Origin of the sequence: Micromonospora sp. DT178 (assembly GCF_049841695.1) — a bacterium.
GTDB lineage: Bacteria > Actinomycetota > Actinomycetes > Mycobacteriales > Micromonosporaceae > Micromonospora.
In genome coordinates this window covers 1-54,847 of sequence record NZ_JBNCKV010000020.1, presented here as the reverse complement: position 1 = coordinate 54,847, position 54,847 = coordinate 1, and the positions used below count along the sequence as shown (strand labels likewise).

The following is a 54,847-nucleotide window of genomic DNA, read 5'->3' as shown; positions in this document are numbered from 1 at the left end:
AGCAGCCGTTGAAGCCGGCCCCGTCGGACGGATCCCCGAGGCTCCCAGCCTCCCGTCCCGCCTCGGTCAGGTGATCGCGGGCGACATCCGGACGACCACTCACCGTGGAGGTCAACGCGGCCGAGAGATGAAGCTGACCCAGCATCTGCCGGACGCGGACGTCGGCGGCGTGGGCTTGGAGTTCTGTCAGTGAACGGTCCGCCGCTCTGGCGGCAAGCGGCGCAGACTCGATCGGCAGACTCTGCACGTAGGCGAACCGGGCTGCCCCGGTCCATGCCGGGTCTCCCACGTCCTCCCCGGCCGACACAGCGACCCGGGCCGCGTTGAGGGCCAGATGCCGGTATCCGAGATGCCGGAGGCACGTCGAGGCCTGGTAGGCCACTTGGGCGAGCACGACGCCTCCGGCAGCCGCGGCCTCCAGCAGCAGGCCGGGGAGCAGACGGGCCATAGCCGGATAGTTGCAGCTGTTGCGAAGTTGATCGCTGCGGGCGATCTCAGCGGCAAGCTGCTCCCGCGTGCAGGTCGACGGTCGACGCTCGCCGTCCTCGATCTCGATCAGGGCGGACCAGATCGCCGGTACACATTCGGCGGCACCGTCGCGGGCAGGATCGCCAGGCTCGGTGCCCTGCCCGAGCAAGTCGGCCACCGTAATCTGAAGAGCGGCGGCGAGGGCGACCAGCGTGGAGCGGCGGTCGATGGTCTTCCGACCCGACTCGACCTGGGATACGTAGGACTGGCTGACGCCGGCAAGGCCGGCGAGGACTGCCTGGGTCATTTCGCCTCGGCGCATCCGCCAGTAACGGATCCTCGCACCGATGGTGTCGGCCTTCTTGGTCATTGCTTCGCCACTCCCCAGGTAGAGGGTTGAGACAACGGCCATCGGCCTGGCGAAGGAGGCCGCAGTTGGGACGGTACACCAGCTGGTCAGCCGGCGAACGGCGTCATGATCGACAATCCGGTCAGGTTGGCAAGGTCGGCTGTTGGCGTAAGCTCCACCGTGGTCGCGCCTGCCGCCTTGTCCGCAGACGCTCGCCCGATCGTGACAGCGCCAACCCGATTGCTCCGCTGGGACGGATCCGGCATCAAGACACGGTTGGTCTGGTAAACCTCACCGTCTGCGGGAACGCCTTCCATGACCAGCTTTCCGCCGGTGCCGCGTACGGAACCCGGAACATTGCCGATATTCGTGTACACCTGGCCGGCGAATCCGGTGCTGGTAATCAGGTCGACAGTGGCTTCGCCGCGGACTGCATCGACTGCCGTTACACGTCCGACCAAGCCTTCGGCGACGACGGCTAGTTGCCCTCGCCGGACTCCCTGATCCTTCGGAAACGCCACGATAATCTGTTGGCCGTTCCTGCCGACTACCTCAGCGGGTACGGCCCGCGCGTCGCCGTCCACACCGTCCTCACCAGGCACCTCGAACACCTTCGCGAGACTGGCGAACGGTCGCTGCGGCTTGATGAACCCCGCGATCGTCGTCGTCTGCGCGGTCGCAGCGATCGGCAATCGTTTTACGACAAGGCGACTGGTGGGTCCGTCCGGTTCTTGTATCATTTCCTCATCGACTGCGGTACTCGACACCCGCACCGCTGTCACGCCCGGCATGGCGAGGGCAATGGCATAGGTGCCCGCGGAGTCATTACTAACCTCACCGGCGGCTCCGGACAACCGTGGACTGACCAGACTTATCACCTGAGTCTTCACCGGGTCCGGCGCCGGCCGATCAACCCGCATCCGCAAGGCGTCCGCCGCACCAAGATCACCGGTGAAGAACGCCAACCGCGCGTCGCCCTGCTTGTCGTATCCCTGCAGGACGACCACCGTCGAGCGCAGGCGTGGATGACGCGTCGCGACAAGGGCCCGAACATCAGTGTGCGGGCCTGCCGAGTTGGTACGGTCCCAGACGTTGGTGGCCTCACGTACCAGGCCAGCGTCCGTGTCTCCCACCGGGGACCAGCCCAAAAACGGGCCATCCGGCGGCGGTGCAGCGAGTTGCGGTGTGGGCCCGAATCCGACAACCCGAAACATCGTGACCAGCACCGCCAGGCATACTGCGGCGGCGGCTCCGGCGGCGATACGCCGCCGCCCGCGATGCCGGTCTGCCCGCCGCATGATCTTGCCTTCATAGCCCTCGGTCGGTACCACCGACTCGGCCAGATCCGCCAGGCCGTCACGCAACTCGGTCGTGTTACGCATAGCGCACCTCTTGATCAGCAACAGCGTCGGCCTCAGCCCACTGCTTACGAAGAGTCTGCAGACCCCTTGATGAAAGACTCTTGACCGTGCCAACCGAACAACCCAGTACGTGCGCCGTGTCCTGCTCGGACAGGTCCTCGTAGAAGCGCAGTACGACGGCGGCACGCTGTCGTGCTGGCAGCCCGTCCAACGCCCGGCGGAGCAGGTCCCGCTGTTCCACCCCCACGTACTCGTCGCGTGCCTGACTCTCCACCAGCCGGCCCAAGGGCTGTTCCCACCAGGATCGGCGCCGCCTCCAGGTCACGAAGGTGTTGACTAGAATGCGCCGAACGTAGTGATCGACGCCCTCTGAGCGTTGCAGCCGAGACCACGCCACAACCGTCTTCGCCAACGTCGTCTGGACCAGATCCTCAGCTTTCCCTCGGTCTCCGCAGAGCAGGAAGGCGGTCCGGAGCAGCGATCCGTAACGCGCCCGCACAAAGGCTGTCACCTCCTTATCCTCGCGATCATGCATCAGCCACCCGCACCCTCAGTTCCAATCTCACGGCCACTACTTACGCTCTCGACCCCAGCAAACGTTGCCGTGACTCCGGAACTTTTTGACGATCGGATACCTCGACCCGCGGGTCGGTGAGGGTGACGACCAGCCCGGTTTCCTCGGTCAGCTCCCGGGCCGCCGCGTCGGCCGCGGTTTCGCCCGGCTCGATGTGGCCGCCGGGCAGCGCCCACAGCATTTCGCGGTGGCCGTCTTGATGCCCGCGCCACGCCCAACGCCGGAGCCAAGTGACGTTGGAGTATTAAGGCGTGTTTCGTAAGAGGTTGTCTCACGTGGCAAGTCTCGCGAGCTTCTTGTAGCAGGTCAGGGCGGTGGCCACGGCCAGGCCTCGGCTCTGCCGGTCGTTGCGGACCACGTACGGGATCTTGAGACCACGAGTAGCCCATGGCAGGCTCATGCCGCATGATCGATGATTTCGCGAAAGCCAACCTGCACGGGAGACTGCGGCGGGACCGCAAGGCGCTGCTCTGGAAACTCGACGGCTTGTCCGAATACGACGCCCGACGACCTTTGACAGCGACCGGGACCAACCTCCTCGGCCTGGTCAAACACGTGGCCACCGTCGAGGCCAGGTACTTCGGCGAGGTCTTCGACCGCCCTTCCCCGGAACCGCTGCCCCGGTGGCAGGACTCCAACGGCAGCGATCTGTGGGCGACCGAGGACGAGACCCGCGATCAGATCATCGCGTTCTACCGGCGCATGTGGGAACACTCGGACGCGACGATCAACGCGCTTCCCCTCGACGCCCCCGGCCACGTGCCGTGGTGGCCGGAGCCTTATGCCGACACGAACCTGTTCGCCATCATGGTCCATGTCCTCGGCGAGTCCATCCGGCATGCCGGGCACGCCGATATCCTGCGCGAGGGCCTCGACGGCCGGACCGGGTTGCGCGCCGAACACGAGAACCAGATCGACGAGGAAGCCCGTGCAGCCTACTGCGCGAAGATCGAGCAGGCCGCCAGGTCGGCTGACGATGCGGCATGACCTGACCGACGGGCAGTGGGCCGTTCTGGCTCCGCTGCTGCCTGCCGCGCCGAGGACAGGTCGTCCGCCGAAGTGGGAGAAACGACAGCTCATTTGATGGGATCCGGTGGCGGATCCGTATCGGCGCCCCATGGCGGGACGTCCCGGCTGAGTACGCGCCCTGGCCCACCGTCTACGGCCTGTTCCGCCGGTGGCAGCGGGACGGGACCTGGGACAAGATCCTGTCGGCGTTGCAGGCCGCGGGCGATGCGCAGGGCCGGATCGGTTGGACGGTGAGCGTGGACTCGATGACCAGCCGCGCCCACCAACACGCCGCCGGCGCCCGCACCGACGGGCATCTGCAGAAGGAACCGTCCGGCGGCGTGCACGACGAGCCGGCCGATCATGCGCTGGGCCGCTCGCGGGGCGGGCTGACCACCAAGACTCACCTGGCTTGCGAGCAGGGGCAGAAGGTCCTCTCCCTGACCGTGACCGCCGGGCACCGTGGTGACAGCCCGCAGTTCATCCCCGTCCTGCGCCGCATCCGCGTGACCCGCCTCGGCGTGGGCCGGCCCCGCACCCGCCCCGACCTGGTCCTGGCCGACAAGGCCTACACCAGCCGCGGCTAACCGCGGCCACCTGCGCTCACGCGGGATCAAGGCCTACAGCCCCAGCAAGAACGACCAGGACGCCCACCGCAAAGCCAAAGGCTCCAAGGGCGGGCGCCCGCCCACCTTCGACAAGGGCCTCTACCGGCTACGCCACGCCGTCGAGAACGGCATCAACAGACTCAACCGCCACCGCGGCGTCGCCACCCGCCACGAGAAACTGGCAGTCCGCTTCCAAGCCGTCCTAACCATCACGATCATCGCTGAGTGGCTCTGACCGGTTTATGAAACACGCCTTAGCCCCGATGGGGTCATGACGGGCGTCCGCCGAACGCCCAGGGGTGGACCTCGATCTCGGCGTACCGGTCCGGGGTCAGCAGGCCACGCGCCTCGTCCGGGTCCTCCGCTCTGACCAGCGCCGCCGTGCCCAGCCAGTTCGCGCCGTCGTCGGACAGCAGCGGGCCGTACGCGATCAACTCATCCCGGTCCGCGCTCACGTCCAGGTCGGCGGCCTGCCCCGTCCCGAGGCCGAGCACCAGGTACCGGTTGCCGCCGCTACGGCCGCCGGGCCAGTCCCACATGGTGCGCCCCAGCGTGTTGTGCCACCGGCGCAGCAGCACGTCCCGGTACGCGCCGGCCTGGTAGTTGGGCTCGTCGAAAGCGAACGCCCGGGCGGCGGCGGGATCGGGCAGGTCGACGATGTGCACGCTGCCCGTGGGGGTCCTACCGTCGGGGGCGAAGGTCGGCCCACGGGCGATCATCTGGGCTGCATAGCGGTCCATGTAGGACCAGTGCTCCTCGCGCAGCTCGGTGCGAAGTCCCAGCGAGTCGCGCCGGTCGCGGTGATAGCAGAAGAACTCCATGCCGCAGATCCTGACGTCGGTGCCGGAAACCGGGGCAGGTGGGTGCCACTCCCGGCGCGTGACGCCCGTTCTGTCACCCCTTGGTCGTACGCTCGCCCGCATGACGACGATGGAGACCCACACCCTCGCCGCGCCCGGCGTCGACCTGGTCTACGACGTGCGCAGTCCGCTGTCGGCCTCCGGCGATCACCGCACGCTGCTCATGATCGGCCAACCGATGACGGCGGAGGGCTTCAACGCGCTCGCCCCCCACTTCACCGACCGGACGGTCGTCACCTACGACCCGCGCGGCCTGGGCCGCAGCGTGCGCACCGACGGCCGGTCGGACCACACGCCGCAGGACCAGGCCGGCGACCTGCACCTGCTGATCGAGGCGATCGGCGGTGGCCCGGTCGACGTGTTCGCCAGCAGCGGCGGGGCGGTGACCGCGCTCGAACTGGTCGCGTCCCACCCCGGCGACGTCGCCACGCTGGTGGCGCACGAGCCGCCGATCAACGCCGTGCTCCCCGACGCGGCGGCGGCCGAGCGCGCGCAGGCCGCCGTCCACGAGGCCTACCAGGCGAAGGGCCAGGGCGCGGGCATGGCCGTGTTCATCGCAATGACGTCCTGGCAGGGCGAGTACACTGACGCCTACTTCGACCAGCCGACGCCCGACCCGGCGGCGTTCGGCCTGCCGACCGAGGACGACGGCTCCCGCGACGACCCGCTGCTGTCGAAGGCCTCCCAGGCGGTCATCGACTACCGGCCCGACGCGGCGGCTCTCACGGCGGCGCCGACCCGGATCGTGATCGCGGTCGGCGAGGAGACGGCGGGGACGTACACGGCCCGTACGGCGGTCGCCACCGCGGCGCTGCTCGGTCAGGAGGCCGTGGTGTTCCCGAGCCACCATGGCGGCTTCCTCGGCGGCGAGTTCGGCTACGCGGGCAAGCCCGCCGAGTTCGCGGCCAAGCTGCGCGAGGTGCTGGACGCCGGCTGACCACAGCCGGCGGGGGCGGGCAGATCGCCGCCGGCAGCGGCACCACTGCCGGCGGCGAAGCGACGTCGAGGGGCCGTCAGAGCGCCACGATCGCCGCCGACTCCGCCGGCAGCTCGATGCGGTCCCGCATCACCGTGACCCCCTCCCCCGTCGCGAGCAGCACCCGACGCGCCACCCCCGGCAGCGTGATCCGCTGCGGCTTGGCGGCCAGGTTCGCCGCCACCAGCGTCCCGCCCCGGCGCATCACCAGGAACTGGTCGCCGGGGCGTACATCCACGGCGTGCAGCCTCGGGTCGGACAGGTCGGGGCGGCTCTTGCGCAGCGCGATGAGCCGCTTGTGGAACTCGTACATCTCGCGGTGTTCGGGTTTGTCCAGCTCGGCCCAGTCGAGCCGGGAGCGGACGAAGGTCTGCGGGTCCTGCGGGTCCGGCACGTCGCCCTCCGGCCAGCCGTGCGCGGCGAACTCCCGCTTGCGGCCGTTGGCCACGGCGGTCGCCAGCTCCGGCTCGGGGTGGCTGGTGAAGAACTGCCACGGGGTGCTGGCCGCCCACTCCTCCCCCATGAAGAGCATCGGGGTGAACGGGGCGGTGAACAGCAGCGTCGCGCCGACGCGCAGCAGCCCCGGGGAGAGGGTGGCGGAGATCCGGTCGCCGGCGGCCCGGTTGCCGATCTGGTCGTGGTTCTGCAGGTAAGCGACGAACCGGTGGCCGGGGGTGCGCTGCCGGTCCACGGGCCGGCCGTGGTGGCGGTTGCGGAAGCTGGACCAGGTGCCGGCGTGAAAGAACCCGCCGGTGAGCACGTCGGTGAGGCACTCCAGCGAGCCGAAGTCGCCGTAGTAGCCCTGCCGCTCGCCGGTGAGCAGGGTGTGCAGGGCGTGGTGGGCGTCGTCGTTCCACTGGGCGTGCAGGCCGAAGCCGCCGGCCTCCCGGGGCGTGATCAGCCGGGGGTCGTTGAGGTCGGACTCGGCGATCAGCGACAGCGGCCGGCCGAGGTGGGTGGCGAGCGCCTCGACCTCGACGGCCACCTCCTCGAGCCAGGGTGTGGCGCGGGAGTCGGGCATGGCGTGCACGGCGTCGAGCCGCAGGCCGTCGACGTGGTAGTCGCGCAGCCACATCAGGATGCTGTCGACGATGTAGCGGCGCACGCCGTCGGAGTGCGGTCCGTCGAGGTTGACGGAGCGGCCCCAGGTGTTGCTCTGCTCGGTGAGGTACGGCGCGAACATCGGCGCGTAGGCCCCGGAGGGCCCGAAATGGTTGTAGACGACGTCGAGGATCACCCCCAGGCCCTTGGCGTGGGCGGCGTCGACCAGTCGTTTCAGGCCGTCCGGCCCGCCGTAGGGCTGGTGCGGGGCATACCAGCACACCCCGTCGTAGCCCCAGTTGTGCTCGCCGTTGAAGGCGTTGACCGGCAGCAGCTCGATCATGTCGACGCCGAGGTCGACGAGGTGGTCGAGGCGGCCGATGGCCGCGTCGAAGGTGCCCTCGGGGGTGAAGGTGCCGACGTGCAGTTCGTAGAGGACGGCGCCGGGCAACTGCCGGCCGGTCCAGGCCTGGTCGGTCCACTCGAACGCCGCGTGGTCGTAGCGCCGGCTCGGCCCGTGCACGCCCTCGGGCTGCCAGGGCGAGCGGGGATCGGGCAGCGCCCGCTCGTCGTCGTCGAGCAGGAAGGCGTAGTCGGTGCCGGGGCCGGCGGCGGGCACCTCGACCCGCCACCAGCCGTCCGGGCCGACGCGCATCTCGTGGTCGGCGACGCCCGGCAGGCGCAGCCGGACGCGGGCGGCCTGCGGCGCCCACACCGTGAACTCGGTCATGACGCAGCCTCCACGGACTCGGTGGTGGGAGCCAGCAGCGCGACGGGGTAGGTGGCCAGCACATCGGCCAGCGGAGTCTCCCCGCCACTGTAGACCCGGCCCGTGAACAGGTCGGTCACCTCGTGAACGGGAAGTGACAGGGTGGTGCCGCCCCAGCCGCCGGCGCGCGCCAGGCCGAGCGGCAGCCGGGTGGCGACCGCGATCGCGCCACCCCGGTCGAAGGCGAGCGCGTGCCGGCCGGCCCGCCCGTGGGCCGGCACCGGACGGTAGCCGCCGAACAGCTCCGGGCGGTCGCGGCGCAGCCGCAGGGTCCGCGACACCACGAGCAGCTTCGCCGCGCCGCCGGCGTCCACCGGCGGCGGCGGGCCGGCGTCGAGGCGGGCCAGCAGCTGCCGGCGTACGGCGAAGTCGACCGGGCGGCGGTTGTCCGGGTCCACCAGCGAGTTGTCCCACAGCTCGGTGCCCTGGTAGGTGTCGGGCACCCCGGGCATGGCGAGCTGCACCAGCTTCTGCCCCAGCGAGTTGGACCAGCCGGCGGGGGCGATCTCGTCGGCGAAGGCGGTCAGCTCGGCGTGCAGCTGCGGGTCGTCGTACATCGCGTTGACCACGTCGTGCATGGCCCGCTCGAAGACCGGGTCGGGGTCGGCCCAGCTCGTGGCGGCCGACGCCTCGCGGGCGGCCTTCTCGACGTACGCGTGCAGCCGCTCCCGTTCGATCGGCCAGGCGCCCACGGCGGTCTGCCACAGCAGGTGCGCGAAGGCCGGGTCGGGCAGCGGCGCGCGGGCCGTCCACCGGGCGACGAGGTCGGCCCAGCGGCCCGGCAGCTCGCTGAGTACGGCGAGGCGGGCCCGCACGTCCTCCGAGCGCTTGGTGTCGTGGGTGGAGAGCGTGGTCATGCTCGCCGGCCAGCGCACCTGCCGGGCGGCGGCGAAGCGGTGGAACTCGGCTGGCGGCACGCCGAAGTGCGCGGGGCTGCCGCCGACCTCGTTGAGCGCGACGAAGCGGCTCCACCGGTAGAAGGCGGTGTCCTCCACGCCCTTGGCCATGACCGCGCCGGTGAACTGCGGGAAGCGCTTCGCCAGTTCGTCGTCGGGGTCGCGCAGCCGACGGGTGAGCGCGTCCAGCACGGCGGTCAGGTCGGGGCGACGACGGCCGGCCTCGGCGCGGGCGGTGGCCAGATGCCGGGCGCCGTGCGGCGGGTAGCCCCGGTAGACGCCGAACGCGGCGGCCAGCTCGGCCAGCGCCGCGCGGGCGGCGTCGTGGTCGATGTCGGGGGCGAGCGCGGCGAGGCGGGTCAGCTCGGCCGACAGCAGCCGGGTGGCCGCGGCGAGCTTGGTGTCGTGGGTGAGGTCCTGCCAGGAGGTGTGCCGGCCGACGAGGTGGGTGTCCAGGGCGGTGAAGTCGCCCTCCGCGTCGGGGTCGACGAAGAGCCCGCAGACGGCGGCGAGGGCGTCGTAGCCGGTGGTGCCGTCCACCGGCCAGTCCGGCAGCTCCTCGCCGTACTCCAGGATCTTCTCCACCACCAGCCACGCGTCCGGCGCGGCGGCACGCAGCCGGGCCAGGTAGGCCGAGGGGTCGCGCAGCCCGTCCGGGTGGTCGACGCGGATGCCGTCGACCTCCCCGGCCGCCGCCCACCGCAGGACCTGCTCGTGGGTGGCGGCGAAGACCTCCGGGTCCTCCACCCGCAGCCCGGCCAGGTCCGAGACGGCGAAGAAGCGGCGGTACGTCAGTTCGGTGTCGCCGCGCCGCCAGGAGACCAGCTCGTAGTGCTGCCGGTCGTGCACCTCGCGGGGGGTGCCGTCGCCGGTGCCGTCGGCGACCGGGAAGCGGTGTTCGTGGTAGCGCAGCTCCCCGTCGGCGAGCTTGAGGTCGTCGAGGGCGTCCGGGGAGTCGGCCAGCACCGGCAGCAGCAGCCGCCCACGGTCCCAGTCGACGTCGAACCAGGTCGCGTACGCCGAGTCCCGGCCCCGGCGCAGCACGTCCCACCAGGCGGGGTTCGCGGCGGGCACGGCCACCCCGGCGTGGTTGGGCACGATGTCGACGACCAGCCCGAGCCCGGCGGCGCGCAGCGCCCGCAGCAGCCGCTGCCGGGCCGCCTCGCCGCCCAGCTCGGGGTTGACGGCGCGGTGGTCGACCACGTCGTAGCCGTGCGCCGAGCCGGGGGTGGCGGTGAGCAGGGGCGCGCTGTAGAGGTGGGTGACGCCGAGGCCGGCCAGGTAGTCGGTCAGCTCGGCGGTGGCGTCCAGGTCGAAGCCGGGGCGGACCTGCACCCGGTAGGTGGCGCCCACCCGGGGCGCGTCGGGTCGAGGGGTGGTCGACATGTCAGGCCTTCCTCTCCAGCACCACCACGCACCGGTCGGGCACGCAGAGGGTGCCGCCCGCCTCGACCACCGTGGTCTTCTCCGGTTCCGGTTCCGCGGTGCTGATCACCAGCTCCCAGCGCTGCCCGAACTCGGGGCCGGGCACGCTGAAGTCCAGCGGGGCGTCGTGGGCGTTGAAGCAGAGCAGGAAGGAGGCGTCCAGGTGGCGCTGGCCGTACGGGCCGCGCTCGCGGATGCCCTCGCCGTTGACGAAGAGCGCGACGGCGCGGCCGAAGTCGTTGCCCCAGTCCTCGCCGGTCATCTCCCGCCCGTCGGGGGTGTACCAGGCCAGGTCCGGCAGGGGCTCGTCGACCAGCCGGGAGCGCACCGGCAGGCCGGTGAAGAAGCGCCGCCGGCGGAACACCTGGTGGCCGCGGCGGAAGTCGACCAGCTTGCGGGTGAACTCCAGCAGGTCCGTGTCGGCGTCGTCCCAGTCGACCCAGGCCAGCTCGCTGTCCTGGCAGTAGGCGTTGTTGTTGCCGCGCTGGGTGCGGCCCAGCTCGTCGCCGTGGCCGATCATCGGCACGCCCTGGGAGAGCACCAGGGTGGTCAGGAAGTTGCGCCGCTGCCTGGCCCGCAGGGCGCGTACGGCCTCGTCGTCGGTGTCGCCCTCGACGCCGCAGTTCCAGGACCGGTTGTGGCTCTCGCCGTCGCGGTTCTCCTCCCCGTTGGCCTCGTTGTGCTTGTCGTTGTACGACACCAGGTCGCGCAGCGTGAACCCGTCGTGGCAGGTGACGAAGTTGATGCTGTGGAACGGGCGGCGCCCGTCGTCCTGGTAGAGGTCGGCGGAGCCGGAGATGCGGGAGGCGAACTCGGCGAGGGTGGCCGGCTCGCCGCGCCAGAAGTCGCGCACGGTGTCGCGGTACTTGCCGTTCCACTCGGTCCACACCGGCGGAAAGTTGCCCACCTGGTAGCCGCCAGGCCCGACGTCCCACGGCTCGGCGATCAGCTTGACCTGGCTGACCACCGGGTCCTGCTGCACCACCTCGAAGAAGGTGGAGAGGCGGTCGACCTCGTAGAACTCCCGGGCGAGGGTGGCGGCGAGGTCGAAGCGGAACCCGTCGACGTGCATCTCGGTCACCCAGTACCGCAGCGAGTCCATGATCAGCTGGAGCGAGTGGGGGCTGCGGACGTTGAGGCTGTTGCCGGTGCCGGTGTAGTCGACGTAGTAGCGGCGGTCGTCCTCGCTGAGCCGGTAGTAGCTGGCGTTGTCGACGCCCTTGAAGCTCAGCGTCGGGCCGAGGTGGTTGCCCTCGGCGGTGTGGTTGTAGACCACGTCGAGGATGACCTCGATGCCGGCGGCGTGCAGCGCCTTGACCATGCCCCGGAACTCCTGCACCTGCTGGCCGAGGTGCCCGAGCGCCGAGTAGCCGTGGTGCGGGGCGAAGAAGCCGATGGTGTTGTAGCCCCAGTAGTTGCGCAGCCCCAGGTCGGTCAGCCGGTGGTCGTGCACGAACTGGTGCACCGGCATCAGCTCGATGGCGGTCACGCCGAGCTTCGTCAGGTGCTCGATCATCGGCGGAGAGGCGAGGCCGGCATACGTGCCGCGCAGCTCGTCGGGGATGTCCGGGTGGCGCATCGTCAGCCCGCGCACGTGCGCCTCGTAGATCACCGAGTGGTGGTAGGGGATGCGGGGCGGGGAGTCGTTGCCCCAGTCGAAGTACGGGTTGACCACCACGGACTTCGGCATGAACGGCGCCGAGTCGGTCGTGTTCATCCGCTCCGGGTCGCCGTGCTCGTAGTCGTAGACGGCCGGGTCCCAGCGCACGTCGCCGTCGACCGCCTTGGCGTACGGGTCGAGCAGCAGCTTGGCCGGGTTGCAGCGCAGCCCGTTCGCCGGGTCGTACGGCCCGTGCACGCGGTAGCCGTAGCGCTGCCCCGGCTCGATGCCGGGGATGTACGCGTGCCACACGTACGCGTCGACCTCACGCAGCTCGACCCGCCGCTCCGCGCCGGTGTCCCACTCGTCGAACAGGCACAGCTCGATCCGCTCGGCCACCTCCGAGAAGATGGCGAAGTTGGTGCCCATCCCGTCGTAGGTGGCCCCCAGGGGGTACCGCTCACCCGGCCAGACCTGCATGTCGCTCCCTATGCGCAAGATCATGAGCGCGCACCGCACCATGAGCGCACCACACGGCGGGGCCGGTGGCGCGCGTGCGGGTATTGCCCCGCGCGTTCCGCCGTCAATCCACCCGATCGGTGGATGACCGGAACACCCCCGACTGGTAGCGGCAGGAGGGTTCGGCGGCGGCCGTCACCGAGGCCCCGCCGTCGGGTCCGGATCGGATCATGCTGCGGTCACGATCTTGCGTCCGCACTGGTCAAGTCGATGATCGTCGGCAAGACTCGCATGATCCGGCGGCGACGAGGTCCGGGGGGATGCGCGTGCGGGTACTCCTGGTCGAAGACGACCTACGCGTGGCGTCTGCCCTCGGCAAGGCGCTGCGCCGCCGGGGACACGAGGTGGTGTCGGCGCTGACGGCCGCCGAGGCGGTCCGCGCCGGCGCGGTCGACCTGGTCCTGCTGGACCTCAACCTGCCCGACGGCGACGGCCTGGAGGTGTGCCGGCGGCTGCGGCAGGCCGACGAGGACGTGGCCATCATCGCGGTCACCGCCCGCGCCGAGGAGCACGACCGGGTGGCCGGCCTGCGGGCCGGCGCCGACGACTACGTCGTCAAGCCGTTCTCGATGGTGGAGCTGCAGGCCCGCATCGAGGCGGTGATGCGGCGTACCGCCCGCAGCGTCCGCAGCACGAGCGAGCTGCGGGTCGGCAGGCTGCGCATCGACGTGCACGCCCGGCAGGTCTGGCTGGGCGAGCGGGAGGTCGGCCTGGCCCGCAAGGAGTTCGACCTGTTGGTGGCGCTGGCCCGGCAGGCCGGCACGGTGGTGCCCCGGGACCGGTTGCAGCTGGACGTCTGGCAGACCACCTGGGGCACCCGGCACAACCTCGACGTCCACGTCGCGGCCCTGCGGGGCAAGCTCGACGACGCCGGCCTGGTCGAGACCGTGCGCGGCGTCGGCTACCGGCTGCGAGCGGGCTGACGACCGTCGGTGCGCGGCCGGGACGACCGGCGTGCCGGCCGACGTCCGGTGGCCGGCCCGCGAATCTCAGGTGATCCTCAAGAATCGCAGGTTGTGCGCCTACGGTGGGCCGACTGCGGGTGTGCTGGGCGCACCCAGCCATCCCTCCTGTTTGGAGATCCCTTTGAGATACAGACGGACAACGGCCGGTGTGTTCTCCGCGCTGCTCGCCGCCGCCCTGGTGGCGACGGCGGTGCCCGCGCAGGCGCAGGGGCGGCCGAGCGCGGCCCTGCAGCAGGCGGAGCCGAACCAGGTGCAGGGCCTCACGGTCGTGCAGGGTGACGGGTACGCCACGCTGGCGTGGACCCGGGTGGAAGGGGCCACCGACTACCAGATCGAGCGGACCCCGCTCGCCGCGGACGGCACGCCCGGCACGCCGGTGATCGCCGGCGTGTGGCGCCCGAACCGGCAGGTCAACAACGACGAGCCGACCTTCGCCGACGCCGGCTTCGCCCCGGGCAACGGCTTCCAGTGGCGGGTGCGGGCCCGGTTCGGCACCGAGGCCCAGCCCTACTCGGCGCCGGTCAGCGGCACCACCCGCGGCCACTGGGGCGACCCGGGCACCCCGGGCGAGAACCTGCGTACCCAGTGGGAGGAGACGCTGGGCGCGCAGTACACCAGCGACGTCAACGAGTACGCGTACACCGCCGCGCTCGACGGGGCCAGCGACCGGGTCCGCGTGGTGGAGATCGGCCGTACGGTGCTGAACCGGCCGATCAACATGCTGGTCATCGGCTACCCCCGGCCGGCGGCGACGCCGGAGGCGGTGGCCGCGACCAACCCGCTGATGGTCAACTGCAACGTGCACGGCAACGAGCCGGGCGACCGCGAGGCCTGCCTGATCATGGCCCGGCAGCTCGCCTTCACCAAGGACGCCAGGACCCTCGACCTGCTGTCGAAGACCACCATGCTGATCGTCCCGACGCTCAACGGCGACGGCCGGGCAGCCAACACCCGGGGCAACTCCACCGGTCAGGACCTCAACCGGGACCACTCGCTGATTCGCCAGCCGGAGACCCACGCGCTGGCCGAGATGGTCCGCGACTACCGGCCGATCGCCGGTTACGACGGCCACGAGTACGGCAACACCAACACCGGTGACCTGCCGATGCTGCCGCCGCGGCACCAGAACGTGGCGCAGGGCATCTTCGACGAGTCGCAGAAGATGATCGAGGGTCACATGTACTCGCAGGGCGCCCGGGACGGCTGGTGGGCCTGCCCGTACGGGTGCACCGCCGGAGCCACCGTGGGCCTGAGCGAGGAGACCATCCTGCGCAACACCCTCGGCCTGAAGAACGTGGTCAACTCCCTGCTGGAGCTGCGCAGCTCCGGCGGCCCGACGCGACCCGACGAGTCCAACACCGCCAACAACCGCCGGCGCAAGACCTACTCCGCGCTGTGGACGTTCACCGAGTTCCTGCGCTACCACGGCGCCAGCGTCCAGGCCATCACGAAGGCCCGCGCCGAGGCGATCACGTCGCAGTCCGCCAACGAGGGACGGATCGTGTTCCGGGGCTCCCGCGAGATCGAGGCGTACCCCGCCCCGCACCCGGGTGAGGCCCCGCCGCCCGCGGACGCCCCCACCCCGGAGCGGATCCTCGACCAGCCGCCGTGCGCCTACCGACTGACCGAGCAGCAGTACCACGGCGAGCGCACCGACGGCCCGACCGGCCAGCGCACCACCGTGGCCCAGCGGCTCGCCGCCCACGGCTGGAAGGTGATCAAGGTCGGCGACAGCTACCTGGTGCCGCTGTCGCAGCCGCAGCGGGGCCTGATCCCGCTGCTGCTCGACGAGCAGGCCGTCGAGGGCCTGGTCGCCGGCGAGCGGGTCGCCCCCACCCTGACCGGCACCCGCAACGGCCCGCTGGTCGTCTCCGGCGTCGCCTGCCTGGACGGGGCCACCGTCCGGGGTCCGGTCCAGGTGCGCCCCGGCGCCGCGCTGATCGTCAACGGCAGCTCGATCAACGGTCCCGTCGACGCCACCGGCGCCACCGGGTTCGTCCTGACCGACAGCCGGGTCAACGGCCCGGTGCGCGCCACCGGCACCCAGGGCCCGGTCGTCCTGGTCGGCAACCAGGTGACCGGCCCGGTCGGCGTGGTCGGCAGCGGGGTCGCCGCCCCGCTGGTGGCCGGCAACACCGTCAACGGTCCGCTGACCTGCACCGGCAACTCCCCGGCGCCGACGAACATGGAGGTCGCCAACTCCGTGAGTGGTCCGAAGTTCAGCCAGTGCGCCCAGCTGTGACCTGCTGAGTCCGCCCGAGGTGCCGGCAGGTCGGCCCACCGCCGACCTGCCGGTGCCTCCCGTACCGGTTCTGGAGTGGAGAGAGCGTGTCCGAGACCCTCATCCCCGGCCCTGCGTCCCGGGCCGCCCGCCGCCGGGCGGTGGCCGGGACGGCCCTGGCCCTCCTGGTCGCGGTGACCGGATGCACCGGCTCGCAGGGACGGCCCGCCGCGACGGACCGCACCGGCGACAGCACACCGGTCGCGGTCACCGGACCGCTGTGCGACGTGCTGCCCTCGGGGACCGAGCCGGGTAGCCCGGGCTCGCTGGTGGACCGGTCCCCCGCCCAGGCCCTGACCTGGATTCCCGTGCTCACCACGTTCGAGGCGGCGGTGCGGGCCACCGGGATGGCCGAGGAGTTGTCCGCCGCCGGCGGGCTCACCATCCTCGCCCCGACCGACGACGCCTTCCGGGCCAAGTTCTCCACCGCCAACGTGGACCAGCTGCTGCTCAAGGACACCGCGACGCTGCGCGGGCTGCTGAGGGAACACCTGGTCGCCGGGGCTCGCCCGGTGGCCGACCTGGCGTCCGCCGGTACCGTCACCACACTGGCGGGCACCACCCTCGCCGTCACCCCGGCCGGGTCGGGGGCCCGGCTGGCCGACCGGGCCGAGACGGTCTGCGCCGACTACCGGGCGACCGGCGCCCGGATCCACGTGATCGACAAGGTGCTCGGCGACCTGCCGGACACCGCCCACGAGGAGGAGCACCACCACTGAGTGGCCCGACGACGCCGGCCGCCGATCCCTCTCGCGGGGTCGGCGGCCGGCGTCCTTCGTGGCGCCCACGCCGACGCTCGCCGAAGCCGGCGCCGCTCAGCAGCAAACGGTGCGTGAGGCGAACCAGGCCCGGCCGTCCGTTCGCCTGATCGGACGATGACCGGAATCCACCCGACTGACACGACCCGAGACTTTCGGGTGTCCTCCGTCACCTTGGCCCCTTTCGAGATGCGGGATCGGGCGGGATGCCTTTTGCTTGTGCGCGGGGCGCGCCCGCGCGCCCCCGCCCGGCCCCTCGGCCATCCCTCAGCACTGTTCCGCCGCCACCGCTGCCGGCGCGTTCCACCATGCACGGACGGAGATCGATGTGACGACCCTGCGGGTCGGCGAGCAGCCCACCAACATCCCGGGCCGGGTCCACCGGCCCACCCTCACCTCCCGCCCCCAGGTCCCGGCGCAGACCGGGACGGCGGGCACGCCCCCGCAGACCCGCCGCATTCTCATGCTCTCCTGGGAGTACCCGCCGGTCCTGGTCGGCGGGCTCGGCCGGCACGTGCACGCCCTCTCGGTCGCCCTCGCCGCCGCCGGGCACGAGGTCACCGTCGTCACCCGGCACACCGACGGCGCGCCCCTGGAGGAGTACGCCGACGGCGTCCGCATCGTCCGCGCCGCCGAGGACCCCGTCACCTTCCCCCTGGCCACCTCCTCCCTGCTCGCCTGGACCATGGCCTTCAACCACACCCTCACCCGCGCCGCGCTGCGCGCCACCGAGGCCGGCACCTACGACGTCATCCACGCCCACGACTGGCTCGTCGCCCACACCGCCATGACCCTGCGCGAACACCTCGACATCCCGCTGGTCAGCACGATCCACGCCACCGAGGCCGGCCGGCACCAGGGCTGGCTGCCCGAGGAGATGAACCGCACCATCCACGGCGTCGAACACTGGCTGGCCGGCGAGTCGGGCCGGGTGATCGTCTGCTCCGGCTACATGCGCGACGAGGTGACCGGGCTGTTCGGCGTGCCGGCCGGCCGCGTCGACGTGGTGCCCAACGGCGTGGAGCCGCACCGCTGGCGGGTCCCGGCCGCCGCCGTGGCGCAGGCCCGCGCCCGCTTCGCCGGGGACGGGCCGCTGGTCACCTTCGCCGGCCGGCTCGTCTACGAGAAGGGCGTGCAGCACCTGATCGCCGGGCTGCCCCGGCTGCGCGAGCGGCACCCCGGGCTGCGCGCGGTCATCGTCGGCGACGGGCCGTACCGCGGCGAGCTGGAGGCCGAGGTGCACCGCCTGGGCCTCGGCGGCACGGTCAGCCTCCCCGGCTTCCTCGGCGGCACCGACCTGCCCGCCGTGATGGCCGCGTCGGACTGCTTCGCCGTGCCGAGCATCTACGAGCCGTTCGGCATGGTGGCCCTGGAGGGCGCCGCCGCCGGCGCGCCCCTGGCCGTCGCCGCGACCGGCGGGCTCGCCGAGATCGTCGAGCCCGGGGTGACCGGGATGACCTTCCGGCCGCACGACCCGGACGGGCTGACCGAGGCCGTCGACGCGCTGCTGTCGGACCGGGAGCGGGCCCGCCAGCTCGCCCGCCGGGCCCGCGTCATGGTGCACGAGCGGTACGGCTGGTCGGCCATCGCGCAGCGCACCGCCGCCGCCTACGCCGCGGCGATCGCCACCGCCGGGTCGTTCGCCGCCGAGCGGGTGACCCGGGGTCGCGCCGTGCCGTCGATCGCCGAGGGCAACCTGCTGGCCGCCGCCGGCCTGCGCTGACGGGCGCCGGGAGCACGACACGACGAAGGCCGCCGACCCGGTGCGGGTCGGCGGCCTTCGTCGTCGGTACGGCCGGAGCTCAGCGCTCCGAGAACGGGGCGTACGCCCGCTCGGGGGCACCGGTGTAGATCTGCCGCGGGCGGCCGATCTTGGTCTCCGGGTCGTTGATCATCTCGCGCCACTGGGCGATCCAGCCGGGCAGCCGGCCCAGCGCGAAGAGCACCGTGAACATCTTCGTCGGGAAGCCCATGGCCTTGTAGATCAGGCCGGTGTAGAAGTCCACGTTCGGGTAGAGCTTGCGGGAGACAAAGAACTCGTCGGCGAGGGCGATCTCCTCCAGCTGCATGGCGATGTCCAGCAGCGGGTCGGGCTTGGCCATCCGGCCGAGCACGTCCTGGGCCGCCTTCTTCACGATCGCCGCGCGCGGGTCGTAGTTCTTGTAGACCCGGTGGCCGAAGCCCATCAGCTTCACGCCGTCCTGCTTGTCCTTCACCTTGCGTACGAAGGACCCGACGTCGCCGCCGTCGGCCTGGATCTTCTCCAGCATCTCCAGCACGGCCTGGTTGGCGCCGCCGTGCAGCGGGCCGAAGAGCGCGTTCACGCCCGCCGAGACCGAGGCGAAGAGGTTGGCGTTGCTGGAGCCGACCAGCCGCACGGTCGAGGTGGAGCAGTTCTGCTCGTGGTCGGCGTGCAGGATGAACAGCATGTCCAGCACCTTGGCCATCACCGGGTCGACCTCGTACGGCTCCGCCGGCACGCCGAAGGTCATCCGCAGGAAGTTCTCCACGTAGCCCAGCGAGTTGTCCGGGTACAGCAGCGGCTGGCCGATCGACTTCTTGTAGGCGTACGAGGCGATGGTGGGCACCTTCGCCATCAGCCGCACCGTGGACATCTCGACGTGCCTGGAGTCGAACGGATCCAGGCTGTCCTGGTAGAAGGTGGAGATGGCGCTGACGGCCGACGAGAGCACGGCCATCGGGTGCGCGTCGCGCGGGAAGCCGTCGAAGAAGCGGCGCATCTCCTCGTGCAGCAGCGAGTGTCGGCGGATCCGCTCGGTGAACTCGGTCAACTGCTGCTGGGTCGGCAGCTCACCGTAGATCAGCAGGTAGGAGACCTCCAGGAACGAGGACTTCTCCGCGAGCTGCTCGATCGGGTACCCACGGTAACGCAGGATCCCCGCGTCGCCGTCGATGTAGGTGATGTCAGACGAGCAGGCCGCGGTGTTGACGAAACCGGGGTCGTACGTCGTCATCCCGGTTTCCTTCAGCAGCTTGCCCACCCCGATGCCGGCGGGGCCCTCGACCGCGGATTGCACCGGCATCGAAAGCTGCCCACCGGGGTGATCGAGCTTGACTTCCGTCATGGTTCCCTCGCTTCGCCGGCAGATCTGCGTTGAATTGCCTTCGCTTTTACCGTAATCACGGTCGAGGAGATACCGCCCGTCGTGGTTCGACGGTGAGGTATGCGTCACCCGTTTCCCGACCAGCGAGCCGGGAAACCCGCGCAATCCGGACGCGCCGGAGCCGACGAGGCATGGGAACGCTACCGCGCCGACCCCGCGCCCGGCCCTCGGCCCACCCGCACTCGGCCCCTCCCCCGGCCTCGCCCCCGGCCCGCTTCACGCTCGGCCCCTCCCCCGCCCTAGCGCGACCTGCGCGGCCCTCACGCGGCCCCCGCGCGGCCCTCACGCGATGATCATGAGGTTTGCGTCCGGGAACGCGCTTAACTAGGACGCAAACCTCATGATCACCAGCACCCGGCGCGGGGCCGGGGGCGGGGGCCGGGGGCGGGGGCCGGGGGCGGGGGCCGGGGGCGGGGGCCGGGGGCGGGGGCCGGGGGCGGGGGCCGGGGGCGGGGGCCGAGGGCCGGGGCGGGGGCCGAGGCGGGGGCCGAGGGCGAGGCCGGGGGTCAGGGCGGGGGTCGGAGGTGAGGGCCGGGTCAGGCGAGGGTCAGGTGGAGGAGGGTGTTGTCGGTGGTGATGCGGTAGACGGTGAGGCGGTTGGCGCCGGTGTGGAAGAGCCGGTCGTCGGCGAGCAGGGCGGCGAAGCGGCGTCCGCCGGCGTCGCGGGGCACCACCGGGACGACCGCGCCGATCCGGCCGTTGACGGCGATCGCCAGCCGTGTGCCGTCGGGTACGTCGTCCGGCACGTCGCCCCAGACGGCGGCCGGCAGCCGCCCGGTGTCCGGGTCCACCGCGTCGAAGGCGGCCAGGTCGGCGACGCGGGCGGTGCCGCCGGTCGGGCGGTCGCCGACGGCGGTGCCCACCAGCGGATGGGGCGCGGGCGGCGCGATCGGGGCCGGCACGCCGCCGGTGATCGGGGTCGGCTGGCCGGGGCGGTCGTAGAAGACCTTGCCCGCCTCGGCGCGCGGGGCCTGCCGGGCGGACCGGCCGTCGACGGGCCACGGGAGCCGGATGGCCGCCTCGTCGGCGATGGTGGGCAGCAGGTCGACGTGCTGCCAGTTCCGGTCGTCGATCCGTCCGGCGCGCTGGCCCGGTGTCTTGACGAACGTCGGCACCCAGGCGACCTCGCCGGGGGCGGCCCGGATGGCGCCCATGCCCCGGCCCTGGGCGCCGGGGGTGAAGCTGACGCCGTGGTCGGCGGTGACCACCAGCAGCGCCTGGTCGTAGAGGCCGGTGGAGCGCAGGGTACGCAGGGTCTCGCCGATCAGCCGGTCGGTGTAGCCGAGCTGCGCCAGGTGCCGCCGGCGGGCCAGTTCCGCCCAGCCGTCGCCGTCGTTCGGCAGGTCCGCCGGGGCGTCGTAGCGCGCCCCCGACGGCAGGTACGCCCACGGCGAGTGCGGCATGAGCAGGTGCAGGAAGTGCAGGGTGGGCCGGGGCGCCGGCCGGAGCCCGGCGAGGAAGCTGGTGAACCGGGCCGGCTGGTTGTCGTCGAGGCTGTCCCAGCGGAACTTCGGGTCCGCTGGCACCGGCTCGGCGGCGTCGATGCCCGCCTCCGCGCGGGTCTGCTCGCGGTACGAGTCCTCCGGGTCGACGCGGCTGTCGACCGGGGCGGTTACCTGACGCAGCAGCCCGCCGGCCTGGCGGATCAGCACGCCCATCCCCTGCTCGGGGCTGACCGGCTGCTCGCAGCGGCTGGGCGGGCAGAGCCGGGTGATGCTCTCCTCGGCGCGGACGTCGTACAGGCCGCCGAGGGCGGTGAAGAGGTTGTCCGGGTACTGCGAGTAGTGCGGTGCCGCCGCCCGCTGCGGGTACCGGCCGGTGAGCATGGCCGGCAGCGCGTAGGGCGTCCAGCCGCTGACGCCGGTGGCGTTGCGGTACCAGGTGGAGCCGCCGGCCAGCTCCGCGAAGTGCGGGAACCGGGCGGCGTCGACGCGCCCGTCCGGGCCGAGCAGGGACACCAGGGGCAGCTCGTCGAGGACCAGCACGACCACCGGCGGATGGTGGCCGGGCCCGGCCACCCCGGCGGCGCCGCCCTCGCCCCGGGGCAGCACCACCGTGGAGGTGGGCGAGGCGAACACGAACAGCCCCACGAACAGCAGCGGCCCGACCGCGGCCAGCCGCAGCACCCGCCCGGGCGCGCGCCACCGCCGGTGCGCGGCGGCCCCGGCGGCCCCGGCCACCGCGGCGAGCAGCAGCAGCGGTACGCCCCGCAGCGGCGTACCGTGCCGGCCGACCTGCACGGTCAGCGCGGCGAGCAGCAGGCCCACCAGCAGGGTGTGCGTGGCCGAGCGGGCGGTGCGTCCGGCCAGGCGGGACAGCGCGCCGGGCAGCGCGACGGCGGCGGTGGGCACCAGCGCGACCAACGCCACCAGCAGCATGATCTCGCGGCGGCCCGCCCGGTGGAACAGGAAGAAGTCGGGGCTGCGCCCGAGGACGTCCAGCAGCGGCTGGGTGACCACGAGCCCGACCAGCCCCGCCACCTCGGCCAGCCGACCCAGCTCCGTACGCCAGCCGCCCGGCCGGCCACCGGAGGCCCGGCTGTCCGGCGACCGGTCGCCGGACAGCCGGTCGCCGGAAGCCCGATCGCCGGACGGCAGGTCGGCCGGCGGCCGGTCGCCGGACGCGTGGTCCGGCACGGGCGCCGGCTCAGCCACCCACGACCGCCGCGTAGAGCGTCCGGGTGCCCGAGGGCAGGTCGAGTCGCCGCGCGATCCGGCAGCGCGCGGCGAGCAGCCGCTCGAACTCGGCCGGCCGGTAGTCGGGGAAGAGGCCCTCGGGCTTGTTGGCCAGCAGCCGTCGGGCCATCGGGTCCTCGGGGTGGACGAACTCCACCACCACCCGGGCGCCGGGGGCGGCGAGCCCGACGAGCCAGTCCAGCACCTCGGGCAGCGGCACGTTGCGCCCGATCGCCAGGTGGTGCACCACGGCCAGGGCGAGGACCGCGTCCGCCTCGACCCGGTCCGCGAACGAGGCCCGCTCGACGCCGCGCCAGCCGCCGCCCGGCGACGGGTCGGCGAGGTCCATCACCAGGGGCAGGATCCGCCGCTCCCCGGCCGCGCGCAGGTCCCGGTAGAGCCCGTCCAGCACGCCGGGGTCCTGCTCGACCGCGACGACGTAGTCGGCGTGCCGGGCGGCGAGGCGGGCGTACCGGCCGTCGTTCGCGCCGAGGTCCAGCGCCAGGCGGGGCCGCGCCCCGTCGGCCAGCGCCTCGGCGACGAAGCGTTCCTTCGCGGCCCGGTCTTCGGCGGTGTACGCGCAGGTGCGCTGGTAGTCGACCCAGTGGCTGGCGGCCGGGCGGGGCTCCAGCCGCCGGACGAGCTTCTCGATCCCGCGTACGGTGGCCAGCGCCAGCTCCCGGGAGTAGCCGGCGGCCCGCAGCTGGGACCGGACGTCGGCGGTGCTGGCCCGGGCGTTGCGCCGCTGCATGGCGTCGTGCAGGTGCACGTGGGTGGGCACGCCGGGCAGCAGCCGCCGGACGCCGCCGAACAGCCGGCGCATCTGGTCGGGCTCGATGCCGTCGACCCGCGCGCGCAGCCAGGGCTGGAAGTCCAGCCCGAGGTGGGCGCCGATCAGCAGCGGGTAGAGCAGCGTCTGGCAGAACTGCCGGTAGCCGGCCCAGGGTTCCCCGTCGCGCGCCGGGGTGAACGAGCCGACGTCGATGAACACCGGCTCGGCGCCCCGCCACTGGAGGTTGTAGGCCGAGCCGTCCTTCGTGGTGAACCCGGCCGGCAGGGCCGCCCGCAGGATCTCCAGGTGCAGCAGCGCCGCGTCGCGCAGCATGGTGAAGGACCACTCGTACGGGTGGGAGACGAACGGGATGCGCTCGTGGCGGAGAACGGCGGCCCACCCGTCGGCCGACGGCACGACCGGCGACTCGACCGCCTCGGTGCCGCACACCTTGCCGGCGGCGAGCAGCGGCGGGAAGAACTCGCTGTCGGTCAGCGCCCGCCACTCCCCGGCGGCCTGCGCGTCCAGCCCGCGCAGCACGTCGCCGTCGAGGTGGAAGACCCGGTTGGCGGGGTCGCGGAAGGAGCCGGGCTCGGCACGCAGGCCGGTGCGGGAGTTCGCCATCGGCCGGGGTCAGCGCTGGTCGGTGGGCTGGCGGCGGAACCGGTCGACCAGTCGCCGCCAGTAGAGCTTGGCCGCCACCGCGGCGCCGGCCACCCCGCCGACCACCGCCTGCACGATCAGGCTGCCGGACCCCGCGTCCAGGTAGGCCAGGTGTTCCACCGACCGCTCCTTCCGTCGCGTCTCGAGATCGGCGTACGCGGGCAGGATCCCTTGAGGGATTTGCCCGGAAAGCCGGACTTGTCTGACACGCTACGCCGATCGTCCCGATCGTGAAGGGCACACCCGGCACTCCGCCCGGTTGTCCGTTTCGTTCAAGACGAGCACCGGGGGACGTCCCTACCGTGATGGCCATGGCACCGACACTCGATCTCATCGGCATGGTCAGCAGCGACCTGCCCCGTTCCCTCGCCTTCTACCGGCGGCTCGGCCTCGACATCCCCGCCGACGCCGAAGCCGACCCGCACGTGGAGATCACCCTGCCCGGCGGGCTCCGGCTGGCCTGGGACACCGCCGAGACCGTCCGCTCCTTCGACCCCGGCTGGAAGCCCGGGGGCGGCGGCGGGGCCGGCCTCGCCTTCCGGTGCGCCGACCCGGCCGAGGTCGACCGGCTCTACGCGGAGCTGGTGGCCGAGGGACACCCGGGCCACCTGCCCCCGTGGGACGCCTTCTGGGGCCAGCGGTACGCGGTGGTGCTCGACCCCGACGGCAACAGCGTGGACCTGTTCGCTCCCCTCCCGCAGGGATGAACGGGCCCACCCGCGAGCGGCCGGCTCAGCGGGGCAGCAGGGTGGTCGGCGGCACCCCCGCCAGGTCGCGTACGTCGCGGGTCAGGTGGGCCTGGTCGGCGTAGCCGCAGCGGGCCGCCACCTCGGCCAGCGGGGTGCCGGCGCGGGCCAGCGCCAGCGCGCGCCGCATCCGCAGGATCCGGGCCAGGGTCTTCGGGCCGTACCCGAACAGGTGTCGACACCGACGGTGCAGGGCACGCGGATCGAGGCCGGTCCCGGCGGCGGTCTCGGTCACGCTGGCGCCGGCGGCCAGCGCGGCGGCGGCCCGGGCCCCGATCGGATCGGGCCCGCCGACCGCCCGCAGCCGCCGCACGGCGATCTCCGTCAGCACCTCGGCCGGGGCCGCCTCCGCCCGCTCGGCCAACCGGGCGACCTCCCGGTCGCCCCACAGCTCGGCCAGGGGAACCCGCCGGTCGCGCAGCTCGACGGCCGGTACGCCGAGCACCGCCGGGCCGGTCCCCGGCGGCAGCCGCAGCCCCACCCAGCGCTCCGCCGGCCCGCCGCCGCTGAGGTGCGCGGTGCGGTCCGGACCGGCCACCGTCAGCCCCGAGCGGCTCGACCAGAGCAGGTCGAGGCAGCCGTCGGGGAGCACCCTGGTCGGCGCGGCGCCCGCCGTCGTGGCGCTGGTCCAGAGCACGGCGCCGGCGAACCCGGCCGGACGTTCCCGGTACATGCCGCCCAGCCTGCCACTGCCGGGCTAGCCTCCGGGTGTGCGATGGTCGGTGCTGGACGCTCCCCTCGACTCCTCCGGACGCGGCCGGGGCGAGCACCGGGCGCCCGCCGCGCTGCGGGCCGCCGGGCTGCTGGGCCGGGTGGGCGCGGCCGACGCCGGCGCGGTCGACGCCCTGATCACCGACCCGGTACGGGACCCGGAGACCGGGGTGATCGGCGTCGACCAGGTCCGCCGCGCCGGCCGGGCGATCGCCGCCCGCACCACGACGCTGATCGGCGCGGGACGGCACCCGCTGGTGCTCGGCGGCGACTGCGCGATCCTGCCCGGCATCCTGCAGGGGCTGCCCTCCGGCTTCGACCTGTGGTTCCTCGACGCCCACCTCGACTTCGAGGACGGTCGCACCTCGCCCACCGGCGAGGGGGCGGACATGGACCTGTCGATCGTCACCGACCACGGGCCGGCGGGGGTCCTCGACCGGGAGGGGCCGCTGGTCGACCCCGATCAGGTGCACGTGCTCGGTCACCGGCCGCTCGACCGGGCCGCGACGGACGGGAAGGAGGCCTACCGGGTCGACCCCGCCGTCCGCCTGGTGCCGGCCACCCGGCTGCGGGGCGCCGACGCGGCGGCGGTGGGCCGGGATCTCGCCGTCGGTACGACGCCGGCCTGGCTGCACCTCGACCTCGACGTGCTCGACCCGCTCGTGCTCCCGGCGGTCAGCTACCCCGAGCCGGACGGGCTGGACTGGGCCGACCTCGTCGCGCTGGCCCGACCGCTGGTGTGCTCGGGTCGGCTGATCGGGATGAGCGTCACCGACTTCAACGCCGACGAGGACCCGGACGGGCGGCACGCGGAGCGGATCGGGCAGGCCCTCGCCGAGCTGCTGGCCGACTGACCGGCGCCGCGCTCAGGCGTCGGTGATGGCGCCCGGCAGCCGGACGGTGAACACGGTCCGGCCGGGCCGGCTGTCCAGCTCGACCGTGCCGTGGTGGGCCTCCACCACGGCGGCCACGATCGCCAGGCCCAGGCCGGTGCTGCCGTGCGCCCGGGACCGGGAGCTGTCGCCTCGGGAGAAGCGTTCGAACACCTCGGCCCGCAGCGCCGGCGGCACGCCGGGCCCGTCGTCGGCGACGCCGAGCACGGCGACGTCGCCGGTGACCCCCAGGGTGGTGGTGACGGTGGTGCCGGGCGGGGTGTGCACCCGGGCGTTGGCCAGCAGGTTCGCCAGCACCTGGTGCAGCCGGGCCGGGTCGCCGGGGACCCGGACCACGGTCTGCGGCAGGTCGAGCCGCCACCGGTGCCCCGGCCCCGCGACGTGCGCGTCGCCGACCGTGTCCACCACCAGGGCGGACAGGTCCACCGGCTCGACCACGAGCGGCCGGCCGGAGTCGAGCCGGGCGAGCAGCAGCAGGTCGTCGACGAGGCTGGTCATCCGGGCGCTCTCGGACTCGACCCGGCGCAACGCGTGGGCCACGTCGGGCGGCACCTCGTCCCGGCCGCGGCGGGCGACCTCGGCGTAACCCCGGATGGCCGCCAGCGGCGTACGCAGCTCGTGGCTGGCGTCGGCGACGAACTGGCGTACCCGGGTCTCGCTGGCCTGGCGGGCGGCGAGCGCGGCGCCGACGTGCCCCAGCATCCGGTTCAGCGCCGCGCCCACCTGCCCGACCTCGGTGCGCGAATCGGTGTCGGCGGCCGGGACCCGCACCGACAGCGCGACCTCGCCGCGGTCCAGGGGCAGCTCGCTGACCCGGCCGGCGGTGGTGGCGACCCGGCGCAGCGGGCGCAGGGTCGCGCGCACGATCAGGGCACCGGCCCCGCCGGCGACGAGCAGCCCCGCGGTCGCCACGCCGGCCTGCGCGGCGACCATCCACCAGACGGTCTCCGACACGCCTGACAGCGGCAGGCCGAGCACCCGCACGGTCCCGCCCGGAAGCTGGCGCGCCACCACCCGGTAGTCGCCGCGCTCCCCCAGCTCGCGGGTGCGGGGTCGGCCGTCCGTGGGCAGGTCGGCGAGGCCGGCCAGGTCCTCGGCGGGGACGGCGCGTTCCTGCCGGTCGGCCAGGGTCCAGGCCCGGACCACCCGGCCGTCGGCCACCTCGGCGGCGACGGTCCCCGGCGGAAGGCCCCGGGGGATGCGCGCGTCCGGCCCGCCGGGTGGCACCTCGAAGGGCGACGGCGCCCCCCGACCGGGACCGGCCCACATCGGCGTCAGCTGGTCGTCGACCCGGTCGATCAGGAACTGCCGCAGCGCGACCGTGGTGATCCCGCCGATGGCGACGCTGACCAGGGCCAGCAGGGCGACCAGGATGACCACCAGGCGGGTCCGCAGCGACACCCCGGCCAGCCGGCGGCGGAGCCGGCCGGCGGCCCGCTCACTCCGCCGGCCGGAGGACATACCCCGCGCCGCGCAGCGTGTGGATCATCGGCTTCCGGCCCGCGTCGATCTTCTTCCGCAGGTACGAGATGTACAGCTCCACCACGTTGGCCTGGCCGCCGAAGTCGTAGTTCCAGACCCGGTCGAGGATCTGCGCCTTGCTGAGCACCCGGCGCGGGTTGCGCATGAGGTAGCGCAGCAGCTCGAACTCGGTGGCGGTGAGGGTGATGGGGCAGCCGTCGCGGCGCACCTCGTGGCTGTCCTCGTCGAGGCTGAGGTCGCCGACGGTGAGCACGGCGTCGGGGCGGGCGGCGACGGCGAAGCCCGAGCGGCGCAGCAGCGCCCGCAGCCGGGCGATCACCTCCTCCAGGCTGAACGGCTTGGTGACGTAGTCGTCGCCGCCGACGGTCAGCCCGGCGATCCGCTCCTCCACCGCGTCGCGGGCGGTCAGGAAGAGCACCGGCACCGTCGGGGCCTGCTCACGCAGCCGGCGCAGCACCTGGAAGCCGTCCAGGTCGGGCAACATCACGTCGAGCACCACGGCGTCCGGCCGGAACTGCCGCGCCGCGCTCAGCGCCGACGTGCCGTCGCCCGCCGTACGCACCTGCCAGCCCTCGTAGCGCAACGCCATCGACAGCAGGTCGGCCAGGGTCGGCTCGTCGTCGACCACCAGCACCCGCACCGGCTCCCCGTCGGGGCGGCGCAGCTCGACCCGGCCCGCCCCGGCCCGCCCGTCCGTCACCATGGCCCCCATCGTGCGCCGGGCCGCTGTGCCCGGCTTGTGCGCCACCTGTGCCCCCGCTGTGCGTCGGCCGCCCCCTCCACCGCCGGGCGGCCGGCCGCCCCGACCGACGTGCGACGGGAGGTCTCACTCGGTCATGCCCACCGGGTAGGTGTGCACGAAGCGCATCGTCCAGGTGCCGCCGCCGGTGGGACGCTCGCGCCGGTAGAGGTGGTCCGGTCCGCCGGCCGTGGCCGGCCCGACGCCGTCGGGGTGGCGCAGGATCCAGTGCGCCGGCGGGGAGCCGTCCGGCTCGGCGGGCACCGCCCGGACCAGGTCGTGGGCCGGGCCGCCGACGAAGCGTACGGTCACCTCGCTCATCCGCGCGCCCGCCTTCCCGCAGTGCCGCCCCGACAGCGGCCCCGGCTCGCAAGCTACCGCAGCAGTGCCCGGCCCCGCCTGGATCCGGCAGCGGTTTGCCCTGATCGGAGCCCGGGTACCGCAGCATCGGGCGCCTGTCGAGGGACGGGCCAGGAGGCGCAGGGAGCAGTCGATGAGAACGCTGGACGGGCGGTACCGGCTCGAACAGCGCATCGGCATCGGCGGCATGTCGGAGGTCTGGCGGGCCCACGACGCGGTGCTGGACCGGCCGGTCGCGGTGAAGGTGATGTCCCCCGGGCAGGAGGGCCAGGACACCTCGGTGGAGCGCATCCGCGCGGAGGCCCGCTCCGCCGCCCGGCTGGTGCACCCGAACGTGGCCTTCGTGCACGACTTCGGCACCTGCGGGACGGGCCTCGAGGGGCAGGTGCCCTACATCGTCATGGAGTTGGCCGAGGGCGAGACGCTGGCCGCGCATCTGCGGGCCGGACCACTGGACTGGCGCATCGCCGTACGGGTCTGCGCCGAGGTGAGCGCCGCACTGGCCGCGGCCCACGCGCACGGCATCGTGCACCGCGACGTCAAGCCGGCGAACGTGATCCTGACCCCGGCCGGCGTGAAGGTGCTCGACTTCGGCATCGCCACCCCGTCCGGCACCCCGGACCGGTCGCCGGAGGGGATGGTGGTCGGCACGCCGGCCTACCTCGCGCCGGAGCAGCTGGAGCGGGCGCCCGCCACGCCGGCCGCCGACATGTACGCCCTCGGCGTCCTGCTCTACTACTGCCTGACCGGGCGGCTGCCGTACCACGCGGGCACCACGACCCAACTGCTCGGCGCGCGCCGGCGGCAACCCCCGCTGCCGCTGCCGGAGATCGAGGGGCTGCCGCCGGAGGTGGCCGACCTGTGCGCGAGCTGCCTCGCCGACGACCCGGCCGACCGACCGTCCAGCCTGATGGCGGCCCTGCTGCTGGCGGAGGCGGTGGACGCCCGGGTGTACGTGCCGCTGGGGCAGCCCACGGCGCCGCGGCAGCGCGTCGGGTCGATGTCGCCGTGGACCGAGCGGGCGGCGGCCGAGGTGACCGAGGCGGCCCCCCTTCCCGACTGGTCCACCCAGGCCGGCTGAGCCTCCTCCCGCACGCCGGCACGCCGGCGTCGTCGGCCGCTGCCCTCCGGCGTTCTCGCCCCCTCCCAGCGGTCGCCTGCGGTTTCACCGCCCGGGGGCCGGGTAGCCGGGCGGGTGAGCGACGGGAGGAACGCGATGCCGGAATCGAGCTCCTGGCTGAACGAGACGGCCACCGCGACCGCCGAGGGCGGCCACGTACGCACCGACGACGGGAGCCTGTCCACGCCCCTGGCGTCCCCACTGGCACCGCACTGCTCGGGACTGACCCCGGAGCAGCTGCTCGCCGCCGCCTTCGCGTCCTGCCTGCACCACGCGGCGGTGGAGGCGGCGGGCGAGATCACCGACGAGGCGCACACCGTGCAGGTACGCGCGGAGGCGAAGCTCGGGCGCGACGACGACGGCCGGTACCGGGCCGACGTGCACGCCTCCATCTCGTCGGCGGGACTGAGCCGCCAACAGCTCGCCGAGCTGGTCGAGCACGCCGACCGGCTGTGGCCCTTCTCCAGCGGCGACGGCAGCCGGCACCGGCTCACCGTCACCCCGGCGGAGAACGGCCGGCACTGACCGCCCGTCCGTGGCGGGCCCGGTGGCGGGACGGGACTCCGTCACCGCCGCGGGCGGCACGGCCTGCGCGTTCACCTCCGGGCCGACGGGCGGTCGTCCGGGCGGTCCGGAGTGGCCTCCACCGTTCGGTGGAGGTTCGGCTCGGCCCGCACGCGTCGGCGCAAGATCGGTTATCCGCCCGATTGCCCACTCCTTATCGGATATATACGAAAGAATAGACAAGATGAGATCGCGGCATTGATGGCCCGCCGGGCGTAATCGACCCGCAGATCGGCGCAAATTGTGGCGCATGCCACCAACCAGGCCGATGGCAAGACGCGTTCGCCTTTCTAGCCTCGGCGGGTGCACCCCGACGATCCCCTCGACCAGAAGCTGACCCAGGAACGGCCGGCCGCCCACCCGGACGATCCCGCCTCGACCGAACGGACGATCGGCCGTCATCGCGCCGCCGAGCGGCGGCGTCGCGGCCGGGCCCTGCTCGCCTCGACCCCCGTCCGGGTCGCGCTCGCCACCGGTGTGACCTGCTGCCTCGGCGTGGCCGCGTTCGCCTCCACGCGCGAGGACGCCGAAGCCGCGCGGGAACCCGTGGCCGAGGCGCTGGCCGAGCGGGCCGTCGACGACGACCGCGCCTCACGGTCCCTGGACCGGGCCGTCTCCCCCTCGCCCTCGCCCTCGCTCAGCCCCAGCCCGACGCCGAAGCCGGCCCCCTCGGCCACCCGCAAGGCCCCACGCAAGCCGGCCCCGCCGCCCCGCCCACGCCCGGTCGCCGGACTCACCCAGGCGCAGATGGACAACGCCAAGGTCATCGTCGACGTGGGCGCCGAGCTGAAGATGCCCCGCCGCGCCATGGTGGTCGCCGTGGCGACCGCGATGCAGGAGAGCCGGCTCTACAACCTCGCCAGCGACGTGCTTCCGGAGTCCAGCCGGTACCCGCACCAGGGCAGCGGCTCCGACCACGACTCCGTGGGCCTGTTCCAGCAGCGCCCGAGCAGCGGCTGGGGCACCATACGCGAGCTGATGCGCCCGTCGTACGCCGCGCGGGCCTTCTACCTGGCGCTGCGGGACGTCCCGGGCTGGCAGCAGATGAGCGTGGCCGGCGCCGCCCAGGCCGTGCAGGTCTCGGCCTTCCCCGACGCGTACGCCCAGCACGAGGAGCTGGCCACCACGGTCGTCGCCGCGCTGACCTGACGGCGCCCGCGCCGGCGCGGGTCAGCGGATCCCGGCGCGACCGCCCGGCGGCTCGCTGGAGGCGTCCGCGCCGCCACCGGCGGCGATCCGGGTCGCCGGCACCCCGTTGCCGGGCACCCCCGCCGCGGCGGTCGGGGTGTCCGCCGGGACCGGTTCGACGGTCAACCCGTCGAGGATCCGGTCCACCCGGGCCTCGCGCCTGCGCCGGGCGTACAGCGCCTCCTCGAAGTCCCGGCGGGCCTGCACGGCCTCGGCGTAGACGCGCTCGCGCACCTGCCGGGCCTCCTCCCGGGCCGCGTCGAGCTCGACCCGCGCCCGGGTCAGCAGGTCGACCGCCTCGCGGTCGGCGTCGTCCGCGCCGCGCCGGGCCCGGTCGGCGTCGCCGAGGTCCAGCCGTTCGAGCAGGCCGCGGAGCGCCGTCGCCTCGTCACGGATCTCGTCCCACTCGCGACCGGCCCTCGCGGCGCCCTCCGCCCGGGCGGCGAGCCGGGCCAACCGGACGCCGATCTGGTCCAGGCAGGAATCGACCTGCCGCTGGTCGTAGCCGGTCTCCACGACGCAGAACCTCATACTGTCGCCCCCCCAGGCAGCTGGTGTTTCCTTCCCCACCCTGGATCCTCGACGCTGGGGGCGACAGCGGAGGGGCTTCGGGAAAATTGTTCACCATGCGGACGCGCCCGGGACCGGGCGCGTCGCGGGTGCCGGCGCGCGACGCGGCGTGGACGACCCGCCCGGGCGCCTCAGGAGCGCTTCGGGAGCACGACCACCCGGCCGAAGAACTCGTCGATCCGGCGCACCACGTCGTTGAAGTCGTCCAGGTCGATCGGCTTGGTGACGTAGGCGTTGGCCTGGAGCGTGTAGCTGCCCACGATGTCCGTGTCGGCGTTGGAGGTGGTCAGCACGACGATCGGGATGGTGCGCAGGTCCTCGTCGCTCTTGACCTCGCCGAGCACCTGCCGCCCGTCCATCCGGGGCATGTTCAGGTCGAGCAGGATGACGTCCGGCCGACGGGCGTCGGTGTGCCGCCCCTCGCGGCGCAGGAACTCCATCGCCTCCTGGCCGTCGCTGACGACGTCGATGACCTTGTCGACGTCGGAGTCCGCGAGGGCCTCCTCGATCATCAACACGTCACCCGGGTCGTCGTCCACCACCAGGATGCGTACCGGACTCGGGCTGTCTGCACCCATCACTACCTGCTTCGGGTCGGTGGAACGGAGAATCGCGAGGCGCTCTGTGCCGGCGGGGAAATCTAGCCCATCAGCCGGCGGACCGCGCTGTCGGGTCGGCCCTGCCGGACTCGTGTCGCAGCACCTCGGCCAGCCCCGTCACCTGGAGCACGCGGTCGACCCGGCCGGTGGCGCCGGTCACCCGCAGCCACCCGCCGTCGGCGGCGACCCGGTTGTCGCCCCGGACGAAGGCGGCGATCCCGGTGGAGTCGCAGAAGGTCAGCTCCGTCAGGTCGACCAGCAGGCGGCGCTCGCCGGCGTCGACCAGCCGGTCGATGGCGGCGTTGAGTTCGGGCGCGGTGCTCAGGTCGAGTTCGCCGGTCAGCCGCAGGCGCGTCGCCCCGCCCTCGCGGTCGGCGTACGTGACGGTGAACGTCACCCCTGTCCCCCTCGCTCCACCGCAGGCGGATGCTTGCAGTGTGGCAAGTATAAGCAGGGGTGCCGGGCGCGGTCGCACCGGCGCTCAGCGCGACCCGGCGCCGCCCACCGTGGCCACGGACGCCCGCGCCGCCCCGAGGAACCGCGCGGCCCGGGGGAAGTCGCGCAGGACCTGACCGTAGTGTTCCAGAGTCGACCGCAGCGCGGGGGCCGGCACACCCCGGCTGGTGAGGATCTCGACCAGCCAGTCGACGAACTCGGTGAACAGCGAGCCGTCGTCGACGTAGAGCGCGGCGGCCAGGAAGTCCACGATGTAGCCGAGGTCGCTGACGGTGGAGTCCAGCTGACTGGGCGTGTAGTCCCGCGTCCCGGGGTCGCGTTCCCGCAGGTCCGCCAGCGCGCCGTCGATCAGCTCGCCGCGCCGCTTGACCAGGCTGGTGTACTCGTCGTCGGCCAGGTGGCTCAACTCCGCCGGCGGGACGCGGCGCAGCGCGCGCTCGTCGGCGACCAGGTCCGCGGCGGTCGGGGCGTCGGGCGCCCAGGCGACGCCGAGCCGCCGGGCCCAGCGTCCGTCCGCGCCGAACCCCCGGCCCCCCACCACCACGGGGACGTCCACGCGCCGGCACGCCTCGATCATGCGGTGCGCGTGCGGCAGGCGCATCGGCAGCGCACAGGCGAGCGCGACCGCGTGGGCGTCGTGCCGGTGCAGGTACGACACCAGGTGCGGGGCGGGGACGCTCGCGCCGAGGAAGGTGACCTGCCAGCCCCGCAGCCGCAGCACCTCGGCGACCAGCCGGGGCGGCAGGGCGTGCCACTCTCCGTCCATGCAGGCCACCACGACCCGGCCCCGCGTGGGGCGCGGATTCGCGTACGCCGCCACCGCCGCCACCACCCGCTCGCTGATGTGTGTCGCGGCGTGCTCCTGGGCGACGCTCCACTCGTTGCGCGCCCACCGCTCCCCCACCTCGGCCTGCGCCGGGGCGACCAGGTCGAGCAGGACGCGCTCGGCGGGCACCCCGGCCTCGAGCAGGCCGGTGGCCACCTCGATGGCGGCGTACTCGTCCGCCTCCTGGAGGCAATCCAGGTATCCGGTCCAGGCGTCGGCCGGGGTGACCCCGGTGGTCGGGGCGGCGGTCACGGTCGGGTCTCCCTCACCTCGGCGGTGCCGCTCGCGTCGGGCACCGCGTGCAGGTGCCTGGGCGTACGCCCGCCCGGACCGGTCGCGCGCAGCGCGAGCACGGCGATGTCGTCATGGTCGCCGTGGGCCAGCCAGTCGCAGGTCACCTGCTCGACGCGCTCGGCCAGGGCGGGCGCGGGCATCCGCTGGCAGCCGGTGACCGCGTGCACCAACCGTTCCGTGCCGAACTGCTCGTTGCCGCGGCGGCCCCCGCGCGCCTCGGTGACCCCGTCGCTGTAGAGCAGGCAGGTCTCGCCCGGCTCCAGCCGGACGGTCACCTCCCCGATCCGGGGATCGGGGACCACGCCGACCAGCATGCCCGACAGCGGGACCGGCTCGACCTCGCCGGAGCCGCGCAGCACCAGCGGCGGCAGGTGACCGCCGCCGGCCAGGGTCAGGGTCAGGCCACCCTCACGGTGCGCGCGGACCACTCCCAGCACCATGGTCGCGAATCGCCCCTGCCCCTGCGCCTGGCTGGTCTCCAGCAGCGCGTCGTTGAGCAGCTTCAGCAGGCGCCCCGGCTGCGACTCGACCCGGTGCAGCGCCTGAAGGCACTGACGCAGCTGGCCGGTGAAGACCGCGGCCTCGACGCCCTTGCCGGAGACGTCGCCCAGGAAGAACACGGAGCCGCCGTCGGCCAGCCGGTGCGAGCCGTAGAAGTCGCCACCGATGCGCAACCCGGCCTGGGCCGGCCGGTAGGCGGTGCCCCACTGCACCCCGGTCGCCTCGGCCGGCTCCACCGGCACCAGGCTCGCCTGGAGCGTGTCGGCGACCTCGGCCTGGTCGCGGTAGAGCAGCGCCGTGGTCAGCGCCGCCCCCGCCCGGGCCGCGAAGGCACGGGCCAGGTCCACGTCGGCCTCGTCGTACCAGCGGTCGACGCGCCGCGCGACCAGCAGCACGCCGGCCGGGGCGTCGCGACCGGGCAGCGGCAGCACCCGCGCGCAGGCCTCCGCCGGGGTCAGCCCGGGCAGCCAGCCGGCCTCCACGGCCTGCTCCGCCAGCCAGTCGACGGTGTGCGGTTCCACGCCGTCCAGCCCCCCGGTGATCGCCGCGGGCAGGTCGGCGGCAGGCAGGACGCCGCTGTCCACCACCGGGGCGTCGTCGTCGCTGCGGGCGGCCCGCCACCAGCGGGCCCGACCGGAGCGGGGTGCCAGCACCAGCACCGCCACCTCGGCCAGCGTCGGCACGGCGAGGCGGACCACCGCCGCGGCGGCCCGGTCCGGGTGCAGGGGATTGCCGAGCTTCTCGCCGACGACCGCCAGGAACGCCGAGCGGGCCCGCTCGGCGAGCAGGGCGTCGGCGCGGGTGACGCTCTCGGTGACGTCCTCGACATACCAGCAGCAGCGGGCGGCCGACAACGGCACCCGGCGCGCGCGCAGCCGACGGCCGTGGTGGGTGAACTCGCCGTCGACGGTAAGCCCCGAGACACCGGCCGCCGCGAGCAGCTCGCCCGGGGTGACCTCGGGCAGCAGCCGCTCGGCCACCGGGCTGACGTGCCGGACGACGCCTTGCGCGTCGCAGACGACCAGGCCCTCGCGGAAGTGCTCGACGACCTCGGACCAGTCGGGCGTGGAGTGCTCCCGGTCGGCCGCGAGCGCGGGGAGCGCGGAGGCCGGGCGTGCCGGGGTGCCGGCGGACCACGCCGTGGCCCGTGCGGCACTCGGCGTGGAGATCCGCCCGTCGCCGGGATCCCAGTCCCGGACGTCCGCAGCAGTCACCAGCTAAGCCCCACTCCTTGTCGACACCCGTACCACCGCGAGGTGGCACATGTGGTCAGATCTCTGGCACCCACCCTACGCCCGTGTGCCGCGAACGCCACCCGACGCCCGTCGTGCGGTCGGCGGTCGCGTGCCGGGCGGGACCCGCCCCGCGTTGTTACGATCCCCTCACCCCCGCCCCTCGGCGGCCGGCGAAAGGGCGTGATCGTTGCTGTCCCATCGGAGCCAACCCGAGGCGACTCCGTTGAGCATGACCGTCGACCGGTCCGATCCGGCCGCACCGCTCATCCGGGTCGGGGGCGACCTCGCCTACACCACCGCCGGGCCGCTGCGCGCCGAGGTAGACCGGGTGCTCGCGGAGGCTCCGGCGGCCCTCGTCCTCGACTTCTCCGGCCTGCTCTTCATCGACAGCACCGGCCTGGGGGTGATCGTGCACGCGTGGCGCGAGGGGCAGCAGTGCGGCACCGCCCTCCGGCTGCGCGCCGTGCCCCGGTTCCTGGAGACGATCCTCGACATGACCGGCGTCACGGGCCTGCTCGCCCGGCCGCTCGGTGAGGGCCTGGCGGCGGCGGAGGGTGCCGCCGGGCGTTCCGCCGGCACGGCCTGACGCGCTCCGCCCGCCCCCGGCTTTGCACCCGGCCCCGCGACTGGGAACATGGGCGGATGGCCGCTCAGCTGTTGACCATCGAGGTGACCCGGCTCGACGCCGGGCGCGCCCGGCTCCGGCTGTCCGGTGAGCTGGACTTCGACACCGCCCCGCAGCTCGTCGCCGCCGCAGCCGAGCTGCGCCGCGACGGCTACCAGGAACTCCTGTTCGACCTGAGCGCGGTCAGCCTGTGCGACTCGTCCGGGCTCAGCGCGTTCCTGACCGCCCATCACGGCGGCACGGGCGCGGTCCGACTGGCCGGGGTCAATCCCCAGCTCCAGCAGCTGCTCGACCGCACCGGCCTGGCCGAGCTGCTCGCGGTGGAAGGCGCCAGCGACGGCGCCGCCCGCCGGGCGGGCTGAGTCCGGCCCGCTCCGCACGGGCGAGGGGTGGCCCCCGACCCTGGGACCAGGGGCCGGGGGCCGGAGTGAGGATCAGGGTGCGGTGAGCGGTTGCAGCCGGGGTCCGGTCGTTCGCCGCTGCCCCGTCGACGGCGGCTCGGCGTCCTCCGGCGGCCCGGAATCGGGAGTCTGGAAGAGATAACGGACGAACACCCCACCCGCCTCGTTGTCGTCCGCTCCGGGCCACTGCCCGATGCAGTCCACCCCGACCACCTCGCGACCCGAGCCGTCGCCCTCCTCCAGCAGCGCCCACAGGCTCACCGGGTAGCAGCGGGTGTCCTCGGCCGAGAGGCGCCAGCGGGCGTACCAGCCGGGCCGGGCGGGAACGATCTCGACGATTCTCTTCATCACGACCTGTCCTTCCGCGTTCTCGGAAGTTCTCCGGTCCGCTGCGATCGTCGGCTCCCGCCGGGTGACCGCCCCTCACCCCCGCCGGATGAAGCTGTCCCGCCGCCCGCCCGGGCGTCGCCGGCCCGGCCGCCGGCGTCCGTTTCGGTGCCGGCGACGACGGGAAGGCGACCGGTGGAAGCGAGGGAACACCAGCGGAAGCGAGGTGTCACCATGCGCAAGCAGATGGAGGGCGACAACCAGCGTCGCCGCGCGCTGGCCCGCCAGGCCCGCGAGCGCGGCATGCAGGCCAGCGAGACGGGGGCCAGCCTGAGCGCCTCCAAGCAGCTCACCCACCTGGAGCAGGGCAAGCGCGCCGGTCCGCCGCCGGCCGGCAGCCGCCACAAGCCGGACAGCACCCGGGGCGGGCCGGCACCGCCACCGGCGGGCGTCGCGGAGTCCCCCCGCCCCCTGCCCGACCAGGGCGCGGGCGCGCCGGAGGGGACTCCGCTGGGCTACCACGCGCTCGTCGACGACGTCGTCCGCCGGACCGGGGCCGACTTCCGGACCGCCAAGGTGGGCGTCGAGTCGACCGTGCTGGTGCTGGCCTTCGCCCTCGGCGAGGCGGAACGCCGGCGGCTGCTGGCGGCGGTGCCGACGAAGCTGCACGACGTCCTCCCGGTGGACGGCATCAGGCGACGCCCGGACCTGCCCGGCTTCCTGGCCGAGGTGGGCCGGATCAGCGGCCGTACGCCGGAGCAGGCCCGCTACCAGGCGGAGGCGACCGTGGCGGCGCTGGCCGACCACGACGGCGACCTGATCGAGTCGCTGCACGTGCCGGACGGCCTGCGTGACCTGCTGGAGCCGCCGTCCGTCGGCGGCGGGGTGGTCGGCGCGGTCAGCGCGACACCCCCGCTGCGCGACACGGACCTGCGGGAGGCGCTCAGCGAGCTGCCGTACTGGTCCGGCGACGGCGAGGCACTGTCCCGCACGCTGGAACTGCCGGCGGACAACCTCGACCGGGTGCTGGACCGGATCGACCGGCTGCGGCAGGAGACCGGTCGCGGCCCGCGCATCGGCCGCCCCGACCCGACCACCGCCGTGCTGACCGTACGGTCCCGGCAGGCCGGCGCGGTGACCGCGATGGACGTGGACCTCGCCCACGCCGTCGACGACGCGATCGACGAGGCGGGCGCGGGGATGGCGGCCGGCTGACCGGCGCACGGGCCGGCGGGCGCCCACCCGCCGGCCCACCCCGGCTCGGCTAGCCTGCCGGGGTGGACCCCTCCGACGCGCCCCGGCTGGAGCTGGTCGTCGACCCGGCCCGCCCCACCGGGCGTACGCTCCTCGCCGCCGGCGTCGAGCAGTCCTACGTGGACGTGGCCGACCCCCGGCACCTGCACTTCGAGTACGTGCGGCGGATGGCCGCCGTGGCCGACCTGGCGGCGCCGCCCGGCCGCCCGCTGGACGTGCTGCACCTGGGCGGCGGCGCGCTGACCCTGCCCCGCTACGTGGCCGCCACCCGGCCCGGCTCGCCGCAGCTGGTCGTGGAACGCGATCCCGCCGTGGTCGACCTGGTGGCGCGGCACCTGCCCGCGCTGCCCGCCGGCGTCGACGTGCGGGTGGCCGACGCCCGGGACGCGGTGACCCGGGCGCCCTCGGCCGGCTACGACCTGGTGCTCGCCGACATCTACCGGGCGGCGCGGATGCCCGCCCACGTGCGCAGCGTCGAGTTCGTCACCGAGGTGGCCCGGACGCTGCGCCCCGACGGCGTACTCCTGGTCAACGTGACCGACCTGCCGCCGCTGGTCTTCGCCCGGGTCCAGGCGGCCACCCTGCGGGCGGTCCTCGCCGACGTCTGCCTGGTCGCCGACCGCCGGATGCTGCGCGGGCGGCGGTACGGCAACGTGGTGTTCGCCGCCGCGCCGCGCCCCGGGCGGCTGCCGGTGGCCCGGTTGTCCGCCCGGGTCGCCCGGGATCCGGTGCCCGGCGGGGTGCTGCACGGGGCGGCCCTGGACGCGTTCGTCGCCGGCGCCCGTCCCGCCACCGACGCCGCCCTCGCCACGCGCTGAGGCGGCCCTGCCCCGCGACTCTCGGCGGGACTTCCGTTCGCACACACGCACCGGGCTCCACGGCGGCGGGCGCCAGGTTCAACGTCTCCTCGCCCCCGTCGACGGCGGGTCAGCGCGCCCGGACGGCCACCTCCGGCGAGGAACTCTCCAGCGGCACGGCGTTGGCCGGGACCAGGCCGAGCTGCACGGCCGGGCGCGGCAGCGCGGCGTCGAGCATCCAGTCGGCGCCCACCCGGATCCGGTTGCCCGGCATCGCCAGCAGGTGGTAGCCGCGGGTGACCGCCTTGGCGGGCAGCCCGGACAGCGACACCTTCAACGGGTTCGCCGCCGCGTCCTTGCCCCCCAGGTCGACCACCCAGCCCAGGTCGTGGTGCTTGTACGGCCTGCGCTTCCCCTGCCCGTACGAGGCGGCGATGTTGTGCGCGGCCAGCTTGCCCTGCCGCTGCGCGTGCTGCGCCGTCATGGTGCAGATCTGCCCGGGCCGGGTCAGGTCCGGCACGGCGGCCGCGTCGCCGCAGGCGTACACCTCGGGGAAGCCGGGGACGCTGAGGAACTCGTCGACGACCAGGCGGCCCCGCTCGGTGCGCAGTCCCAGCTCGGCGACGAACGGGTCGGGACGCACGCCGACGCACCAGACCAGGGTGCAGGTGGGCACGTAGTCGCCGTCGGTGAGCGTCACCCCGTCGGCGGTCGCCACGGCCACCGAGGTGCCCATCCGCACGTCCACGCCCCGGCGACGCAGCACCCGGTCGGCGGTCTCCGACATCCGCTGGTCCAGCTCCGGCAGCACCCGGGGCGCGACGTCGAGCAGCAGCCACTTCGGCCGGATCTTGAGTCGGGGGCGCTGGGAGACCAGCTCGTCGGTGAAGAGCTGGCCGTGCGCGGCCACCTCGGTTCCGGTGTAGCCGGCGCCGACGACCACGAAGGTGGCGCGCGCCTGCTGCTCGGCCGGGTCCTCGGTCTGCTCGGCCAGCTCGATCTGCCGGATCACGTGGTCGTGCAGGTATAGGGCCTCCGGCAGGCCGCGGAAGCCGTGGGCGTACTCGGTCACGCCGGGAATCGGCAGCAGCTTGTTGACGCTGCCGACGGCCAGCACCAACCGGTCGTACGCGATCCGGTTACGGTCCCCCTCCGGCTGGGTGAAGCCGACCCAGCGGTTCTGCAGGTCGACGTGGTCGGCCTCGCCGATCAGCACCCGCACCCCGTCGAGCGTCCCGGTCAGCGGCACGGAGATCCGCCGGGGCTCGACCACGCCGGCGGCCACCTCGGGCAGCAGCGGCAGGTAGAGGAAGTAGTCGGTGGAGTTCAGCACCACGATCTCGGCCCGACCCCGGGCCAGCCGGCTCAACGTCTTCGCCGCGTGGTAACCGGCGAACCCGGCCCCCACGATCACCACACGAGGTTTCGTCATTGCGGCCCCGTTCCCACCCCGGGGCAGGACAAACGTGGCGGGTCGGACGTATCAGCACTCGGCCAGCCGGACGTGTCCGGTCCGCCCGACCGCCTCCACCTCCCAGCAGCGTCCGAAGGCCCGCACCCGGTCGGCGGCGACCCGCCCGATCTCGGGCGGGATGTCGGGATCGAGCACCAGCCGGCCGTCCACCGGGTTGATGTCGAGCATCGCCCGGACCAGGGCCAGCGGGGTGCCGGTCGCCCACGCCTGCGGGCTGCACGCCGTCGGGTACGGCACGGCGAAGAGCAGCCGCTCCCGGGGGAACCCGCTGATCGCCTCCGGCAGCCGGTGGCCGAACTGCTCCGCCGCCTCCAGCAGGGCCAGGCTGATCCGGTTTGCCTCCGCGCGGTAGCCGTAGCGGGCCATGCCGAGCACCGCGAGCGAGTTGTCGTGCGGCCAGACGGTGCCAAGGTGGTAGCCGAGGGCGTTGTAGAGCCGGTCGTCCCAGGAGAGGGTGCGGATCCCCCAGCCGGAGAACATGTCGTCGGCCATCAGCTGCCGCACGACCGTCCCGGCCCGCTCCGGCGGCACGATCCCGCTCCACAGCAGATGACCCATGCTGGAGGTCTTCGAGTCGATCGGGTTCTTGTCGCCGTCCAGCCCGACGGCGTAGAAGCCGCCCCGCTCGTCGATCCAGTAGTCGCGGTTGAACCGCTCGTACAGCGTGGTGGCGTCGGCGCGCAGCCGGCGGGCGAGGCCGGGGTCGGCGAGCGGGCCGTCGGCCAGCTCGGCCAGCCGCAGCTTCGCGTCGTAGGTGTAGCCCTGCAGGTCGCTGGTGGCGATCGGCAGCACCGGGATGCGGCCGTCGGCGAAGCAGACCCCGTCCGGGGAGTCGCGCCAGCACTGGTTGCCGAGCCCTTCCGGGGAGCGCGTCGCGTACTCGACGTAGCCGTCGTCGTCCCGGTCGCCGTACCGGTCGATCCAGTGCAGCGCGGCGAGCGCGTTGTCACGCAGGAAGCGGACGGTGTCGTCGTCGCCGGTCCACCGCCAGTACTCCGAGAGCAGGATCAGCCAGAGCTGGGTGGCGTCCGCCGAGCCGTAGTACGGCCCGTACGGCTTCAGCCCCGTCCGGGTCAGCTCGCCGCTGCGCACCTCGTGCAGGATCTTGCCGGGCTCCTCGTCGGTGAAGTCGTCGCACGTGTCGCCCTGCAACCGGGCCAGCGCGAGCAGCGCGCCCTTGGCCAGGGCCGGGCCCGCGACCAGCGTCTGGTAGGCGGTGATCAGCGTGTCGCGGCCGAAGACGGAGAGGAACCAGGGCAGGCCGGCGCCGGGGAGCATGATGCGCTGCCCCTTGACCTCCAGGTCCAACCGCAGGGCCGCCAGGTCGTCGCGGGACTTCCGGATCGTCCGTTCCAGGGCCTGGTTGTCGCTGCGCAGCACCGCCCGCCCGATGGTCCAGCGGCGCACCGGGTCGTCGGCCCGCCGGTGGAACACGTCGGCGATGTCGCCCCGGACCGGCTCCACCACCCCCATCCCCGGCGGCAGCGGCACGTGCAGGTCGAGCTGCCACTCCTCGCGGCGGTTCAGGGTGACGTCCCAGACCAGCTCGTCGCCCTCGACCCGGTCGGCGGGCCGGGAACAGCGGACCCGGGTCTCGGCGGCGAAGTCCCCCCGCGCGTAGAAGAAGCACAGCTGCGAGCCGTCCGCCGCGTGGTCGCGGGTGATCTCCGCGGAACGGTCCCGGACCCCGGACTTGACCTCGAACAGGTCCGCGAAGTCGGCGCCCACGGCCAGCCGCAGCTCGAACCGGACCGGCTCCGGCCGGAAGGACACCATCTCCACCCGCTCGTGGAAGCCGTCGCCGACGTAGCGCAGCCGCCGGATGCCCAGGCTATCCGGCGGCAGGTCCGGCTGGGCCGGGTTGGTCAGCACGTACTGGGCCGAGTAGTGGTCGATGGTCTCGGCGCGCAGCACCAGCAGTTGCTCACCGTTGACGGTCAGCACCCAGCCGCTGAGCAGCCGGGTGTCCAGGTGCACCAGGCCGCCGATGCTGCCCGGCGGCACGTCCCCGCAGGGGTCGGAGTACATGAAGGTCGGGCCGCTGAGCACGGCGATGGAGTCCGGGCCCAGCTCGGGCGGCATGGCCCGCTGGTCGCCGCTCTCCCCGGCGGTGGCCCGCAGGCCGGGTGTGGGGTCGGCGGGGGTCGGACGGACGACAGCCATGACTCCACCGTAGGAAGACCGTCGCTGTGCGTCATCACCCGCTCCGGGTGAAGCGGCGCGGGCGAAGCGGCGGACGACCCGTACGAGCGCAGCCGTGCGACCGACAGGCCGGATCACCCGGGGCGGGTGGGCCCACCTCACCCGCCCGGGCGGCACGGTGGTGCTCCACCGCCACCCGAGCGACGGGAGGACAGCGCCATGAGCACACCGATGTCGAACGACCGGCGGCAGCCGATCTACCTGCGGCAGAGCGGTCGTACGCGGCTCACGCCCCGGCAGCGTCGGCGCGTCGAGCACAAGCAGGGGCGGTTCGTGCGCCTCGACGGCCAGCGGCCCGAGGCACGCCGGCCCGGACGCTGACCCGGCGGCCGGTGGCGGTCGTGACCGGCCGCCACCGGCCTACGTACCGGCGGGCGCCGTGATCGCCCACCGTTCGTGGTCGCGCCACGCCCCGTCGATGAACAGGTAGTCCGGCGAGTAGCCCTCCCGCCGGAAACCGAGCTTGCGGGCCACCCGGCGGGACGGCTCGTTGCCCGGCTGGATGTTCGCCTCCAGCCGGTGCAGGCCGAGCGCCTCGAAGGCGTGCCGCACCACCAGGCCGATGCCGGCGGAGGCGTGCCCGGTGCCGCTGTACGGCAGGAAGGCGGCGTAGCCGAGGTAGCCGCCGCGCAGCGCGCCCATGAGGATCCCGCTGATGTTCACGTAGCCGGCGATCGCCCCGGAGTCCCGGTCGCAGATCAGGTAACCGGCGTGGTCCCGACGGCGGATCTTGCGCAGGTACGCGGCGTACCGCGCCGGGTCGTCGGGCGCGGCGAGCCAGGGATGGTGCAGGTCGCGGCTGCGCCGGGCCGCCGCGACGAACTCGGCCTCGTCGTCCGGCCGGGGGCGACGGATGGCGGCCGGTCCCGCCGTACGCAGATATCTCACGGCGAACCACTGTCGCCGTGGTCTGCGCCGTTGTCCAGTCGCTCCCGGGCGCGCCCCGGCCCTCACGGACCCGCGGGAGGGTCCGCCCCGCCGGCGACCCGCTCCACGGTGTAGTGGATGGTCTGGGCGACGATCCAGCCCTGCTCGATGAGGAACGAGTCCGCCCCGTCGCGGACCCGCACGCCCTCGATCCGCGCCGTCCACTCCAGGAACGCTACCCGGCCCTCGACCAGCCGGTTCGTGTACACGTAGCGGGCGCCGGGCAGTTCCTCCTCCAGCAGGCGCGCCAGCTCCCCGACGCCCGCGTGCCCGCGGAACACGCCGCGCCGTTCCAGGACCACGCACGACGGCGAGACGTTGCGCGCCAGGTCCTCCGCGAACCGGTGCTCGGCGGCCAGCCGCAGGTGGTCGTCGAACACCTCCCGCGCCGACCGCGCCCGCAGGGCCTCGTCCGTCACGTCGCCTCCGTCCGGCCCGGCCGCCGGCGTCGGGCCGCCCTCCCCCGCCGTCACAGCGGGCCCGGGTACGGCTGCTCGGCCGGCATCGGCACCCGCAGGAAGGTGGCCCCGCGCAGGTCCAGCCAGGCGTGCCCGGGCGAGCGGACCAGCCGCAGCATCACCTCGGCGCAGTTCGGGCAGCGGCCGACGAGGCCGGGCGCGTGCGGGTAGACCCGCAGGCCGGCCAGCGGGCCGAGCATGCCGCAGTGCTCGCACCGCCCGGCGGCGGTGCTCAGGTCGACGGCGAACAGCTCCCGCAGCGGGCCGTCGAGCATGTTGCCGTCCAGGTACGACGTGTCGGTCATCGGGCGCTCCTCCTCGACGCTCAGCCGGTCGGGCCGAACCGTTCGGTCTTCACCCGCCGGCTCTGGTGGCCGAGCCCGACCAGCACGTCCGCCACCGTCTCGACGAAGCCGGTCGGGCCGCAGACGTAGCAGAGCGGCTCCAGCTCGGGCGGCCAGCCGTGGCTGTTGACGTCGGCCAGCCCGATCCGGTGCGGCTCGCCCCGCCAGCCCGGCGGCGCCTCGCGGGTGTACACGTACGCGACGTCCAGGCCCAGGTCGTCGCGGACCCGGCGGCGCAGCTCGTCGGCGTAGAACACGTCGGCCGGGGTGCGCACCGAGTAGATCAGCCGGAACGGCACCCGGCTGCCGGCGGCGCGGCGGGCCCGGACCATCGCCATCAGCGGCACGACGCCCGACCCGCCGGCCACCAGCAGCACCGGGGCGGTCTCCTCCGGACGCCAGACGAACCAGCCGCCGACCGGGCCGCGCACCTCCACCGGGTCGCCCTCGGCGTAGACGTCGATCAGGTACGGCGACACCTCGCCGTCGGGCACCCGCTGCACGGTCAGCACGATCCGGTCGCCCTCGGCCGGGCCGGCCAGCGAGTACGACCGGGCCGCCTGGTAGCCGTCGGGGGCGGTCAGCCGCACGTCGACGTGCTGCCCGGGCAGGTGCCCCGGCCAGTCGGGCGCCTCCAGCACCAGGGTGTGCGCGGTCGGCGTCTCGACCCGGCGCTCGCACAGCCGGGCCACCCGCCAACGCAGCGGGGCGGTCAATCGCCCTGGTACCGCTGCTCACGCCACGGGTCACCGTAGTCGTGGTAGCCGGCGGTCTCCCAGAACCCGGGCTGGTCCTCCGTGGTGAGCCGGATGCCGCGCACCCACTTGGCGGACTTCCAGAAGTAGAGGTGCGGCACGAGCAGCCGGGCCGGGCCGCCGTGTTCGGCCGGCAGCGGGCCGCCGTCGTAACGGTGCGCGATCCAGGCCCGCCCGCCGCGCAGGTCGGCCAGCGGCAGGTTGGTGGTGTAGCCGCCGTACGAGTGGGCCTGCGCGTACCGGGCGCCGGTGTCGATGCCCTCCAGCAGCGTGTCCAGGGAGACCCCCTGCCAGTCGGTGTTCCGCTTCGACCAGCGGGTGACGCAGTGGATGTCCACCGCCGGGGTCTCCTGGGGCAGCGCCATCAGCTCGTCCCAGCTCCAGCGGAACTCGGCGCCGGACTCGGTGGAGACGACGAACTCCCAGGTCTCCAGCGGCACCCGCGGCGTCGGGCCGGCGGAGAGCACCGGGAAGTCCTGCGTCAGGTACTGCCCCGGCGGCAGGGCCGGCTCCGCGGAGCGGGGCCGGCCCTGGAAGCCCGGTGACACGATTCCCACCCGTCAGTCGTACCACCGGGGCTGCGGCGGCGGGGTGCGGTCGGCCGGACCGCACCGTGACGGGTGACGCCTCAGTTCCGCTCGACCACGATCTCCTTCTCCTTCCCGCCGGCCTTGCTGGTGGCCCGCAGGCTGGTGAGGGTGACGATCACCAGGACGCCGATGATGACGCCCAGGGAGGCGAGGGTCGGGATCTCCGGCACGCCCTTCCAGATGCCGTGCGCCCAGTGCAGGCCGAGCTTGAGGCCGATGAACGCCAGGATGATCGCCAGGCCGTAGCTGAGGTGCACGAGCCGGCTGAGCGCGGCGTGCAGCACGAAGTAGAGCGCCCGCAGCCCCAGCAGGGCGAACGCGTTGGTGGCGAAGACCAGGTACGGGTCCTCGGTGATGCCGTAGACGGCGGGTACGGAGTCGACGGCGAAGACGATGTCCGTGGCGAGCAGCGCGGTCACCACGAGGGCGAACGGGGTGAGCGTCCGCCGGTCGGCGATGCGGACGATCATCTTGGGGCCGTGGTAGTCCTCGGTGACCGGCATGAACCTGCGCAGCAGCCGCACCGAGCGCATCTTGCTGATGTCGACTTCCTGCTCGTGCCCGGTGACGGCGTCGCGCAGCAGCTTCGCCGCCGTGAGCAGCAGGATGATCGCGAAGAGCAGGAAGGCGAAGTCCAGGGTCTGCAGGGCCGCCGCACCGATGGCGATGAACACCGCCCGCAGCAGGAGCGCGCCGGTGATGCCGTAGAGCAGGGCCCGCTGGGCCAGCTCGGCCGGCACCGCGAACGCGGCAAGCAGCAGCATGAAGACGAACAGGTTGTCGACCGAGAGGGACTTCTCGACCAGGTAACCGGTGAGGTACTCCACGCCCTGCTTCGAGCCGAAGCGGGACCAGACCCAGGCGCCGAAGGCCAGCGGCAGGGCGATGTAGAAGGCGGACCAGCCCAGCGCCTCCCGCATCGACACCTCGTGCGGCTTGCGGGTGACCAGGAAGTCCAGCACCAGCAGGGCGATCACGGCGGCGATGGTGACGCCCCACAGCGTGGGGGTGCCGACCGACTGGAGACCGGTGGCAGCAAGATATGGCAAATCGGACATGGAGCCTCCTCGAACACCCTGTCATGTTCGAGGTCTCCTTCACCCACTTTTCGTGGGCAGCCACCCGAGGCGTGCTCCGGGCACGCCGTACTGACCGGGATGGCTCGTGGGAAGTACTCCCCTCGTCGCGACAAGGTTAGGGCAGGCCCGTGGGCTCGGCAAACGGGGCACGCCAGAGCACGCGCGCACGGTGTGGTACCGGCCGTCGAGGGGCTTTCGTCCCAGCTCAGCGGGCGGTGACGGCGGCGAGCACGGTTGCCACGTCGAGGTCGGCCATGCACGCCGGGCCGGCCGCGTCGAGCGGGCAGCGCGCCTCCCACCAGCAGGGCTGCTCGGTGATGGCGGTGGCACGCCGGTACCCGCAGCCGGGCAGGCCCTGGAGGTCGGTGCCGCCCATCCCGTACCGCCGGGCGTCGGTGGGGCCGAACAGCGCCACCGTCGTGGCGCCGGTCGCGGCGGCGAGGCGCACCGGCCCGGTGTCCGGCCCGACCACCACCCCGCCGCGCCGGCCCACCGCCGCGAACTGCCCGGCGAGGGTGGGCAGGTCGGCCCGGGGCAGCGGCACCCCGAGCGGCGCGGCGGGGTCGACCGGGCCGACGGTGAGCACCGGGTGTCCACGCCGGGTCAGGGCGCCGGCCAGCCCCCGCCAGTGCCGGTCCGGCCAGCGCTTGACCGCCATTCCGGCGTCGGTGACGAGCACCACCGGCGACGCGAGGGGCTCCCCCACCAGCCGGGCCACCGCCCGCTCCCCCGCGCGCCGGGCCTCGTCGCCCAGGTGCACCCGGGGCCGGGCGGCCCGGTCGGCCGCGCCGAGCAGTCCTTCGGCGCGGAGGATCTCCAGGTAGCGGTCGCCGACCGGCTGCTCCGGCGGCGGGCCGCGCCACAGGTTCGTCACGGCCCGCCCGGCCCCGGCCTCGAGCAGCTCGGGGATGCCGTCGTAGCGGGTGGTGGTGACCGCCAGGTCCGGCCGGGAGGCCGCGAGGGCCTCGACGACCGCGTCCCGCTCGGCGCCCGGCCGGCCGTGCCGGGGGGTGCGCACCTCGGCGACCGCCGGGTCGGCGCGCACCAGCTCCGCCCCGGGATCGTGGGTGAGCACCCGCAGTCGCGCGCCGGGGTTGCGGCGGGCCAGGCCGTGCATCGCCGGCAGCAGCATCAGCAGGTCGCCGATCCCGCCGAGCAGGTCGACCACCAGGATGTCCGCGTACCGGTCAGGCATCCGCGCGCCCCAGGGTCCGGGCGTAGAGGTCACGGTGCGCGGCGGCGACCCTCGGCCAGGAGTATGCGGCGGCGAAGGCCCGCCCGCGCTCGGCGAGCCGGCGGCGCAGCACCGGGTCGGCGAGCAGCCTGCCGACGGTACGCGCGACCGCCGCGCTGTCCCGGCGGGCGCCGATCACCGCCACCGCGCCGCTGCGCCGCAACCCGTCGTCGCCGGCGTCGGACTGCGTCACCGCGGTCGGCACGCCGTGCGCGAGCGCGGCGAGCAGGGCCCCGCTCTTCGTGCTCACCCCCGTGGTGAACGGCAGCACCGCCACGTCGGCGGCGTGCAGCGCGGCGGAGACCCCGTCGGCGGGCAGGTGCCCGGTGAACGTCACCGCGTCGGCCACCCCGCACCGCCCGGCCAGCCCGGTCAGCTCGGCGCGGAACGCCCGCGCCTCCCGCTCGGGCAGCGCCTGGGAGGTGAACCCGCCGACCACCAGCAGCCGCAGGTCCGGGTGGTCGCGCCGCAGCTCGGGCAGCGCCTCGATGAGGTACCGCAGTCCCTTCACCGGATGCACGAAACCGAAGAAGGCCAGCAGCGGCGCACCCTCCGGCAGGCCCAGCTCCGCCCGCAGGCGCAGCCCCGCGGTGGACGCGCCGACGTGGTCGACGACGTTCGGGGCGATCGGGATGTGCGTGGCCCGCCGGCCGGTACGCGCGTGGACCACGTCGCCGTGGCCGGGGTTCGTGACGATCACGGCCGTGCTGGCGGGCACCAGCCGGCCGGACTCCCGGTCCCAGCAGCGGGCCCGTTCCACCGCCGACCAGAGCCGCCCCGGCAGCCAGCCGGGGCAGGCCCACCAGCCGTACTCGTGCAGGGTGGTGACCAGCGGCACCCGCCGGGGCAGCCGCCACGGCAGCAGTCCGGGCTGCCCCGAGAACCGGTACGCCGACGGGGCGAACTGCACGTGCACCACGTCGGGGGCCAGCTCGCGGACCCGGCGGGCGGCCCGAGCGGTGGCGGCCCGCCAGCGTCCCCGGTCGGCGTCGGGGCGCACCGGCACCGGGGTCACCTCGACCCCGACGCCGTCGAGCGCCTCGACCAGGTGCGTCACGTAGTCGCTGACGCCGTCGGCGTCGGGCCGACCGGGACCGTGCAGCATCGCCACCCTGATCCGGTCGTCGGCCACGCCACCTCCCGCTTCTCGGCCGGCGGGTTCCCGACCCCTTACGACGCAAACGCGCCTCGCCTATGGTGTGCCGATGACCGAGGACGTCCCGGCCGGCCCGCTGGCCGGCGTGCGGGTGATCGAGCTGGCCGGCATCGGTCCCGGCCCGTTCGCCGCGATGATGCTGGCCGACCTGGGCGCGGACGTGGTCCGGGTGGACCGGGCCACGGACGTCGACCCGGACGCCTTCGGCACCCCGCACCCGGACCTGCTCAACCGGGGACGCCGCTCGATCGGGGTCGACCTGAAGTCCCCCGGCGGCCGGGAGGTGGTGCTGGCCCTGGTCGCCGGCGCCGACGCGCTGATCGAGGGGTTCCGCCCGGGAGTCACCGAGCGACTCGGCGTCGGCCCGGCGGACTGCCTCGCGGCGAATCCCCGGCTGGTGTACGGGCGGATGACCGGCTGGGGGCAGGACGGGCCGGCGGCGCCGTACGCGGGGCACGACATCGACTACCTGGCGTTGACGGGCGCGCTGCACGGCATCGGCCGGGCCGGCGAGCGCCCGGTGCCGCCGATGAACCTGCTCGGCGACTTCGGCGGCGGCGGCATGATGCTCGCCCTCGGCCTGGTCTCCGCCCTGTACGCGGTGCGCGGCGGCGCGCGGGGGCAGGTGGTCGACGCGGCCATCGTCGACGGAGTGGCGGTGCTCAGCACCCAGATCCACGCGCTGCGCCGGCTCGGCATGTGGCAGGACCCGCGCGGGGTGAACCTGCTCGACGGTGGCGCCCCCTTCTACGACACCTACGAGTGCGCCGACGGCCGGTACCTGGCGGTCGGCGCGCTGGAGCCGCGGTTCTACGACGAACTCGTCCGGCGCACCGGCTTCCCGCTGGCCCCGGACGAGGCGCCGGACCGCACCGACCCGGCGAACTGGCCGGCGCTGCGCCGGTCGTGGGCACGGCTGTTCCGCACCCGGACCAGGGACGAGTGGACGGCGCTGCTCGGCTCCTCGGACGCCTGCGTGGCGCCGGTGCTGGACTGGCGGGAGGCGCCGGAGCACCCGCACCTGGCCGCGCGGGGCACCTTCGTGGAGCGGGACGGGGTCACCCAGCCGGCCCCGGCGCCCCGTTTCTCGGGCACCCCCACCGCGCTGCGCCGCCCCCCGCCCCAGCAGGGCGAGCACACCGATGAGCTGCTGGCCGGGGCGGGCTTCGCCCCGGAGCGGGTCGCCGCCCTGCGCGCCGCCGGCGCCGTCGCCTGAGGCGGCGTACCACCACGGCCGGCGCGTGCGGGCGGTGCCGCTACGGTCCGGTTCCCACCGCGGCCTCGGTCGTCACGGCCGGCGCCGCCCGGCGGGCGGCACGGTCAGGAGCGGCGCAGGGTCGCGCCCGGCGCCATCGCGGGCTCGACCATGTCCCGGAAGTCGCGCGGGAGCTGAACCACCACGTCGTCGAACTCGCCGCCGCTGATCGCCTCGCGCAGGGTGACGAAGACCGCCCGGGCGGCGTCGCGCGCCGCCGGTTCGGTCACGCCGGCCCGCACGGCGACGCGGGCGACGAACTCGGCCGCGCCGAACCGCTCCGCCGACTCGGTGCGCGGGCTCGGCTTCAGCACGAGCTGCAACGGCCTGGGCAGCTGCGCGGCCAGGTCCAGCACCTCCCCACCGGTCAGCCGCTCGGCGAGGGTCTCCAGCGTCGCCCGGGTCAGCGCCACCGCCTGCTCCGAGGAGGTACGGGTGCGCTGGGCGACCTGGTCGACGAAGGTGTCGTAGTTCATCCGGGGCTCCTTGAGGCTGCGTCGGGGCCTGCGCGTACCCGCCGACGCGGCCGGGAAACGACGGGGATTTCCGCGCGGGACGGCGCGTGACGGCCCGCCGGGCGGGTAACCGCCGCCGGTCGTGACCGGATCGATGCCCCGGAGGAGCCGACACCATGGCGAGTTACGCCGACGTGCTGCAGTACCTGTCGAGCCTGGACTACCCGGCCGAGAAGGACGACGTGGTACGCGAGGCCGAACGGGAGGGCGCCCCGCCGGACGTACTGCGGGCGTTGCGGGCCCTGCCGCCGGTCGACTACGCCAACGGTAACGAGGTGGCCCGCTCCGCGGGCATCGAGGCCGCCCCGGAGGTCGGCCCCGCGCAGCGGGCGGCGCAGGCCCGGGAGCGGCACCAGCGCGTGTCGCAGCACCTGCGCGGCATCTGAGCCTTGCCGTCTCGGGCCAGCAGCGTGCCCGGCCCGGGCGCTCGCGGGCCGGGCGTTCCCGGACCGGGCGTTCCCGGACCGGGCGTTCCCGGACCGGGCGCTCGCGGGCCGGAGCGTGGCGCCCGCGCCGGGCGGGCCCGCGCCGGTGACGGGTGACGACGCGCGGGCCGGTCGGGCACACCCCGGCCGCGGTCCAGCTCACCGTGATGGGCGCGATCGGCCTGCTGGTCGGCGGGCTCACCGCGCTGGCCGCCACGCCGGCGCTGGCGCCGCTGGCCGGGTGGGACGCCGCGGCGCTGAGCTGGCTGGTGCTGGTCTGGCACAAGCTGTGGCCGATGGACGCGCGGCGGACGGCCCGACTGGCGGTGTACGAGGACCCGAACCGGGCCGCGCGTGACGCGCTGCTGCTCGCCGCCTGCCTGGCCAGCCTGCTGGCCGTCGGTGTCGTGGTGACCAGCGCGCACGGGGCGCCCGCCACGGCTGCCCGCAACGTCTACGGCGGCCTGGGCGTGCTGAGCGTGCTGCTGTCCTGGCTGGTGGTGCACACCGTGTTCGCCGCCCGGTACGCGCGGATCTACTACACCGGGCCGGACGGTGGGATCGACTTCAACCAGTCGGAGCCGCCCCGCTACTCGGACTTCGCCTACGTGGCGTTCACCGTCGGGGCGACCTTCCAGGTCTCCGACACGTCGCTGACCAGCAACGAGATGCGCCGGACGGCACTGCGACACTCGATGGTGTCGTACCTGTTCGGGGCGTTCATCATCGCGGTCACGGTGAACCTGCTGGCCGGCCTGGCGAGATGAGCCGGCGCCCGGGTGAGGTGGTGAACTGGGCCGGCGTCCGGCGGAGTGCCGGACAGGCGGGCGCCCCCGTCGCGAACCGCGACCGGGGCGCCACACAGAACCTGTCCGGTGGCCGGTCGGGCCCGAACCGGGCCGCGACCACCAGGCTGTCGATGTACGCCCGAACCGGGCGGGCATCAGTGCCGCGACCATCATACGATGGAACATCACCCGTTCGGACGATTACGAAGGAAGTGTGGGCCAGCCCACCACGGCGTCAGGCGGTCAACTCCGCGTACCGCTTCTCCAGGTCGACCCGGGCCAGCGCCCCGACCAGCCAGGCCAGGCGCTCGGACTCCCCGCTGCCGGCCAGGCCCGCCAGGTCGTCGGCGGAGCGGCCCAGCCCCAGCCGACGGGCCGCGACGAGCGCCCTCCGGTCGGCCACCGGCGCCACCTCCCGCCACAGCGCCTGGGCCTCGCGCAGGAACAGGTCGACCACCGTGGCGTCGACCCCGGGCAGCTCGGTGAGTAGTTCGCGCTCCCGGGCAGGGTCGTGGTGGGCCACCGCGCGCAGCCGGCGCAGATCGCCCCGGTAGCGCTCCACCACGGCGCGGGCCAGGTCGCCGAGCGTGTCGGCGAGCGCGTCGACGTCGCCGCGTTGGCCGCTGTCGCGCAGCACGCGTACCCGGTCGCCGTGCAGGGACCGGGCCAGCCGGGCGGCGCTGTCCCAGCCCGCGGCGGGCAGGGCATGCGCGCTGTCCACGGCCCGCCGGAAGTCACCCCGGCGGGCCAGCAGCACGGCGAGGCAGAGCACCTGGAACAGGCTCGACGGGTTGTTGACGACCCGGAAGCCGTACTGCTCGGCGAAGCCGCGCCCACTGCCGGCGAGCCGGCGTACCAGGCGTTTCCTGTCCTCGACGCTTGAAGTGGCTGTGGTCGGCATGCCGGCGACTACCCGCGCCGCGCCCGGCCACGCCTGCCTGCCTCAGCCGTGCAGCCCGCCGCTGCGGTCGCGCGCCTTGAGGCGGGTGGTCGGCAGTGCCGGGGCGGGCAACGGCGGGGCGGGATCGTCGGCGACGACGCCGAAACGCCGCCCGGCCATCCAGTCCTCCCGCGCGGCGGCCACCTCCTCGTGCGAGCGGCCCACGAAGTTCCACCACATGACCAGCGGCTCCTCGAACGGAGCCCCGCCGAGCAGCAGCAGCCGGCTCCCCGGCGCGCCCGTCAGGGTGAGCCGCTCCCGGCCGGCGCCGAGATAGAGCAGCGCCCCGGGGGCGAAGCGCACCCCGTCGACCTCGGCGGCGCCGGACATGGCCAGCAGCCCGTACTCGAAGTCGGGCCGCAGCGGCAGCGTGGCCGGCGCGGGCCCGCGCAGCTCCACCTGCGCGCCCAGCAGCGGGGTGTACGTCAGGGCCGGGGACCGCTCGCCCGCGAGTTCGCCGACCAGCAGGGTGACGTCCAGTTCGCCGTCGCGCCAGCGCGGCAGGTCGGCGTGGTGGGCGAAGTCGGCGGCCCCGGCGCGGGCCGGGTCCGGCAGCGCGACCCAGAGCTGCACGCCGTGCATCAGTGGCGGATGCCGCTCGGGCGACCGCTCGGAGTGCGCGATGCCGTGCCCCGAGGTCATCACGTTGAGCTGGCCGGGGCGGATCGGCTGGACGTTGCCCAGGCTGTCCCGGTGCAGGATCTCCCCGTCGAGCAGCCAGGTCACGGTCTGCAGACCGGTGTGCGGATGCGGCGGCACCTCCATGCCGGGCCGCTCGGCCACGTCGTCCGGACCGAAGTGGTCCACGAAGCACCAGGCGCCGACCATCCGCCGCTGCCGCTGTGGGAGCAGCCGACGAACGGTCGTGTAGCGACCCAGCGGCACGTCGTGGCCCGGCAGCAGGACGCTGCCGGGATCGGCGGTGGCCACGCCGGGTGGTCGGGTCTCCGCGGGCATCTTCTCGGTACGCTCCACCGCCCGACTGTACGCCCGGACAGGACCCGAACCCGTCGGTCGCCCCACCGTCCAGTCGGCTCCGACTCCGACGCCGGCTCCGACGCCGGCTCGGCCCGTCGCCGCATGACCGTGGCCGTGCGTTCGCTGGTCCGTGCGTTCCGGCTCGGCCCGTCGCCGCATGCCCATGGCCGTGCATTCGCTGGGCTGTGCATTCGCTGGGCCGTGCGTTCGCTGGGCCGTACGTTCGCTGGGCCGTGCGTCCGCTGGGCCGATCCGGCGACGCCGGGACCCCGGACATGCCGCTGGCCGGCACCCCGGGTGGGGTGCCGGCCAGCGGCGTTCATGTCTTGCTGTCAGCTGTTCCAGT

55 protein-coding genes and 1 pseudogene (1 of these 56 cut by a window edge) are annotated in these 54,847 nt (G+C 74.1%); 20 read left to right on the top strand and 36 right to left on the bottom strand.

The genetic code is table 11. The features are described 5' to 3' along the window. The 5 genes from ACLQ22_RS27855 to ACLQ22_RS27835 form a co-directional block, all read right to left on the bottom strand. A protein-coding gene (locus tag ACLQ22_RS27855; protein ID WP_425694909.1) for a helix-turn-helix domain-containing protein crosses the window boundary here: on the bottom strand, window positions 1–838 show its 5' portion. Its footprint begins 353 nt before the window's first position; the window shows 838 of its 1,191 coding nt (coding positions 1–838); the start codon lies at window positions 836–838; the stop codon falls past the left edge of the window. 86 nt (window positions 839–924) lie between these two features. After that, entirely contained in the window at window positions 925–2,199 is a 1,275-nt protein-coding gene (locus tag ACLQ22_RS27850; RefSeq protein WP_425694908.1) for a rod shape-determining protein MreC, read from the bottom strand. Further along, on the bottom strand, window positions 2,192–2,713 hold the full coding sequence (locus ACLQ22_RS27845; protein ID WP_425694907.1) for a SigE family RNA polymerase sigma factor: 522 nt from the start codon (window positions 2,711–2,713) through the stop codon (window positions 2,192–2,194). Before ACLQ22_RS27845 ends, ACLQ22_RS27850 begins: the two co-directional genes overlap by 8 nt. Before the next feature lie 40 nt (window positions 2,714–2,753). Beyond that, window positions 2,754–2,933 (bottom strand): NUDIX domain-containing protein, encoded by a 180-nt coding sequence (locus ACLQ22_RS27840; protein ID WP_425694906.1) that lies wholly within the window; start codon window positions 2,931–2,933, stop codon window positions 2,754–2,756. Between the two features lie 90 nt (window positions 2,934–3,023). Continuing rightward, window positions 3,024–3,152 (bottom strand): hypothetical protein, encoded by a 129-nt coding sequence (locus tag ACLQ22_RS27835; RefSeq protein ID WP_425694905.1) that lies wholly within the window; start codon window positions 3,150–3,152, stop codon window positions 3,024–3,026. Between the two features lie 5 nt (window positions 3,153–3,157). Between ACLQ22_RS27835 and ACLQ22_RS27830 the strand changes: the two genes are divergently transcribed. Both ACLQ22_RS27830 and ACLQ22_RS27825 read left to right on the top strand, forming a co-directional pair. Then, entirely contained in the window at window positions 3,158–3,739 is a 582-nt protein-coding gene (locus ACLQ22_RS27830; RefSeq protein WP_425694904.1) for a DinB family protein, read from the top strand. Further along, window positions 3,729–4,603 (top strand): annotated as a pseudogene (locus ACLQ22_RS27825) (IS5 family transposase). Before ACLQ22_RS27830 ends, ACLQ22_RS27825 begins: the two are co-directional and overlap by 11 nt. A gap of 34 nt (window positions 4,604–4,637) precedes the next feature. Here the strand turns inward: ACLQ22_RS27825 and ACLQ22_RS27820 are convergent. After that, entirely contained in the window at window positions 4,638–5,189 is a 552-nt protein-coding gene (locus ACLQ22_RS27820) for a YciI family protein (RefSeq protein ID WP_425694903.1), read from the bottom strand. 100 nt (window positions 5,190–5,289) lie between these two features. Here ACLQ22_RS27820 and ACLQ22_RS27815 point away from each other — a divergent pair, with 100 nt between their 5' ends. Beyond that, on the top strand, window positions 5,290–6,165 hold the full coding sequence (locus tag ACLQ22_RS27815) for an alpha/beta fold hydrolase (RefSeq protein WP_425694902.1): 876 nt from the start codon (window positions 5,290–5,292) through the stop codon (window positions 6,163–6,165). Window positions 6,166–6,241: 76 nt separating this feature from the next. Here the strand turns inward: ACLQ22_RS27815 and treZ are convergent, their stop codons facing one another. From treZ to glgX, 3 genes are read right to left on the bottom strand one after another with little or no spacing between them, the layout of a single operon-like run. Next, a complete protein-coding gene (gene treZ / locus ACLQ22_RS27810; RefSeq protein WP_425694901.1) occupies window positions 6,242–7,975 on the bottom strand; it encodes a malto-oligosyltrehalose trehalohydrolase in 1,734 nt (577 codons plus the stop codon). Beyond that, a complete protein-coding gene (gene treY / locus ACLQ22_RS27805; RefSeq protein ID WP_425694900.1) occupies window positions 7,972–10,296 on the bottom strand; it encodes a malto-oligosyltrehalose synthase in 2,325 nt (774 codons plus the stop codon). The genes treZ and treY overlap by 4 nt, the downstream gene beginning before the upstream one ends. Before the next feature lies 1 nt (window position 10,297). Then, window positions 10,298–12,415 carry a glycogen debranching protein GlgX gene (gene glgX / locus ACLQ22_RS27800; RefSeq protein WP_425694899.1) on the bottom strand — a complete coding sequence of 706 codons (2,118 nt, stop codon included), beginning with the start codon at window positions 12,413–12,415 and terminating at the stop codon, window positions 10,298–10,300. Window positions 12,416–12,714: 299 nt separating this feature from the next. Here glgX and ACLQ22_RS27795 point away from each other — a divergent pair, with 299 nt between their 5' ends. The 4 genes from ACLQ22_RS27795 to ACLQ22_RS27780 all read left to right on the top strand — a co-directional run bounded on the left by ACLQ22_RS27795 (window position 12,715) and on the right by ACLQ22_RS27780 (window position 18,181). Further along, entirely contained in the window at window positions 12,715–13,377 is a 663-nt protein-coding gene (locus ACLQ22_RS27795; protein WP_416613191.1) for a response regulator transcription factor, read from the top strand. A gap of 163 nt (window positions 13,378–13,540) precedes the next feature. Next, entirely contained in the window at window positions 13,541–15,661 is a 2,121-nt protein-coding gene (locus tag ACLQ22_RS27790; RefSeq protein WP_425694898.1) for a M14 family zinc carboxypeptidase, read from the top strand. Window positions 15,662–15,747: 86 nt separating this feature from the next. Continuing rightward, the gene (locus ACLQ22_RS27785) at window positions 15,748–16,419 is read left to right on the top strand and encodes a fasciclin domain-containing protein (RefSeq protein WP_425694897.1); all 672 of its coding nucleotides are present in this window, start codon (window positions 15,748–15,750) and stop codon (window positions 16,417–16,419) included. Between the two features lie 367 nt (window positions 16,420–16,786). Next, window positions 16,787–18,181, top strand: coding sequence for a glycosyltransferase family 4 protein (locus tag ACLQ22_RS27780; RefSeq protein WP_425694896.1), 1,395 nt, complete (start codon window positions 16,787–16,789; stop codon window positions 18,179–18,181). Between the two features lie 79 nt (window positions 18,182–18,260). Here the strand turns inward: ACLQ22_RS27780 and ACLQ22_RS27775 are convergent, their stop codons facing one another. The 4 genes from ACLQ22_RS27775 to ACLQ22_RS27760 all read right to left on the bottom strand — a co-directional run bounded on the left by ACLQ22_RS27775 (window position 18,261) and on the right by ACLQ22_RS27760 (window position 23,813). Next, window positions 18,261–19,544 carry a citrate synthase gene (locus ACLQ22_RS27775; protein ID WP_425694895.1) on the bottom strand — a complete coding sequence of 428 codons (1,284 nt, stop codon included), beginning with the start codon at window positions 19,542–19,544 and terminating at the stop codon, window positions 18,261–18,263. Window positions 19,545–20,119: 575 nt separating this feature from the next. Next, a complete protein-coding gene (locus ACLQ22_RS27770) occupies window positions 20,120–22,180 on the bottom strand; it encodes a sulfatase-like hydrolase/transferase (RefSeq protein ID WP_425694971.1) in 2,061 nt (686 codons plus the stop codon). A 49-nt stretch (window positions 22,181–22,229) separates the two neighbouring features. Then, complete coding sequence (locus tag ACLQ22_RS27765; protein WP_425694894.1) at window positions 22,230–23,654, bottom strand: class I SAM-dependent methyltransferase; 1,425 nt, start codon at window positions 23,652–23,654, stop codon at window positions 22,230–22,232. Between the two features lie 9 nt (window positions 23,655–23,663). After that, on the bottom strand, window positions 23,664–23,813 hold the full coding sequence (locus ACLQ22_RS27760; RefSeq protein ID WP_165947858.1) for a hypothetical protein: 150 nt from the start codon (window positions 23,811–23,813) through the stop codon (window positions 23,664–23,666). Window positions 23,814–24,004: 191 nt separating this feature from the next. On the opposite strand from ACLQ22_RS27760, the gene ACLQ22_RS27755 reads away from it, so the two are divergent. Beyond that, complete coding sequence (locus tag ACLQ22_RS27755; protein WP_425694893.1) at window positions 24,005–24,400, top strand: VOC family protein; 396 nt, start codon at window positions 24,005–24,007, stop codon at window positions 24,398–24,400. A 25-nt stretch (window positions 24,401–24,425) separates the two neighbouring features. Here ACLQ22_RS27755 and ACLQ22_RS27750 read toward each other — a convergent pair whose 3' ends face one another. After that, a complete protein-coding gene (locus tag ACLQ22_RS27750) occupies window positions 24,426–25,112 on the bottom strand; it encodes a helix-turn-helix domain-containing protein (RefSeq protein WP_425694892.1) in 687 nt (228 codons plus the stop codon). Between the two features lie 37 nt (window positions 25,113–25,149). On the opposite strand from ACLQ22_RS27750, the gene ACLQ22_RS27745 reads away from it, so the two are divergent. Further along, window positions 25,150–26,004 carry an arginase family protein gene (locus ACLQ22_RS27745; RefSeq protein ID WP_425694891.1) on the top strand — a complete coding sequence of 285 codons (855 nt, stop codon included), beginning with the start codon at window positions 25,150–25,152 and terminating at the stop codon, window positions 26,002–26,004. Between the two features lie 12 nt (window positions 26,005–26,016). Here ACLQ22_RS27745 and ACLQ22_RS27740 read toward each other — a convergent pair whose 3' ends face one another. The 3 genes from ACLQ22_RS27740 to ACLQ22_RS27730 form a co-directional block, all read right to left on the bottom strand. After that, window positions 26,017–27,504, bottom strand: a complete 1,488-nt coding sequence (locus ACLQ22_RS27740; RefSeq protein ID WP_425694890.1) for a sensor histidine kinase — start codon at window positions 27,502–27,504, stop codon at window positions 26,017–26,019. Beyond that, entirely contained in the window at window positions 27,482–28,228 is a 747-nt protein-coding gene (locus ACLQ22_RS27735) for a response regulator transcription factor (protein WP_425694889.1), read from the bottom strand. The genes ACLQ22_RS27740 and ACLQ22_RS27735 overlap by 23 nt, the downstream gene beginning before the upstream one ends. A 123-nt stretch (window positions 28,229–28,351) precedes the next feature. Beyond that, complete coding sequence (locus tag ACLQ22_RS27730) at window positions 28,352–28,585, bottom strand: hypothetical protein (protein WP_425694888.1); 234 nt, start codon at window positions 28,583–28,585, stop codon at window positions 28,352–28,354. 172 nt (window positions 28,586–28,757) lie between these two features. On the opposite strand from ACLQ22_RS27730, the gene ACLQ22_RS27725 reads away from it, so the two are divergent. The 3 genes from ACLQ22_RS27725 (at window position 28,758) to ACLQ22_RS27715 (ending at window position 31,457) form a co-directional block, all read left to right on the top strand. Then, on the top strand, window positions 28,758–29,705 hold the full coding sequence (locus ACLQ22_RS27725) for a serine/threonine-protein kinase (RefSeq protein WP_425694887.1): 948 nt from the start codon (window positions 28,758–28,760) through the stop codon (window positions 29,703–29,705). 135 nt (window positions 29,706–29,840) lie between these two features. Next, window positions 29,841–30,269 (top strand): OsmC family protein, encoded by a 429-nt coding sequence (locus ACLQ22_RS27720; RefSeq protein ID WP_121397895.1) that lies wholly within the window; start codon window positions 29,841–29,843, stop codon window positions 30,267–30,269. 342 nt (window positions 30,270–30,611) lie between these two features. Further along, entirely contained in the window at window positions 30,612–31,457 is an 846-nt protein-coding gene (locus ACLQ22_RS27715) for a hypothetical protein (protein ID WP_425694886.1), read from the top strand. Window positions 31,458–31,478: 21 nt separating this feature from the next. Here the strand turns inward: ACLQ22_RS27715 and ACLQ22_RS27710 are convergent, their stop codons facing one another. The 5 genes from ACLQ22_RS27710 to ACLQ22_RS27690 all read right to left on the bottom strand — a co-directional run bounded on the left by ACLQ22_RS27710 (window position 31,479) and on the right by ACLQ22_RS27690 (window position 35,956). Further along, window positions 31,479–32,027 (bottom strand): ATPase, encoded by a 549-nt coding sequence (locus ACLQ22_RS27710; protein ID WP_425694885.1) that lies wholly within the window; start codon window positions 32,025–32,027, stop codon window positions 31,479–31,481. A 170-nt stretch (window positions 32,028–32,197) separates the two neighbouring features. Beyond that, window positions 32,198–32,644 carry a response regulator gene (locus ACLQ22_RS27705; protein WP_121397893.1) on the bottom strand — a complete coding sequence of 149 codons (447 nt, stop codon included), beginning with the start codon at window positions 32,642–32,644 and terminating at the stop codon, window positions 32,198–32,200. 70 nt (window positions 32,645–32,714) lie between these two features. After that, window positions 32,715–33,062, bottom strand: a complete 348-nt coding sequence (locus ACLQ22_RS27700; RefSeq protein WP_121397892.1) for an STAS domain-containing protein — start codon at window positions 33,060–33,062, stop codon at window positions 32,715–32,717. A gap of 84 nt (window positions 33,063–33,146) precedes the next feature. After that, complete coding sequence (locus ACLQ22_RS27695; RefSeq protein ID WP_425694884.1) at window positions 33,147–34,199, bottom strand: cobalamin B12-binding domain-containing protein; 1,053 nt, start codon at window positions 34,197–34,199, stop codon at window positions 33,147–33,149. Beyond that, the gene (locus ACLQ22_RS27690; protein WP_425694883.1) at window positions 34,196–35,956 is read right to left on the bottom strand and encodes a SpoIIE family protein phosphatase; all 1,761 of its coding nucleotides are present in this window, start codon (window positions 35,954–35,956) and stop codon (window positions 34,196–34,198) included. Before ACLQ22_RS27690 ends, ACLQ22_RS27695 begins: the two co-directional genes overlap by 4 nt. Before the next feature lie 250 nt (window positions 35,957–36,206). Here ACLQ22_RS27690 and ACLQ22_RS27685 point away from each other — a divergent pair, with 250 nt between their 5' ends. Beyond that, window positions 36,207–36,563: an STAS domain-containing protein gene (locus ACLQ22_RS27685; protein WP_425694970.1), complete on the top strand. Its 357-nt coding sequence runs from the start codon at window positions 36,207–36,209 to the stop codon at window positions 36,561–36,563. Window positions 36,564–36,619: 56 nt separating this feature from the next. Further along, a complete protein-coding gene (locus ACLQ22_RS27680) occupies window positions 36,620–36,964 on the top strand; it encodes an STAS domain-containing protein (RefSeq protein ID WP_425694882.1) in 345 nt (114 codons plus the stop codon). A gap of 72 nt (window positions 36,965–37,036) precedes the next feature. Here ACLQ22_RS27680 and ACLQ22_RS27675 read toward each other — a convergent pair whose 3' ends face one another. Beyond that, entirely contained in the window at window positions 37,037–37,351 is a 315-nt protein-coding gene (locus tag ACLQ22_RS27675; RefSeq protein WP_121397887.1) for a hypothetical protein, read from the bottom strand. 213 nt (window positions 37,352–37,564) lie between these two features. On the opposite strand from ACLQ22_RS27675, the gene ACLQ22_RS27670 reads away from it, so the two are divergent. Next, the gene (locus tag ACLQ22_RS27670) at window positions 37,565–38,545 is read left to right on the top strand and encodes a DUF2267 domain-containing protein (RefSeq protein WP_425694881.1); all 981 of its coding nucleotides are present in this window, start codon (window positions 37,565–37,567) and stop codon (window positions 38,543–38,545) included. A 62-nt stretch (window positions 38,546–38,607) separates the two neighbouring features. Further along, window positions 38,608–39,402 (top strand): spermidine synthase, encoded by a 795-nt coding sequence (locus ACLQ22_RS27665; RefSeq protein WP_425694880.1) that lies wholly within the window; start codon window positions 38,608–38,610, stop codon window positions 39,400–39,402. 109 nt (window positions 39,403–39,511) lie between these two features. On the opposite strand, the gene ACLQ22_RS27660 is transcribed toward ACLQ22_RS27665, so the two are convergent. Beyond that, window positions 39,512–40,813 carry an NAD(P)/FAD-dependent oxidoreductase gene (locus tag ACLQ22_RS27660; protein ID WP_425694879.1) on the bottom strand — a complete coding sequence of 434 codons (1,302 nt, stop codon included), beginning with the start codon at window positions 40,811–40,813 and terminating at the stop codon, window positions 39,512–39,514. A 51-nt stretch (window positions 40,814–40,864) separates the two neighbouring features. After that, window positions 40,865–43,018, bottom strand: coding sequence for a glycogen debranching N-terminal domain-containing protein (locus tag ACLQ22_RS27655; protein ID WP_425694878.1), 2,154 nt, complete (start codon window positions 43,016–43,018; stop codon window positions 40,865–40,867). 198 nt (window positions 43,019–43,216) lie between these two features. Here ACLQ22_RS27655 and ACLQ22_RS27650 point away from each other — a divergent pair, with 198 nt between their 5' ends. Then, window positions 43,217–43,378 carry a hypothetical protein gene (locus tag ACLQ22_RS27650; RefSeq protein WP_158619026.1) on the top strand — a complete coding sequence of 54 codons (162 nt, stop codon included), beginning with the start codon at window positions 43,217–43,219 and terminating at the stop codon, window positions 43,376–43,378. Between the two features lie 39 nt (window positions 43,379–43,417). On the opposite strand, the gene ACLQ22_RS27645 is transcribed toward ACLQ22_RS27650, so the two are convergent. The 8 genes from ACLQ22_RS27645 to ACLQ22_RS27610 all read right to left on the bottom strand — a co-directional run bounded on the left by ACLQ22_RS27645 (window position 43,418) and on the right by ACLQ22_RS27610 (window position 49,576). Continuing rightward, window positions 43,418–43,945: a GNAT family N-acetyltransferase gene (locus tag ACLQ22_RS27645; protein ID WP_425694877.1), complete on the bottom strand. Its 528-nt coding sequence runs from the start codon at window positions 43,943–43,945 to the stop codon at window positions 43,418–43,420. A 62-nt stretch (window positions 43,946–44,007) separates the two neighbouring features. Beyond that, window positions 44,008–44,403 (bottom strand): hypothetical protein, encoded by a 396-nt coding sequence (locus ACLQ22_RS27640; RefSeq protein ID WP_425694876.1) that lies wholly within the window; start codon window positions 44,401–44,403, stop codon window positions 44,008–44,010. Between the two features lie 50 nt (window positions 44,404–44,453). After that, the gene (locus ACLQ22_RS27635; protein WP_425694875.1) at window positions 44,454–44,747 is read right to left on the bottom strand and encodes a DUF6510 family protein; all 294 of its coding nucleotides are present in this window, start codon (window positions 44,745–44,747) and stop codon (window positions 44,454–44,456) included. A 20-nt stretch (window positions 44,748–44,767) separates the two neighbouring features. Continuing rightward, window positions 44,768–45,502 (bottom strand): ferredoxin reductase, encoded by a 735-nt coding sequence (locus tag ACLQ22_RS27630; RefSeq protein ID WP_425694874.1) that lies wholly within the window; start codon window positions 45,500–45,502, stop codon window positions 44,768–44,770. Then, window positions 45,499–46,089 carry a sulfite oxidase-like oxidoreductase gene (locus ACLQ22_RS27625; protein WP_425694969.1) on the bottom strand — a complete coding sequence of 197 codons (591 nt, stop codon included), beginning with the start codon at window positions 46,087–46,089 and terminating at the stop codon, window positions 45,499–45,501. Before ACLQ22_RS27625 ends, ACLQ22_RS27630 begins: the two co-directional genes overlap by 4 nt. 80 nt (window positions 46,090–46,169) lie before the next feature. Next, window positions 46,170–47,189 carry a TerC/Alx family metal homeostasis membrane protein gene (locus ACLQ22_RS27620; protein ID WP_425694873.1) on the bottom strand — a complete coding sequence of 340 codons (1,020 nt, stop codon included), beginning with the start codon at window positions 47,187–47,189 and terminating at the stop codon, window positions 46,170–46,172. Between the two features lie 226 nt (window positions 47,190–47,415). After that, the gene (locus ACLQ22_RS27615) at window positions 47,416–48,405 is read right to left on the bottom strand and encodes a glycosyltransferase family 9 protein (protein WP_425694872.1); all 990 of its coding nucleotides are present in this window, start codon (window positions 48,403–48,405) and stop codon (window positions 47,416–47,418) included. Next, window positions 48,398–49,576 carry a glycosyltransferase family 4 protein gene (locus ACLQ22_RS27610; protein ID WP_425694871.1) on the bottom strand — a complete coding sequence of 393 codons (1,179 nt, stop codon included), beginning with the start codon at window positions 49,574–49,576 and terminating at the stop codon, window positions 48,398–48,400. The genes ACLQ22_RS27615 and ACLQ22_RS27610 overlap by 8 nt, the downstream gene beginning before the upstream one ends. 73 nt (window positions 49,577–49,649) lie before the next feature. Between ACLQ22_RS27610 and ACLQ22_RS27605 the strand changes: the two genes are divergently transcribed. After that, entirely contained in the window at window positions 49,650–50,816 is a 1,167-nt protein-coding gene (locus tag ACLQ22_RS27605; protein ID WP_425694870.1) for a CaiB/BaiF CoA transferase family protein, read from the top strand. A 104-nt stretch (window positions 50,817–50,920) separates the two neighbouring features. Here the strand turns inward: ACLQ22_RS27605 and ACLQ22_RS27600 are convergent, their stop codons facing one another. Beyond that, window positions 50,921–51,331 carry a DUF2267 domain-containing protein gene (locus ACLQ22_RS27600; protein WP_121397873.1) on the bottom strand — a complete coding sequence of 137 codons (411 nt, stop codon included), beginning with the start codon at window positions 51,329–51,331 and terminating at the stop codon, window positions 50,921–50,923. 155 nt (window positions 51,332–51,486) lie between these two features. On the opposite strand from ACLQ22_RS27600, the gene ACLQ22_RS27595 reads away from it, so the two are divergent. Together ACLQ22_RS27595 and ACLQ22_RS27590 are read left to right on the top strand one after the other, a co-directional pair. Then, window positions 51,487–51,756, top strand: coding sequence for a DUF2795 domain-containing protein (locus tag ACLQ22_RS27595; protein ID WP_121397872.1), 270 nt, complete (start codon window positions 51,487–51,489; stop codon window positions 51,754–51,756). Window positions 51,757–51,908: 152 nt separating this feature from the next. Next, the gene (locus ACLQ22_RS27590) at window positions 51,909–52,562 is read left to right on the top strand and encodes a DUF1345 domain-containing protein (RefSeq protein WP_425694869.1); all 654 of its coding nucleotides are present in this window, start codon (window positions 51,909–51,911) and stop codon (window positions 52,560–52,562) included. Between the two features lie 256 nt (window positions 52,563–52,818). Here ACLQ22_RS27590 and ACLQ22_RS27585 read toward each other — a convergent pair whose 3' ends face one another. Together ACLQ22_RS27585 and ACLQ22_RS27580 are read right to left on the bottom strand one after the other, a co-directional pair. Further along, entirely contained in the window at window positions 52,819–53,484 is a 666-nt protein-coding gene (locus tag ACLQ22_RS27585) for a hypothetical protein (protein WP_425694868.1), read from the bottom strand. A gap of 42 nt (window positions 53,485–53,526) precedes the next feature. Continuing rightward, window positions 53,527–54,498: a pirin family protein gene (locus ACLQ22_RS27580; protein ID WP_425694867.1), complete on the bottom strand. Its 972-nt coding sequence runs from the start codon at window positions 54,496–54,498 to the stop codon at window positions 53,527–53,529. Window positions 54,499–54,847: the final 349 nt, after the last annotated feature.

Excerpts from the sequence above, each read along its gene's own strand:
- ACLQ22_RS27840 (WP_425694906.1), bottom strand. The coding sequence starts at position 2,933 with ATGCTGTGGGCGCTGCCCGGCGGCCACATCGAGCCGGGCGAAACCGCG.
- ACLQ22_RS27595 (WP_121397872.1), top strand. The coding sequence starts at position 51,487 with ATGGCGAGTTACGCCGACGTGCTGCAGTACCTGTCGAGCCTGGACTAC.
- ACLQ22_RS27750 (WP_425694892.1), bottom strand. The coding sequence starts at position 25,112 with ATGTACCGGGAACGTCCGGCCGGGTTCGCCGGCGCCGTGCTCTGGACC.
- ACLQ22_RS27615 (WP_425694872.1), bottom strand. The coding sequence starts at position 48,405 with ATGCCTGACCGGTACGCGGACATCCTGGTGGTCGACCTGCTCGGCGGG.
- ACLQ22_RS27730 (WP_425694888.1), bottom strand. The coding sequence starts at position 28,585 with ATGAGCGAGGTGACCGTACGCTTCGTCGGCGGCCCGGCCCACGACCTG.
- ACLQ22_RS27655 (WP_425694878.1), bottom strand. The coding sequence starts at position 43,018 with ATGGCTGTCGTCCGTCCGACCCCCGCCGACCCCACACCCGGCCTGCGG.
- ACLQ22_RS27765 (WP_425694894.1), bottom strand. The coding sequence starts at position 23,654 with ATGGCGAACTCCCGCACCGGCCTGCGTGCCGAGCCCGGCTCCTTCCGC.
- ACLQ22_RS27850 (WP_425694908.1), bottom strand. The coding sequence starts at position 2,199 with ATGCGTAACACGACCGAGTTGCGTGACGGCCTGGCGGATCTGGCCGAG.
- ACLQ22_RS27620 (WP_425694873.1), bottom strand. The coding sequence starts at position 47,189 with ATGTCCGATTTGCCATATCTTGCTGCCACCGGTCTCCAGTCGGTCGGC.
- ACLQ22_RS27635 (WP_425694875.1), bottom strand. The coding sequence starts at position 44,747 with ATGACCGACACGTCGTACCTGGACGGCAACATGCTCGACGGCCCGCTG.
- glgX (WP_425694899.1), bottom strand. The coding sequence starts at position 12,415 with ATGCAGGTCTGGCCGGGTGAGCGGTACCCCCTGGGGGCCACCTACGAC.
- ACLQ22_RS27815 (WP_425694902.1), top strand. The coding sequence starts at position 5,290 with ATGACGACGATGGAGACCCACACCCTCGCCGCGCCCGGCGTCGACCTG.
- ACLQ22_RS27775 (WP_425694895.1), bottom strand. The coding sequence starts at position 19,544 with ATGACGGAAGTCAAGCTCGATCACCCCGGTGGGCAGCTTTCGATGCCG.
- ACLQ22_RS27685 (WP_425694970.1), top strand. The coding sequence starts at position 36,207 with ATGACCGTCGACCGGTCCGATCCGGCCGCACCGCTCATCCGGGTCGGG.
- treZ (WP_425694901.1), bottom strand. The coding sequence starts at position 7,975 with ATGACCGAGTTCACGGTGTGGGCGCCGCAGGCCGCCCGCGTCCGGCTG.
- ACLQ22_RS27605 (WP_425694870.1), top strand. The coding sequence starts at position 49,650 with ATGACCGAGGACGTCCCGGCCGGCCCGCTGGCCGGCGTGCGGGTGATC.
- ACLQ22_RS27845 (WP_425694907.1), bottom strand. The coding sequence starts at position 2,713 with ATGCATGATCGCGAGGATAAGGAGGTGACAGCCTTTGTGCGGGCGCGT.
- ACLQ22_RS27670 (WP_425694881.1), top strand. The coding sequence starts at position 37,565 with ATGCGCAAGCAGATGGAGGGCGACAACCAGCGTCGCCGCGCGCTGGCC.
- ACLQ22_RS27705 (WP_121397893.1), bottom strand. The coding sequence starts at position 32,644 with ATGGGTGCAGACAGCCCGAGTCCGGTACGCATCCTGGTGGTGGACGAC.
- ACLQ22_RS27720 (WP_121397895.1), top strand. The coding sequence starts at position 29,841 with ATGCCGGAATCGAGCTCCTGGCTGAACGAGACGGCCACCGCGACCGCC.
- ACLQ22_RS27600 (WP_121397873.1), bottom strand. The coding sequence starts at position 51,331 with ATGAACTACGACACCTTCGTCGACCAGGTCGCCCAGCGCACCCGTACC.
- ACLQ22_RS27650 (WP_158619026.1), top strand. The coding sequence starts at position 43,217 with ATGAGCACACCGATGTCGAACGACCGGCGGCAGCCGATCTACCTGCGG.
- ACLQ22_RS27710 (WP_425694885.1), bottom strand. The coding sequence starts at position 32,027 with ATGAGGTTCTGCGTCGTGGAGACCGGCTACGACCAGCGGCAGGTCGAT.
- ACLQ22_RS27830 (WP_425694904.1), top strand. The coding sequence starts at position 3,158 with ATGATCGATGATTTCGCGAAAGCCAACCTGCACGGGAGACTGCGGCGG.
- ACLQ22_RS27725 (WP_425694887.1), top strand. The coding sequence starts at position 28,758 with ATGAGAACGCTGGACGGGCGGTACCGGCTCGAACAGCGCATCGGCATC.
- ACLQ22_RS27795 (WP_416613191.1), top strand. The coding sequence starts at position 12,715 with ATGCGCGTGCGGGTACTCCTGGTCGAAGACGACCTACGCGTGGCGTCT.
- ACLQ22_RS27735 (WP_425694889.1), bottom strand. The coding sequence starts at position 28,228 with ATGGTGACGGACGGGCGGGCCGGGGCGGGCCGGGTCGAGCTGCGCCGC.
- ACLQ22_RS27675 (WP_121397887.1), bottom strand. The coding sequence starts at position 37,351 with ATGAAGAGAATCGTCGAGATCGTTCCCGCCCGGCCCGGCTGGTACGCC.
- ACLQ22_RS27585 (WP_425694868.1), bottom strand. The coding sequence starts at position 53,484 with ATGCCGACCACAGCCACTTCAAGCGTCGAGGACAGGAAACGCCTGGTA.
- ACLQ22_RS27820 (WP_425694903.1), bottom strand. The coding sequence starts at position 5,189 with ATGGAGTTCTTCTGCTATCACCGCGACCGGCGCGACTCGCTGGGACTT.
- ACLQ22_RS27740 (WP_425694890.1), bottom strand. The coding sequence starts at position 27,504 with ATGTCCTCCGGCCGGCGGAGTGAGCGGGCCGCCGGCCGGCTCCGCCGC.
- ACLQ22_RS27680 (WP_425694882.1), top strand. The coding sequence starts at position 36,620 with ATGGCCGCTCAGCTGTTGACCATCGAGGTGACCCGGCTCGACGCCGGG.
- ACLQ22_RS27660 (WP_425694879.1), bottom strand. The coding sequence starts at position 40,813 with ATGACGAAACCTCGTGTGGTGATCGTGGGGGCCGGGTTCGCCGGTTAC.
- ACLQ22_RS27835 (WP_425694905.1), bottom strand. The coding sequence starts at position 3,152 with ATGAGCCTGCCATGGGCTACTCGTGGTCTCAAGATCCCGTACGTGGTC.
- ACLQ22_RS27755 (WP_425694893.1), top strand. The coding sequence starts at position 24,005 with ATGGCACCGACACTCGATCTCATCGGCATGGTCAGCAGCGACCTGCCC.
- treY (WP_425694900.1), bottom strand. The coding sequence starts at position 10,296 with ATGTCGACCACCCCTCGACCCGACGCGCCCCGGGTGGGCGCCACCTAC.